General features: G+C 58.8%; 56 protein-coding genes and 1 tRNA gene (2 of these 57 cut by a window edge). 16 read left to right on the forward strand and 41 right to left on the reverse strand.

Annotated features, from left to right (window positions below):
* The 14 genes from nuoG to J0L98_RS00515 form a co-directional block, all read right to left on the reverse strand.
* On the reverse strand, positions 1–325 hold the start of the coding sequence (nuoG, locus tag J0L98_RS00450; protein WP_296409295.1) for an NADH-quinone oxidoreductase subunit NuoG. 2,033 nt of this gene lie to the left of the window's left edge; 325 of the gene's 2,358 nt are visible here — the first part of the coding sequence; it begins with the start codon at positions 323–325; its stop codon lies off the left edge, out of view.
* A 7-nt stretch (positions 326–332) separates the two neighbouring features.
* Positions 333–1,646: an NADH-quinone oxidoreductase subunit NuoF gene (gene nuoF / locus J0L98_RS00455; protein WP_296409296.1), complete on the reverse strand. Its 1,314-nt coding sequence runs from the start codon at positions 1,644–1,646 to the stop codon at positions 333–335.
* Complete coding sequence (gene nuoE / locus J0L98_RS00460) at positions 1,643–2,119, reverse strand: NADH-quinone oxidoreductase subunit NuoE (protein ID WP_296402122.1); 477 nt, start codon at positions 2,117–2,119, stop codon at positions 1,643–1,645. The genes nuoF and nuoE overlap by 4 nt, the downstream gene beginning before the upstream one ends.
* Before the next feature lie 46 nt (positions 2,120–2,165).
* On the reverse strand, positions 2,166–3,419 hold the full coding sequence (locus J0L98_RS00465) for an NADH-quinone oxidoreductase subunit D (RefSeq protein ID WP_296402121.1): 1,254 nt from the start codon (positions 3,417–3,419) through the stop codon (positions 2,166–2,168).
* The gene (locus tag J0L98_RS00470; protein WP_296409297.1) at positions 3,412–4,014 is read right to left on the reverse strand and encodes an NADH-quinone oxidoreductase subunit C; all 603 of its coding nucleotides are present in this window, start codon (positions 4,012–4,014) and stop codon (positions 3,412–3,414) included. Before J0L98_RS00470 ends, J0L98_RS00465 begins: the two co-directional genes overlap by 8 nt.
* 12 nt (positions 4,015–4,026) lie before the next feature.
* Positions 4,027–4,503 carry an NADH-quinone oxidoreductase subunit B gene (locus J0L98_RS00475; RefSeq protein WP_296402119.1) on the reverse strand — a complete coding sequence of 159 codons (477 nt, stop codon included), beginning with the start codon at positions 4,501–4,503 and terminating at the stop codon, positions 4,027–4,029.
* A 46-nt stretch (positions 4,504–4,549) separates the two neighbouring features.
* Positions 4,550–4,924 carry an NADH-quinone oxidoreductase subunit A gene (ndhC, locus tag J0L98_RS00480; RefSeq protein WP_296402118.1) on the reverse strand — a complete coding sequence of 125 codons (375 nt, stop codon included), beginning with the start codon at positions 4,922–4,924 and terminating at the stop codon, positions 4,550–4,552.
* A gap of 85 nt (positions 4,925–5,009) precedes the next feature.
* A tRNA-Leu gene (locus J0L98_RS00485) sits at positions 5,010–5,094 on the reverse strand.
* A 62-nt stretch (positions 5,095–5,156) separates the two neighbouring features.
* On the reverse strand, positions 5,157–5,516 hold the full coding sequence (gene secG, locus J0L98_RS00490) for a preprotein translocase subunit SecG (protein ID WP_296409299.1): 360 nt from the start codon (positions 5,514–5,516) through the stop codon (positions 5,157–5,159).
* 20 nt (positions 5,517–5,536) lie between these two features.
* Positions 5,537–6,295, reverse strand: coding sequence for a triose-phosphate isomerase (tpiA, locus tag J0L98_RS00495; protein ID WP_296409301.1), 759 nt, complete (start codon positions 6,293–6,295; stop codon positions 5,537–5,539).
* Positions 6,296–6,499: 204 nt separating this feature from the next.
* Positions 6,500–7,858, reverse strand: coding sequence for a phosphoglucosamine mutase (gene glmM, locus J0L98_RS00500; RefSeq protein WP_296409303.1), 1,359 nt, complete (start codon positions 7,856–7,858; stop codon positions 6,500–6,502).
* 42 nt (positions 7,859–7,900) lie between these two features.
* Entirely contained in the window at positions 7,901–8,749 is an 849-nt protein-coding gene (folP, locus tag J0L98_RS00505) for a dihydropteroate synthase (protein ID WP_296409305.1), read from the reverse strand.
* A 369-nt stretch (positions 8,750–9,118) separates the two neighbouring features.
* On the reverse strand, positions 9,119–11,011 hold the full coding sequence (gene ftsH, locus J0L98_RS00510) for an ATP-dependent zinc metalloprotease FtsH (protein ID WP_296409307.1): 1,893 nt from the start codon (positions 11,009–11,011) through the stop codon (positions 9,119–9,121).
* Positions 11,012–11,127: 116 nt separating this feature from the next.
* Positions 11,128–11,748, reverse strand: coding sequence for an RlmE family RNA methyltransferase (locus tag J0L98_RS00515; RefSeq protein ID WP_296409308.1), 621 nt, complete (start codon positions 11,746–11,748; stop codon positions 11,128–11,130).
* A gap of 38 nt (positions 11,749–11,786) precedes the next feature.
* On the opposite strand from J0L98_RS00515, the gene J0L98_RS00520 reads away from it, so the two are divergent.
* Positions 11,787–12,239, forward strand: a complete 453-nt coding sequence (locus tag J0L98_RS00520; protein WP_296409310.1) for a YhbY family RNA-binding protein — start codon at positions 11,787–11,789, stop codon at positions 12,237–12,239.
* 13 nt (positions 12,240–12,252) lie between these two features.
* On the opposite strand, the gene J0L98_RS00525 is transcribed toward J0L98_RS00520, so the two are convergent.
* From J0L98_RS00525 to J0L98_RS00555, 7 genes are all read right to left on the reverse strand, one after another.
* Complete coding sequence (locus J0L98_RS00525; protein WP_296409312.1) at positions 12,253–12,714, reverse strand: DUF4149 domain-containing protein; 462 nt, start codon at positions 12,712–12,714, stop codon at positions 12,253–12,255.
* Positions 12,715–12,723: 9 nt separating this feature from the next.
* The gene (gene greA / locus J0L98_RS00530) at positions 12,724–13,200 is read right to left on the reverse strand and encodes a transcription elongation factor GreA (RefSeq protein WP_296402111.1); all 477 of its coding nucleotides are present in this window, start codon (positions 13,198–13,200) and stop codon (positions 12,724–12,726) included.
* Positions 13,197–16,421 carry a carbamoyl-phosphate synthase large subunit gene (gene carB, locus J0L98_RS00535; protein WP_296409315.1) on the reverse strand — a complete coding sequence of 1,075 codons (3,225 nt, stop codon included), beginning with the start codon at positions 16,419–16,421 and terminating at the stop codon, positions 13,197–13,199. Before carB ends, greA begins: the two co-directional genes overlap by 4 nt.
* A 71-nt stretch (positions 16,422–16,492) precedes the next feature.
* The gene (gene carA / locus J0L98_RS00540; RefSeq protein ID WP_365953939.1) at positions 16,493–17,674 is read right to left on the reverse strand and encodes a glutamine-hydrolyzing carbamoyl-phosphate synthase small subunit; all 1,182 of its coding nucleotides are present in this window, start codon (positions 17,672–17,674) and stop codon (positions 16,493–16,495) included.
* 133 nt (positions 17,675–17,807) lie between these two features.
* A complete protein-coding gene (locus J0L98_RS00545) occupies positions 17,808–20,267 on the reverse strand; it encodes a response regulator (RefSeq protein WP_296409316.1) in 2,460 nt (819 codons plus the stop codon).
* A 273-nt stretch (positions 20,268–20,540) separates the two neighbouring features.
* Complete coding sequence (gene dapB, locus J0L98_RS00550) at positions 20,541–21,347, reverse strand: 4-hydroxy-tetrahydrodipicolinate reductase (protein WP_296409318.1); 807 nt, start codon at positions 21,345–21,347, stop codon at positions 20,541–20,543.
* A gap of 56 nt (positions 21,348–21,403) precedes the next feature.
* Positions 21,404–21,748, reverse strand: a complete 345-nt coding sequence (locus J0L98_RS00555) for an outer membrane protein assembly factor BamE (RefSeq protein ID WP_296409321.1) — start codon at positions 21,746–21,748, stop codon at positions 21,404–21,406.
* 121 nt (positions 21,749–21,869) lie between these two features.
* Between J0L98_RS00555 and fur the strand changes: the two genes are divergently transcribed.
* Positions 21,870–22,307 (forward strand): ferric iron uptake transcriptional regulator, encoded by a 438-nt coding sequence (gene fur, locus J0L98_RS00560; protein ID WP_296402106.1) that lies wholly within the window; start codon positions 21,870–21,872, stop codon positions 22,305–22,307.
* A gap of 31 nt (positions 22,308–22,338) precedes the next feature.
* Positions 22,339–22,917, forward strand: a complete 579-nt coding sequence (locus J0L98_RS00565; RefSeq protein ID WP_296409323.1) for a TMEM165/GDT1 family protein — start codon at positions 22,339–22,341, stop codon at positions 22,915–22,917.
* On the opposite strand, the gene recN is transcribed toward J0L98_RS00565, so the two are convergent.
* Both recN and J0L98_RS00575 read right to left on the reverse strand, forming a co-directional pair.
* A complete protein-coding gene (recN, locus tag J0L98_RS00570; protein ID WP_296409324.1) occupies positions 22,914–24,575 on the reverse strand; it encodes a DNA repair protein RecN in 1,662 nt (553 codons plus the stop codon). The genes J0L98_RS00565 and recN overlap by 4 nt on opposite strands.
* A 29-nt stretch (positions 24,576–24,604) precedes the next feature.
* A complete protein-coding gene (locus tag J0L98_RS00575; protein ID WP_296409325.1) occupies positions 24,605–25,489 on the reverse strand; it encodes an NAD kinase in 885 nt (294 codons plus the stop codon).
* A 132-nt stretch (positions 25,490–25,621) separates the two neighbouring features.
* Here J0L98_RS00575 and hrcA point away from each other — a divergent pair, with 132 nt between their 5' ends.
* Genes hrcA through J0L98_RS00590 form a run of 3 tightly spaced genes read left to right on the forward strand, consistent with a single transcriptional unit; the run spans position 25,622 to position 28,141 of the window.
* Positions 25,622–26,653, forward strand: a complete 1,032-nt coding sequence (hrcA, locus tag J0L98_RS00580; protein WP_296409326.1) for a heat-inducible transcriptional repressor HrcA — start codon at positions 25,622–25,624, stop codon at positions 26,651–26,653.
* Between the two features lie 9 nt (positions 26,654–26,662).
* The gene (gene hemH, locus J0L98_RS00585; RefSeq protein ID WP_296409328.1) at positions 26,663–27,760 is read left to right on the forward strand and encodes a ferrochelatase; all 1,098 of its coding nucleotides are present in this window, start codon (positions 26,663–26,665) and stop codon (positions 27,758–27,760) included.
* A 36-nt stretch (positions 27,761–27,796) separates the two neighbouring features.
* Positions 27,797–28,141, forward strand: coding sequence for a phage holin family protein (locus J0L98_RS00590; protein ID WP_296402100.1), 345 nt, complete (start codon positions 27,797–27,799; stop codon positions 28,139–28,141).
* Positions 28,142–28,165: 24 nt separating this feature from the next.
* Here the strand turns inward: J0L98_RS00590 and J0L98_RS00595 are convergent, their stop codons facing one another.
* A complete protein-coding gene (locus J0L98_RS00595; protein ID WP_296409330.1) occupies positions 28,166–28,615 on the reverse strand; it encodes an AP2 domain-containing protein in 450 nt (149 codons plus the stop codon).
* A gap of 241 nt (positions 28,616–28,856) precedes the next feature.
* On the opposite strand from J0L98_RS00595, the gene trxC reads away from it, so the two are divergent.
* The gene (gene trxC, locus J0L98_RS00600; protein ID WP_296409331.1) at positions 28,857–29,297 is read left to right on the forward strand and encodes a thioredoxin TrxC; all 441 of its coding nucleotides are present in this window, start codon (positions 28,857–28,859) and stop codon (positions 29,295–29,297) included.
* A 33-nt stretch (positions 29,298–29,330) separates the two neighbouring features.
* On the opposite strand, the gene J0L98_RS00605 is transcribed toward trxC, so the two are convergent.
* Positions 29,331–30,692 carry a serine/threonine-protein kinase gene (locus J0L98_RS00605; RefSeq protein ID WP_296409332.1) on the reverse strand — a complete coding sequence of 454 codons (1,362 nt, stop codon included), beginning with the start codon at positions 30,690–30,692 and terminating at the stop codon, positions 29,331–29,333.
* Between the two features lie 159 nt (positions 30,693–30,851).
* Here J0L98_RS00605 and grpE point away from each other — a divergent pair, with 159 nt between their 5' ends.
* The 4 genes from grpE (at position 30,852) to J0L98_RS00625 (ending at position 36,010) form a co-directional block, all read left to right on the forward strand.
* Positions 30,852–31,442, forward strand: coding sequence for a nucleotide exchange factor GrpE (gene grpE, locus J0L98_RS00610; RefSeq protein WP_296409333.1), 591 nt, complete (start codon positions 30,852–30,854; stop codon positions 31,440–31,442).
* A 93-nt stretch (positions 31,443–31,535) separates the two neighbouring features.
* Entirely contained in the window at positions 31,536–33,470 is a 1,935-nt protein-coding gene (gene dnaK, locus J0L98_RS00615; RefSeq protein WP_296409334.1) for a molecular chaperone DnaK, read from the forward strand.
* Between the two features lie 113 nt (positions 33,471–33,583).
* The gene (gene dnaJ / locus J0L98_RS00620) at positions 33,584–34,714 is read left to right on the forward strand and encodes a molecular chaperone DnaJ (RefSeq protein ID WP_296402094.1); all 1,131 of its coding nucleotides are present in this window, start codon (positions 33,584–33,586) and stop codon (positions 34,712–34,714) included.
* Between the two features lie 141 nt (positions 34,715–34,855).
* Entirely contained in the window at positions 34,856–36,010 is a 1,155-nt protein-coding gene (locus tag J0L98_RS00625) for an ABC transporter substrate-binding protein (RefSeq protein ID WP_296409336.1), read from the forward strand.
* A 62-nt stretch (positions 36,011–36,072) separates the two neighbouring features.
* Here the strand turns inward: J0L98_RS00625 and cysS are convergent, their stop codons facing one another.
* A complete protein-coding gene (gene cysS / locus J0L98_RS00630; protein WP_296409338.1) occupies positions 36,073–37,455 on the reverse strand; it encodes a cysteine--tRNA ligase in 1,383 nt (460 codons plus the stop codon).
* A gap of 223 nt (positions 37,456–37,678) precedes the next feature.
* Here cysS and J0L98_RS00635 point away from each other — a divergent pair, with 223 nt between their 5' ends.
* The 5 genes from J0L98_RS00635 to J0L98_RS00655 are packed head-to-tail and all read left to right on the forward strand — an operon-like array spanning position 37,679 to position 41,865.
* Complete coding sequence (locus tag J0L98_RS00635; protein ID WP_296409340.1) at positions 37,679–38,782, forward strand: tetratricopeptide repeat protein; 1,104 nt, start codon at positions 37,679–37,681, stop codon at positions 38,780–38,782.
* Positions 38,782–39,978, forward strand: coding sequence for a L,D-transpeptidase family protein (locus J0L98_RS00640; RefSeq protein ID WP_296409342.1), 1,197 nt, complete (start codon positions 38,782–38,784; stop codon positions 39,976–39,978). The genes J0L98_RS00635 and J0L98_RS00640 overlap by 1 nt, the downstream gene beginning before the upstream one ends.
* A gap of 31 nt (positions 39,979–40,009) precedes the next feature.
* Positions 40,010–40,579: a peptidylprolyl isomerase gene (locus tag J0L98_RS00645; protein WP_296409344.1), complete on the forward strand. Its 570-nt coding sequence runs from the start codon at positions 40,010–40,012 to the stop codon at positions 40,577–40,579.
* A 26-nt stretch (positions 40,580–40,605) separates the two neighbouring features.
* Positions 40,606–41,100 (forward strand): peptidylprolyl isomerase, encoded by a 495-nt coding sequence (locus tag J0L98_RS00650; RefSeq protein WP_296409346.1) that lies wholly within the window; start codon positions 40,606–40,608, stop codon positions 41,098–41,100.
* A gap of 27 nt (positions 41,101–41,127) precedes the next feature.
* Positions 41,128–41,865: a UDP-2,3-diacylglucosamine diphosphatase gene (locus tag J0L98_RS00655; RefSeq protein WP_296409348.1), complete on the forward strand. Its 738-nt coding sequence runs from the start codon at positions 41,128–41,130 to the stop codon at positions 41,863–41,865.
* A gap of 6 nt (positions 41,866–41,871) precedes the next feature.
* On the opposite strand, the gene J0L98_RS00660 is transcribed toward J0L98_RS00655, so the two are convergent.
* From J0L98_RS00660 to leuD, 15 genes are all read right to left on the reverse strand, one after another.
* Positions 41,872–43,056, reverse strand: a complete 1,185-nt coding sequence (locus tag J0L98_RS00660) for an O-succinylhomoserine sulfhydrylase (protein ID WP_365953963.1) — start codon at positions 43,054–43,056, stop codon at positions 41,872–41,874.
* Positions 43,057–43,058: 2 nt separating this feature from the next.
* Positions 43,059–44,588 carry an amidophosphoribosyltransferase gene (gene purF / locus J0L98_RS00665; RefSeq protein ID WP_296402085.1) on the reverse strand — a complete coding sequence of 510 codons (1,530 nt, stop codon included), beginning with the start codon at positions 44,586–44,588 and terminating at the stop codon, positions 43,059–43,061.
* 10 nt (positions 44,589–44,598) lie between these two features.
* Entirely contained in the window at positions 44,599–45,090 is a 492-nt protein-coding gene (locus tag J0L98_RS00670; RefSeq protein WP_296409352.1) for a CvpA family protein, read from the reverse strand.
* Between the two features lie 12 nt (positions 45,091–45,102).
* Positions 45,103–45,861 (reverse strand): SPOR domain-containing protein, encoded by a 759-nt coding sequence (locus J0L98_RS00675; protein WP_296409353.1) that lies wholly within the window; start codon positions 45,859–45,861, stop codon positions 45,103–45,105.
* Between the two features lie 16 nt (positions 45,862–45,877).
* Positions 45,878–47,149 (reverse strand): bifunctional tetrahydrofolate synthase/dihydrofolate synthase, encoded by a 1,272-nt coding sequence (folC, locus tag J0L98_RS00680; protein WP_296409354.1) that lies wholly within the window; start codon positions 47,147–47,149, stop codon positions 45,878–45,880.
* Positions 47,150–47,151: 2 nt separating this feature from the next.
* Positions 47,152–48,027: an acetyl-CoA carboxylase, carboxyltransferase subunit beta gene (accD, locus tag J0L98_RS00685; RefSeq protein ID WP_296409356.1), complete on the reverse strand. Its 876-nt coding sequence runs from the start codon at positions 48,025–48,027 to the stop codon at positions 47,152–47,154.
* Positions 48,024–48,836: a tryptophan synthase subunit alpha gene (gene trpA / locus J0L98_RS00690; RefSeq protein ID WP_296409359.1), complete on the reverse strand. Its 813-nt coding sequence runs from the start codon at positions 48,834–48,836 to the stop codon at positions 48,024–48,026. The genes accD and trpA overlap by 4 nt, the downstream gene beginning before the upstream one ends.
* 56 nt (positions 48,837–48,892) lie before the next feature.
* On the reverse strand, positions 48,893–50,104 hold the full coding sequence (trpB, locus tag J0L98_RS00695; RefSeq protein ID WP_296409361.1) for a tryptophan synthase subunit beta: 1,212 nt from the start codon (positions 50,102–50,104) through the stop codon (positions 48,893–48,895).
* Positions 50,091–50,714, reverse strand: coding sequence for a phosphoribosylanthranilate isomerase (locus J0L98_RS00700; RefSeq protein ID WP_296409419.1), 624 nt, complete (start codon positions 50,712–50,714; stop codon positions 50,091–50,093). The genes trpB and J0L98_RS00700 overlap by 14 nt, the downstream gene beginning before the upstream one ends.
* Before the next feature lie 5 nt (positions 50,715–50,719).
* A complete protein-coding gene (gene truA, locus J0L98_RS00705) occupies positions 50,720–51,514 on the reverse strand; it encodes a tRNA pseudouridine(38-40) synthase TruA (protein WP_296409420.1) in 795 nt (264 codons plus the stop codon).
* Positions 51,511–52,113, reverse strand: coding sequence for a CbiQ family ECF transporter T component (locus tag J0L98_RS00710; protein ID WP_296409363.1), 603 nt, complete (start codon positions 52,111–52,113; stop codon positions 51,511–51,513). The genes truA and J0L98_RS00710 overlap by 4 nt, the downstream gene beginning before the upstream one ends.
* Before the next feature lie 31 nt (positions 52,114–52,144).
* Positions 52,145–55,132: a FimV/HubP family polar landmark protein gene (locus tag J0L98_RS00715; RefSeq protein ID WP_296409365.1), complete on the reverse strand. Its 2,988-nt coding sequence runs from the start codon at positions 55,130–55,132 to the stop codon at positions 52,145–52,147.
* Positions 55,133–55,221: 89 nt separating this feature from the next.
* Positions 55,222–56,346, reverse strand: a complete 1,125-nt coding sequence (gene asd / locus J0L98_RS00720; RefSeq protein WP_296409367.1) for an aspartate-semialdehyde dehydrogenase — start codon at positions 56,344–56,346, stop codon at positions 55,222–55,224.
* Positions 56,347–56,386: 40 nt separating this feature from the next.
* Positions 56,387–57,448 (reverse strand): 3-isopropylmalate dehydrogenase, encoded by a 1,062-nt coding sequence (leuB, locus tag J0L98_RS00725; RefSeq protein ID WP_296409368.1) that lies wholly within the window; start codon positions 57,446–57,448, stop codon positions 56,387–56,389.
* Positions 57,449–57,500: 52 nt separating this feature from the next.
* Positions 57,501–57,554 carry the final stretch of a 3-isopropylmalate dehydratase small subunit gene (gene leuD, locus J0L98_RS00730; RefSeq protein WP_296409369.1) on the reverse strand. The gene runs 585 nt beyond the window's last position, so the window shows 54 of its 639 coding nt (coding positions 586–639); its start codon lies off the right edge, out of view; the stop codon is at positions 57,501–57,503.

The following is a 57,554-nucleotide window of genomic DNA, read 5'->3' on the forward strand; positions in this document are numbered from 1 at the left end:
GTTGGCACTCACCTCCCTGATCACAAATCGGGCAATCAAGCGGGTGATTGATCAGCAGGAACTCCATGACTCCCTTCTGGGCCTTCACGGCTTGCTCCGAATGGGTCCAAACCTTCATCCCATTCGTAACAGGTGTCGCGCAGGCGGGAAGCGGCTTGGGAGCCTTCTCGACCTGAACAAGACACATGCGACAGTTTGCCGCAATGGACAATTTCTTGTGATAGCAGAAGTGAGGTACGTAGGCGCCAACCTGATTAGCGGCCTCCATGACGGTAATACCGTCAGAAACCTGCAACTGCTTTCCGTCAATTTCGATGTCTAGCATGTCGAGCCTACGCCACGTAAATCTTGCTGCCTTCGTGCTGCACATCCTTCGGCACGAGGCACTTCTTGTGTTCAATATGGAAAGCAAACTCTTCGCCAAAATGCTTAACGAAACTCTGCACTGGCATCGAAGCTGCATCACCAAGGGCACAAATCGTCCGCCCCATGATGTTCGTCGTGACACTGTTCAACAGATCGAGGTCGTCCGGCCTTCCGAGCCCATTCTCGATTCTATGCACAACGCGGTAGAGCCAACCCGTACCTTCTCTACAGGGAGTACATTGCCCACACGACTCCTCGAAATAGAAGTACGACAGCCGCTCAAGCGCCTTGACCATGCATGTCGACTCATCCATGACGATCACTGCACCTGATCCGAGCATCGAGCCCGCCTTCGAGATGGAGTCATAGTCCATCGTGCAGTCCATCATGACCGAGCCCGGCAGGACGGGAGCGGAAGACCCACCCGGAATTACAGCCTTAAGCTTACGACCACCACGAACGCCACCGGCCATTTCAAGAAGCGTCGAGAAGGGCGTACCCAGGGGAATCTCGAAATTCCCAGGCTTATTCACATGCCCCGAAACCGAAAAAAGCTTTGTTCCACCATTATTGGGCTTGCCAAGAGCCAGGAACGCATCCCCACCCTCGCGGATAATGAAAGGAATCGAAGCGAAAGTCTCTGTGTTGTTAATGGTTGTCGGCTTGCCATACAGCCCGAAACTGGCGGGAAACGGCGGCTTGAAGCGCGGCTGTCCCTTCTTTCCTTCAATAGACTCAAGGAGAGCCGTCTCTTCTCCGCAGATATATGCACCATACCCATGGTGGGCATACAGTTCGAAACTAAAGTCCGATCCGAGAATGTTCTTCCCGAGCAAGCCTGCGTCCCGAGCCTCTTGGAGAGCTTCTTCGAAACGCTCGTAAACCTCGAAAATCTCACCGTGAATATAGTTGTAGCCGCGCTCACAACCCATCGCGTATCCCGCGATGATCATGCCCTCGATGACGGTATGAGGGTTATAACGAAGAATGTCCCTGTCTTTGAAAGTACCGGGCTCGCCTTCGTCAGAATTACACGCCAAATATTTCGCGCCTGGAAAGGCACGCGGCATGAAGCTCCATTTCAAACCCGTTGGAAAACCCGCCCCTCCGCGGCCACGCAAAGCGGACTTTTTGACCTCGCCAATTATCTGATCCGCGGGTATCTTGTCCGCAATGATCTTCTTGAGCGCGTCATATCCACCACGCTTCACGTAATCGCCAATCCGCCAAGTTCGATCGCCATCGAGATCGGGGGAGAGAATAATGCCCTGTACAGTCATTTTTTCAGATCCGCCAGCAGTTGGTCGATTTTCTCTTCTGTCATCCAGCTACACATTTGGTGATTATTCACCAACAACACCGGGGCGTCGCCACAGGCTCCCATACACTCACCCTCTTTAAGGGTAAAAAGCCCGTCTGCAGTTGTCTCATTGAAATCGATCCCAAGCTTCTTCTTAATGTACTCAGCGGCGTGCACGCCGCCAGACAGAGCACAGGGAAGGTTGGTACACACGACAATCTTCTTAGCGCCAACCGGCGCGAGATCGTACATGTTGTAGAAACTCGCTACTTCGTAAACAGCGATTGCCGGCATGCCCAAATACTCGGCGACGAACTCGATCGTCTCATTTGCAAGCCAGCCTCGTTCCTCCTGAGCGATACGCAGCGCGCTCATTGACGCCGACTGCTTTTGATCAGGGGGATACTTGGCGATCTCTCGATCTATCTTCTTCAGGGATTCCGGGCTTAGCATTTTTGTATCTACTGTCAGCAGAATGTGATTGGGAACACCAGGTGTATCAGCGATCCACGTCTCCGAAGACGATGTCCATCGTTCCAATGATCGCGACAACGTCGGCGATCATGTGGCCGCGAGACATCTCATCCATGGCCGACAGGTGAACAAAGCCGGGCGACCTCAGCTTGAGCCTATACGGCTTGTTTGCACCATCGGAAACGGCGTACACACCAAACTCACCCTTCGGGTGCTCAACCGGCGCATACACTTCCCCAGCTGGAACGTGCATCCCTTCCGTGAAAAGCTTGAAGTGATGAATCAGCTCCTCCATGTTTCCCTTCATACGCTCCCGCGGAGGCGGGGCGACCTTGTGGTCACTGGAAATCACCGGGCCGGGGTTCTTTCGAAGCCACTCTATGCACTGCTTGACGATCCGGTTCGACTGACGCATTTCTTCAATACGACACAAGTACCGGTCATAACAGTCTCCCTCGACGCCCACGGGGATGTCGAAATCTAACTGGTCATATACCTCATAGGGCTGCTTCTTACGGACATCCCACTCAATGCCAGACCCCCGCAACATGACGCCGGAGAACCCAAGCGCAAGCGCCTTCTCGGGCGAAACCACACCGATACCAACAGTGCGCTGTTTCCAGATCCGGTTATCAGTCAAAAGCGTCTCATACTCATCCACATAGCGCGGGAATCGCTTGGTGAAATCGTCCAGAAAATCCAGCAAACTTCCCTGCCGATTCTCGTTTAGCTGCTCAACCGTCTTCGCCGACTTCCACTTCGACACTTCGTATTGAGGCATCCTGTCAGGCAAATCGCGATAAACACCACCGGGACGGTAATAGGCTGCGTGCATGCGCGCGCCAGAAACAGCCTCATAGGCGTCCATCAGGTCTTCGCGCTCTCTGAACGTATAAAGCACCATTGTCATGGCACCAATATCGAGAGCGTGAGTTCCGACCGCAAGCAAGTGATTCAGAATGCGGGTGATCTCATCGTACAAAACACGAATGTACTGAGCCCGAATAGGAACTTCAATGCCAATCAACTTCTCGATTGCCATGCAATACGCATGTTCATTGCACATCATCGAGACGTAGTCGAGCCGGTCCATGTATGGAACAGACTGCACCCAAGTCCTTGTTTCGGCAAGCTTCTCGGTACCACGATGCAACAAGCCGATATGGGGGTCGGCCCGCTCAACGACTTCACCATCAAGCTCAAGCACCAAACGCAAAACCCCGTGCGCGGACGGGTGCTGGGGACCGAAGTTGATTGTGTAATTGCGAATTTCAGCCACGGCCTGAATTCCCATAATTATCGTCACGTACGATACGCGGCGTATTTTCACGCGGTTCGATTGTAACTGACTGATAGACTACACGCCCCTGCTCCTGGTCATAGCGCATTTCAACATATCCAGAAATAGGAAAATCCTTGCGGAACGGGTAGCCGACAAAACCATAGTCGGTCAAGATACGACGTAGATCCGGGTGTCCGCGAAATACTATTCCGAACAAATCAAATGCTTCGCGCTCAAACCAGTTTGCGCTCGGCCAAACTTCGCACAGCGAATCAAGCATTGGGAACGAGTCATCGGGAGCTAGGGCGCGGACGCGAAGACGGAGGTTGCGACTAACTGAAAGCAGATGGACAGCAACAGCAAAACGTGTCGAAAAGTCTTGCCCCGAGAACGTTGAATAATCCAATCCTGTCAAATCCACTAGCTGCTCAAACCGGAGATCTGGGTCATCCCTCAGCAGATACGCAATCGCCATATACTCCGCCGCAGGAACAACGACGGTAAGTTCACCGTTGGCGATGACGGAGTGCTGGATCTTATCGCCCAACTTTGCCGCAAGCAGTTGACGCAGTGATTCAAGTTTTTCACTCATGGCATTCAGTACTCAGCGCGCAATTGTGCAATCACGTTTGATCTTGTTCTGTAGCTGAACAATACCGTACAACAACGCTTCGGCAGTCGGCGGACAACCGGGAACATATACGTCAACCGGAACAATCCGGTCACAACCTCGGACGACTGAATACGAATAGTGGTAGTACCCACCCCCATTGGCGCAGGACCCCATCGAAATCACCCAGCGCGGCTCTGACATCTGATCGTAAACCTTGCGCAGCGCCGGAGCCATCTTGTTGCAGAGCGTACCGGCGACAATCATAAGATCCGACTGACGAGGACTGGGACGGAAGACGACACCGAACCGATCAAGGTCATACCGCGAACAGCCCGCATGGATCATTTCGACCGCACAACAGGCAAGCCCGAAAGTCATTGGCCAAAGCGAACCTGTACGGGTCCAGTTGATTACGGCATCAAGAGAAGTGGTGACAAACCCTTCCTTGAAAACACCTTCGATGCTCATAGACACCCTCTATGCAACGATTTACCCGCCAAGGCAATTCGACGAATCACTCCCAGTCGAGCGCGCCCTTCTTCCAAACATAAATGTAGCCAAGCAGGAGAATGCCAAGAAACACAATCATTTCGAAGAATCCGAAAAGCCTGATTGACTCATTGGCCGCAATCTCTTTCAGAATGGTCGCCCAGGGAAAGAGAAACGCAATTTCCAGATCAAAGAGAATAAAAAGAATGGCAAGGAGGTAGTAACGCACATCAAATTTAATGCGCGCATCCTCAAAGGGCTCAAACCCGCACTCGAAAGGAGAAAGCTTTTCCGCGTCAGGTTTGTTGGGACCGAGAACCCAGCCTGCAACAATGGGAATAAAACCGAAAGCAGCAGCAAACAGGATAAAAACAAGAACCGGAAAATAGGTTTCCAACATAGCTCATGCTCCCGCAACCGATAGCAGTTATTGTAGCTGCTTTCAAGCAAACGCCCGCTATTTGCGGGCGACCTGCGTATTATTGTGGTGCCGACGATGAGACTCGAACTCATACGGCTTTCGCCACTACCCCCTCAAGATAGCGTGTCTACCAATTTCACCACGTCGGCTTTACGTTTTGATGCTCGGCATTATAAGGCAATCGTTCCCCAGCGCCAAGCATTACATATTTTTATCGCGGAATATCCTTAGACTTCGATACGTCGTTAGCCGGAGGTGCAGCAGGCGCAGCGGAAGGCTCCACTGGGGCAACCACAGCCCCTTCCATGACACTTGAGGCAACCGGAGATTTTGCGCCAGCAAGGTAGCTCAAACCTAGACTCGTCACAAAAAAGACGCCGGCAAGGCCCGCAGTCATGCGACTCAGGAAGTTGGCGGACCCGGACGACCCGAACAGACTTCCAGAGGCGCCGCTTCCGAACGCAGCCCCCATGTCCGCACCCTTGCCATGCTGCATGAGAACCAAGCCGATAACGCCAAGACCCGCAAGAACATGAACCGTAAGAACAATTGAAAAAACTAGACCACCCATTACACTCTCCGTAAAAGACCTTATAGCGAAGCCTTCGAAGCAGCCTCACATATCGCTTTAAAACCATCGAACACCAAGGAAGCGCCCCCTACAAGCGCGCCATCTATGTCCTTTTCATTGAACAACTGAAGTGCATTTCCCGCATTAACGCTTCCACCATAGAGGATACGAACCCCGTCCGAATCCACCCCGCCCCGCCCAAGACACCGGCGAATGAAGACATGCATGGACTGGGCTTGCTCCGGCGTAGCTGTCAAGCCAGTGCCAATTGCCCAAACTGGTTCATAGGCAACCACCAGTCGATCAAGCAACTTGATGTCTATAGCCGCAACAACCGATTCGAGCTGAGAAGCAACGACCTGTTCAGCCCCACCGAGCTCCCGCTGTGAACGGCTCTCTCCTACGCAAACGATAGGTGTCAGGCCGGCTGCCAGAGCAGCGCCAACCTTCGAAGCCACCCTGGAATCGGTCTCTCCAAACAGACTTCGACGCTCGGAGTGCCCTACTATCACATAGGTACACCCGAGATCAACGAGCATCCTACCGCTCACCTCACCGGTGTAAGCGCCTTCTTGATACGCACTGACGTCCTGCGCTCCAAGCAACACGCTCGAGCCGGAAAGCATATCTCCAGCCTGTTGAAGATAGGGGAACGGAGGACAAACTGCGATATCAACACCCTCAACACAGCCGCCCGACCGGACTTCACCAAGCAGAGCTGTGTTGCGCGCGAAACTTCCGTTCAACTTCCAGTTGCCGACAACCAGCTTTCTTCTCACCTTTGGCACCAGAGTCAAATTCTTTGATTGTATCGCGTGGCGGCCGGAGGGTCAAAATCGAGGCGTGTCGCACACCCACTCATACATCACGCACAGCTTTCGGCGTGGCGAAGCAGCGACGCGCAGCAGGCCAATGCAACAGGGAGAGATAAGTGCAGACGACGGACGGAGCCTCAATACAGGCCAGAGGCCGCGTCAGTCATATCACGTGATGGCGGCGGCAGACCGGACTGCGTCGGCCAAGGTGCAGGCAACTCTGTTCACTCGGTCTTCACCTTCACCCTCGACCATCACACGCAGAAGTGGCTCGGTGCCCGAGGGACGAAGTAGAACCCGTCCCGACCCGTCAAGCTCACTATTGGCGGCATCAACAGCAGCTTGGATGGACGCACTGGAGAGCCAGTCGAACCCCGCCTTGATCGGGACATTGACCAATTTCTGAGGATAGAAGACAAGATCCGCGCACATTTCCTTCAGGGTCACATTGTGCTGACGCAAGGCTGCCAGCACCTGCAAGCCGGCAATGATCCCGTCTCCGGTGGTGTGTTTGTCGAGACAGATGATGTGTCCAGAGTTCTCCCCGCCAAGGGTCCACCCCTTCTCATGCATTAACTCAAGCACGTAACGATCACCAACCTTGGCACGCGTAAACTGAAGCCCAAGCCGCAGGAGCGCGTGCTCAAGCCCGAGATTGCTCATCAAGGTTCCGACGACGCCATCTACCCGTCCGGCGAGACGGGACGCCTTGGCGATGACATAGAGCAACTTGTCCCCATCATAAATTTCACCTTCGGCATCGACCATCACGATGCGGTCACCGTCACCATCAAGGGCGATGCCCAGATCGGCCCCGGAATCAAGGACCGCCTTGCGGACGTTTTGGGGAACCGTGGCCCCGACCCCCTCATTGATATTGAGTCCGTTCGGCTCCGCGCCGACAAGCACAAGCTCGGCCCCCAACTCGTGAAAGACCTTTGGCGCAACCATATAGGCGGCGCCGTTGGCGCAGTCGAGCGCGATTTTCAACCCGCGCAGATCAAGCTCGTTCGGAAAGGAACTCTTGCAGAACTCGACATAGCGCCCACGCGCATCATCGATTCGCTGAGCCTTACCAAGGCTCGCCGAGGGCTCGCACCCCATGGGCTGATCAAGACGACCTTCGATCTCATGCTCAACAGCGTCGGGCAGCTTGGTACCGCGGGCAGAAAAGAACTTGATCCCATTGTCCTGAAAGGGGTTGTGGGATGCTGAGATCACCACCCCCGCCTGCAGACGCAATGCACGGGTCAGATAGGCAATTGCGGGCGTTGGCAGCGGTCCAGCCAGATAAACATCCACTCCCGCCGCAGAGAATCCAGCCTCGAGAGTCGACTCAAGCATATACCCCGAAATTCGGGTGTCCTTGCCGATGATCACAGCGGGGTGCTCCCCAGGCCGCATACGCTCATCGGCGATCAGTGTCTTTCCGGCTGCATAGCCTAGACGCAAGCAAAAATCCGGTGTGATTGGCGCCTCACCTACGCACCCCCGTATGCCATCCGTTCCAAAATATCGACGAGACACCTTTCTCCTCCTTCAAGCTCTCTAGACAAGTCCGTCAGTCAATTATTCCTGACATGCAGCCTTGCCGATAGCTTCCAGGGCAGTCCAGACGCGGACTGCATCACGCGTTGCGGCGATGTCATGGGTGCGCACGACTCTCGCACCATTCTGGATGGCAATCAGGGCAGCCAATGCTCCTGCCACCGCACGGTCACCCACATCGCGTCCGGTAATCTGACCCAGCATGGACTTCCTCGACATTCCGACTAATAGTGGATAGCCCGAACGCCGAATACTCCCAAGACCCTTGAGAATTGTCACGTTATGATCAATTGACTTCCCGAAACCGAAGCCTGGATCCAGCAATATTCGATCTGAAGCTACTCCTGACTCAACAAGCGCTTCTGCCCTCTCCGCCAAGAACTCACCCACCTCGAAAAGTACATTGTCGTAGAACGGAGCTATTTGCATTGTTCTTGGCTGACCTTTCATATGCATGACACACAAGGCTACAGCGGAATCTTTGACGGCGTCGATCGCACCGTCCGCCTGAAAAGCGGATATATCGTTGATTAGATCCGCACCTGCCTTGATCGCCTCGCACATGACGGACGGCTTCGCCGTGTCAATTGACAACGGCCTTCCCAATGAAACAAGCGCCTCGACCACGGGCAACACCCTATCCATCTCCTCTTGCTCCCCGACAGGCAGGGCGCCGGGGCGAGAGGACTCCCCGCCTATATCGAGGATATCCGCTCCCTCGGAAATTACTCGCTCCGCTGTACGCAAGGCTGCGTCCCGAGTAAGACAACCATCGCCGGAGAATGAATCGGGCGTAACATTCAGAATCGCCATGATCTTCGGGACGGAAAGATCCAAGCAAAATCTGCCGCAGACTAGCATTTGTGGCATTAAAGGGAACTCAATCAGAAAGGGGCGTCCGGACCGTCAACCCCGGCAGTCCAATTCGCCGGTGCAATGGTTTCATTTCGACAGCGTAGTTTGGTCCGGCAAATGAGATTCAGCACCATTCTCTGAGCACTAGGCGGAACTGCCTGGCATTGATCTTGCGGACAGTGCATTCGTCTTCCCCAAACCGGGCTCCCGCATTCCATCGATTCGGTGGCAAACAGGAAGAGGAGTCCACTCATCTTGCCCCAGAACGGCGCGCTTGCCTCTCAATTCGCGCCGTTCCGTTCAGGCGAGCGCCCGCAACAGCTTGTCTTGGCAGATAAAGCACCGCACCCCTTGGCAGCCCTCAGAGAGAATGCGCAAATTAAGTCAGGCTGCGGGAGCAGGAGCAGTCGGTTCCGGGCCGGGTGTATCGTCGCCGGAACGTCTCGTCACCACTGATGACGGCTTTGGCGGACGTGGAGCCTTCCCGGCCATAATGTCATTAATCTGGTCCGCGTCGATGGTTTCAAGTTCAAGCAGCGCGGCGGTCATCGCTTCAACCTTGTCCCGGTTTTCCTCAAGGAGACGCCGAGCGAGAGCATACTGCTGATCGAGGATCCGTCGAATCTCGGCATCTACTTTTTGCAAAGTAGCCTCTGACATGTTTTTGTGCGTGGTAACCGAACGGCCAAGAAAGACTTCACCCTCTTCTTCGCCGTAAACCATCGGCCCCAGGTTATCCGACATACCCCATTGGGTTACCATCCTACGAGCGAGATCCGTCGCACGCTGGAAGTCGTTCGAGGCGCCTGTTGTCATCTGATTCATGAACAACTCCTCAGCAATACGGCCACCAAAGAGCACAGCAATCGTTTGCAGAAGCCGCTCCCTATCCTGGCTATATCGATCCTGCTCCGGCAACTGCATCGTAACGCCGAGCGCCCTGCCGCGAGGGATGATCGTGACTTTATGAACAGGATCAGTCTTGGTGAGGCACTTGGCCACCACCGCATGGCCTGACTCATGAAAAGCGGTATTTCGACGCTCCTCCTCGGGCATGACCATGGACCGGCGCTCGGCGCCCATCATGATCTTGTCCTTGGCACGTTCGAAATCTTCCATGTCAACCAAACGCTTGTTACCGCGGGCAGCAAACAGAGCAGCTTCGTTAACGAGATTCGCAAGATCCGCCCCAGCAAACCCCGGACAGCCTCGAGCAAGAATCATCGCATCGACATCGGGGGCAATCGGAACCTTCCGCATATGAACCCGAAGAATCTGCTCTCGACCACGAATGTCGGGCAAGGGTACGACTACCTGCCGATCAAAGCGCCCCGGGCGAAGCAGCGCAGGGTCAAGAACATCTGGCCGGTTGGTGGCCGCAATCACGATGACACCAGAAACGCCTTCAAAACCATCCATCTCGACAAGCAACTGGTTAAGCGTCTGCTCCCGCTCGTCATTGCCGCCACCCAATCCCGCACCACGTTGTCGGCCAACCGCATCGATTTCATCTATGAAGATGATGCATGGTGCCTGCTTCTTTGCCTGCTCGAACATATCCCGGACACGGGCCGCACCCACGCCGACGAACATCTCGACAAAATCGGAACCTGAAATCGAGAAAAATGGAACCTTGGCCTCACCAGCAATGGCCTTGGCGAGCAGCGTCTTGCCGGTTCCTGGCGAGCCCACCATCAGTACGCCTTTTGGAATATGCCCACCGAGTTTCTGGAACTTGGACGGATCTCTCAAAAACTCTACAAGCTCTCCAACCTCCTCCTTGGCTTCGTCGCATCCTGCCACATCAGCAAATGTCACAGTGTTGGCCGACTCATCAAGCATCTTTGCCTTTGACTTGCCGAAAGAAAACGCTCCGCCGCGCCCACCGCCTTGCATCTGGCGCATGAAGAAAACCCATACACCGATCAGCAAAATCATCGGAAACCAGGAAACGAAGATGTTCATGAGGAAGGACTGCTCCTCCTCAGGCTTGGCAGCAGTCACCTTGACGCCATAGCGCATCAGGTCACCCACCATCCAGATATCCTGAACACCCGGCGTATAGACGGTGACCTGCCTGCCGTCCTGCGTGGTTGCCCGGACAGTACGCCCATCCACGACGGCTTTTGCGATCTTGCCTTGCTTCGCGTCTTCCATGAACTGGGAGTACTCGACCGAGTTCTGCGCTGCTTGGCGGTTGTTGAACTGGTTGAAAACGGTCATGAGCACGACACCGATCACAAGCCAGATCGCTAGATTCTTGAATAGATTGTTCAAAACATTTCCTTGAAGGCCCGACAGGGGCCACAGCGTAGTGGACTGATTCTATGTCCGAACGTTCGCTGGATCAAATTATGATGATGAAGGGCCGATCTCGTCGGAGAGTCCGCATGCTATCCGCGCAGACCGACCCCGAGCAGATACACCTCGGCACTTCGCCCCCTTGATGCCTGTGGCTTGCGGACCAGGACGGATTTGAAGGCGCCGTCCATGGTTTTGCGAAACTCGTCAAAACCTTGCCCCTGGAACACCTTAACAACGAACTTACCTACCGGAGAAAGATGCTGGCGGGCGAAATCAAGCGCCAGTTCTGCCAGGTAGATTGAACGCGCCTGATCGCTGGACGGGATACCGGAAATATTCGGAGCAATATCGGACATGACAAGGTCGACGCATCTGTCGCCGAGCAACGATTCAAACTCGGCAACAAAGCCCTCATCGTGAAAATCCCCCTGCATGAACTCAACACCCTTGATGGGCTCCATGGGGAGTAGGTCGAGGGCAAACACACGACCGCCCGCACCAACGCGGGATGCCGCGACCTGACTCCAGGAGCCCGGGGCTGCACCAAGATCGACCACGACCATTCCCGGCCGGATCAGTCGATCCTTGTCATCCATCTCCATGAGCTTGTACGCAGCCCTTGCACGCAGGCCATCAGCCTTTGCACGCTGCACATAGGGATCGTTGACGTGTTCCGTCATCCAGGATTTGCTGGTCTTGGTGCGCTTCATCGCGGTACAATTATGCCCTTTTTTCAATGGGTTGGAATATGACTGAACTCACGCCCGCACAGCGGCGAGCCTTTCGCGCGCAAGCCCACCACCTGCACCCCGTGGTGAGTGTCGCCGGCAATGGTCTGACGCCTGCCGTGCTCAAGGAGATCGACAACGCACTTCAGGCCCACGAGCTGATCAAAATACGGGTCTATGGCGAAGATCGATCCCAGCGCGATGCCATCCTGAACACCGTTTGCAGCCAGCTCGGTGCTGCCTCGGTTCAGCACATCGGCAAGACACTGGTCGTATGGCGGGAAAAGATCCAGGTTGAAGAAGCCGCCCGCGCCCCGTCAGACAGGCCGAAACCTGCTCCCGCCAAGGCCAAGTCTGCCAAGGCTCTGTCTGCACGTCGCGGCATCGCTTCCCTGAACGGAACATCCGCAGCCAAGAAACCACGTTGGTTTCCTGCTCCTTCCAAGCCCTCCCCCCGGGGATCAGGCAGCTAAGCGCAGAGGGCGCTCAGCGCAAGCCGCGACCTTGCAGGGCCACAAGCAGAAGGCCCAGCAAGCTCTCGATCAGATAAACAATGCTGGAAACGCCGTGCCAAGCCATGAAACGGTCCCGCATGGCGCTTTCCATGACTTCTCGCGGCAAGGAGTCGGCCTTCAACTGAGCAAGTATGGGCTGAATTCCGAACTGCCCAGCCACCGTCAAGAAGAGCATCAACAGCACCAGCCAGAACACACTGCACCTGAACGCCGCACCGTTCTTTCTCAAGGCGAGGAACACCAGCAGATAGGCCGACACGGCCATTCCCAACCACCCGACGTAACTGAACATCACGCCAGCCACCCGGCCCGCCATGGCCCTGTCGTCAACCATGGCGAAAAGTACCGGTGCCGCCAAGTAACCGATCGCCCACAGAGCGCCCACCCAGAGACTGATGGTCACACTGTAGACATGTTCGGCGAATCGCTGCATCGGTCGAGGTTAGATGTATCGGACGTCGATCAATTCCAGCTCACGCACACCACCCGGCGCCTGAACCTCTGCGACATCGCCAGCGAACTTTCCGATGAGTGCACGTGCAATCGGGGAACTGATTGCAATTTTGCCCTCCTTGATATCGGCCTCATCGTCGCCGACGATCTGGTAGGTGACGGTATCACCGGTATCCAGATCCTCGAGTTCAACGGTCGCACCGAAGACGCAGCGGCCATCGGCATCCAGCAATTTGGGGTCAATGATCTGGCCATTGGAAAGCTTGCTTTCCACTTCCCGGATACGCCCTTCGATAAAGCCCTGACGCTCTTTGGCTGCATCGTATTCGGCGTTCTCGGAAAGATCGCCGTGGGAGCGCGCCTCAGCAATCGCCGCGATGACATTCGGGCGTTCGACGGTCTTCAGCCGATGCAGCTCCTGCTTCAACTTTTCCGCGCCTGCTACGGTAAGTGGAACCTTGCTCATGCCTTCACCAGTTCACCGTGGAGATCCTGAAGCGAATAAGCTTCGAGCCCGGAAAGATGCCGCATCCCCATGCAGGCCGCACGGGCACCCTCGATAGTGGTATAGACGGTAACCTTCGCAGCCAGCGCACTCGTGCGGATCGAACGTGAATCGGTGACCGCCTGCCGTTTCTCCTCGACCGTATTGATGACCAGGCTGATCTCGTTGTTCTTGATCATATCGACCACGTGCGGTCGACCTTCATTCACCTTGTTGACAGCAGATACCGGCAAACCCGCTGCGGCAATGGCACCGGCTGTTCCCCGGGTGCCGACCACAGAGAACCCAAGCTCGACGAGTTCCCGCGCGACTTCAATGGCCTTGGGACGATCGGCATGCTTGACACTGATGAACGCCTTTCCGGATGTCGGCAGCCGAACACCCGCCCCAAGCTGGCTCTTGACGAACGCTTCTGCAAAGGTTCTGCCGACCCCCATCACTTCGCCGGTAGACTTCATCTCTGGCCCAAGAATGGTATCAACGCCAGGGAACTTGACGAAGGGGAAGACCGCCTCCTTGACCGAGTAATACGGGGGAATGATCTCACCAACAATCCCCTGATCATCAAGGCTTCGTCCAGCCATGCAACGGGCAGCGATCTTGGCCAGAGGCAAACTGCAGGCCTTGGAAACGAAAGGCACTGTGCGCGAAGCCCGGGGATTGACCTCAAGCACATAGACGACCGCATCGTCGCCCTCGCCTTGAATGGCAAACTGGACATTCATGAGGCCGCAAACATTGAGCGCACGCGCCATTGCCTCGGTCTGACGACGCAGTTCGTCCTGGAGTTTGGACGACAGGGTGTAGGGAGGAAGGGAACAAGCGGAATCGCCGGAATGCACGCCAGCCTGTTCAATATGCTCCATGATGCCGCCGATCATCACCCGCTTGCCATCGGAAAGCGCGTCAACATCGACTTCGGTCGCATCGTTGAGGAAGCGATCAAGCAACACCGGCGAATCATTGGAAACCTTGACCGCCTCGCGCATGTAGCGCTCCAGATCCTTCTGCTCGTGTACGATCTCCATTGCACGCCCCCCCAATACATAGCTGGGGCGAACAACCAAGGGGTAGCCGATTTCGGCTGCCAGGCGAACAGCGTCTTCCGGTGTACGGGCCGTACGGTTTGGGGGTTGCTTCAACCCCAGTTCGAAGAGCAGCTTCTGGAAACGCTCACGGTCTTCTGCGGCATCAATCATGTCGGGGCTCGTACCGATGATGGGCACCCCATTTGCTTCGAGCTCACGCGCCCTCTTCAGCGGAGTCTGCCCCCCGAACTGCACGATCACGCCCACGGGCTTCTCGACCGCAACGATCTCCAGAATGTCTTCAAGCGTCAGCGGTTCGAAGTAGAGACGATCAGAGGTATCGTAGTCGGTTGAGACGGTCTCAGGATTGCAGTTGACCATGATGGTCTCGAAACCGTCTTCCCTCAGCGCAAGCGCCGCATGGACACAACAGTAATCGAACTCGATCCCCTGACCGATGCGATTCGGCCCCCCTCCAAGCACCATGATCTTCTTGTTGCCGGTCGGCAGCGCCTCGCACTCGTCTTCATATGACGAGTAAAGGTACGCCGTTGCGGTCGCAAACTCGGCCGCACAGGTATCGACCCGCTTGAAGACCGGGCGGACGCCTGCAGCATGGCGGTGCAGGCGCACCGAGGTTTCATCAGTATTGAGCAGCTTCGCAAGACGCCGGTCAGCAAAACCCTTTCGCTTGAGTTCTCGTAGCTCCGCAGCAGCGATACCCTTGAGAGATCGACCCGTAAGAGACTTCTCGGTCTTGACGATATCTTCGATCTGAATCAGAAACCAAGGATCGATGCGGGTCAGGGCATGCACCTGCTCGAGACTCATACCTTCACGGAATGCCTGCCCCACATACCAGATGCGCTGCGCCCCCGGATCACCCAGTTCGCGCTCAAGATCGTCCTGATCCGCCTCAACCTCGTCCAGGCCGTAGGCTCCGGTCTCCAGGCCCCGCAAGGCCTTCTGGAACGACTCCTGGAAGGTGCGCCCCATGGCCATCACCTCACCCACCGACTTCATCTGAGTCGTCAGACGGTCATTGGCCTGAGGAAATTTCTCAAAGGCGAAACGCGGAATCTTGGTGACGACGTAGTCAATCGAAGGCTCGAACGAAGCGGGCGTGGCGCCACCCGTGATGTCATTCTTGAGCTCATCCAGGGTGAAACCGACTGCCAGCTTGGCAGCGATCTTGGCAATAGGGAAGCCCGTTGCCTTCGAGGCCAGAGCAGACGAACGAGACACGCGCGGGTTCATCTCGATGACGATCATGCGGCCATTCGCGGGGTTGATCGCGAACTGGACGTTTGACCCGCCTGTATCCACACCGATCTCCCGCAGGACGGCGATCGACGCATTGCGGAGGATCTGGTACTCCTTGTCGGTAAGCGTCTGGGCCGGCGCCACGGTGATTGAGTCACCCGTGTGCACACCCATCGGGTCGAGGTTCTCGATGGAACATACGATGATGCAGTTGTCAGCGGTATCGCGAACAACCTCCATCTCGTACTCTTTCCAGCCGATCAGGGACTCCTCGATCAAGAGCTCATTGGTAGGACTGGCCTCAAGACCGCGCTTGCAGATCTCGACAAACTCTTCCGGGTTGTAGGCAATTCCGCCGCCAGTACCACCCAAGGTAAAGGACGGGCGAATGATGACCGGGAAACCAATTTCAGCCTGAACTTGATGCGCTTCATCGAGGGTATGCGCAACCCCGGAACGCGCAGAGCCCAGGCCGATCTTGGTCATCGCATCCTTGAACTTCATGCGATCCTCGGCCTTGTCGATGGCCTCCTCCTTCGCCCCGATCAGTTCCACACCATACTTGGCCAGAACACCGTGCTTTGCAAGATCGAGCGCACAGTTAAGGGCCGTCTGCCCCCCCATGGTGGGCAGGACCGCGTCAGGACGTTCCTTCTCGATGATCCGTTCTACCACCTGCCAGGTGATGGGCTCGATGTAGGTGACGTCAGCGGTCCCCGGGTCGGTCATGATGGTCGCCGGATTGGAGTTGACCAGCACCACTTTGTAACCCTCCTCGCGCAACGCCTTGCAGGCTTGAGCTCCGGAGTAGTCAAATTCACAGGCTTGACCGATGATGATCGGGCCGGCACCGATGATGAGAATGGTCTTGATATCTGTACGTTTGGGCATGGTTCTTCAGAGACTGGAAAGCTGACGGTTCAGGGGTGGCACCACCAAGGGCGCCCTCACAGCTATCGGCTTCAGCCCCTCGCCTCCATCAGCGAAATGAATCGATCAAACAGGTAGGCCACATCGTGAGGACCAGGACTTGCCTCAGGGTGGCCCTGGAAACAAAACGCCGGGACATCGGTACGGGAAAGGCCTTGCAGACTGCCATCGAAGAGCGACACATGGGTTGCCCGGAGGTTGGCAGGCAGCGTTGCGGCATCCACAGCAAAGCCATGATTCTGGCTGGTGATCAGGACCTGGCCGGAATCGAGATCCTTGACCGGGTGATTGGCACCATGATGCCCGAACTTCATCTTCATGGTCTTCGCACCGGACGCCAGGGCAAGGAGTTGATGACCAAGGCAAATACCGAAGGTCGGCACCCCTTTGGCAAGCACCTCACGGATTGCCTCGATAGCGTAGTCACACGGTTCGGGATCACCAGGGCCATTGGAAAGGAACACGCCGTCCGGATTGAGGGCAAGGACCTCCGCGGCAGATGTCTGGGCCGGAACTACCGTAAGACGACAACCGCGCTGGGCCAGCATGCGGAGGATGTTGCGCTTCACGCCATAATCAAAGGCAACGACATGGAAGCGTGGATTGTCCTGAGAGACATACCCCTTCTCAAGCTCCCACTCGCCCTCACTCCATGGATATGAAGCAGTTGCGGAAACCACTTTGGCCAGATCCATTCCGGCAAGCCCGGGGAAGGCGCGAGCCTGAACGAGCGCCGCATCCACGTTGAGCTCAGCACTTGTCGATGCCGTGACAATGCAGCCGCTCTGGGCACCCTTTTCACGGAGGATACGAGTCAGCTTGCGGGTATCAATCCCTGCGATGGCAACGATGTTCTCGGACTTTAGATAGGCATCCAGTGACTGCTCGCAGCGCCAGTTGGACGCCAACATGGGCAGGTCGCGAATCACCAGACCTGCAGCGTAGACCTTGTCAGCCTCACAGTCTTCCCGGTTCACACCGGTATTACCTACATGAGGATAGGTAAGCGTAACGATCTGACGACAGTAGCTGGGGTCGGTGAGAATTTCCTGATAACCAGACATGGAGGTGTTGAAAACCACCTCGCCGGTTGTCATACCCACTGCCCCGATGCCTTTACCGTAAAACACCGTCCCGTCGGCAAGAGCAAGAATGGCGGGCGGGAAAGCTGACACGGTGGACTCCTCGAAATCTTGAGATTGGACGACAGACATGGGCAGCCAGGCTACACATGAAAAACGGGATCAGCCGTGACTGGCCATCCCGCTGAGAAACTTTCTAATTATAGCCCGGGACGAGATTTCGGGCAAATCCGGCTGTAGGAAAACTGACAAGGCGCTGACAAAATCAACGCGCGCCCCTCGCCCGTCGCAGCACACCCGCAAGGTTCCCCAGCTCATTGAGCAAGTCTGGCAGCTCCCTTCGCACTGCAGCCCCATCCTGCGCCTTGCCCGCATTTTCCAGTCGCTGAGCCGCCGCCACCGCTCCTGCGGCATTGAATACGCCGGCGGACCCCTTGATTGTGTGCGCAAGACTCCGGATGGTCGCAAAATCAGAGGTTCTCTGGGCGAGCGCAAGGGACTTTCGATTCCGCTCCAGATCACTGAAGAACAGGCTTATGAGCTGCTGAAAAGCGGCCTCATCACCATCCAGCAGATCCCGTGTGGCATCAACATCGGCAATCGCTGCGTCCGCCCCCACATCGATGCAAGCCCCGGAACCTGCAAAGCCGGCCTGGCAGCTACCATCAAGATCCCCCAGAACACGATCAATCACCCCGTGCAGCTCCACAGGCTTGATGGGTTTGGCGATATAGTCATCCATGCCGGCCATCAGACATCGATCGCGATCGCCCTGCATGGCATGGGCAGTCATGGCCACAATCGGCGTCGACTGCCACTTGCCGCCCGCGGCCCAACTGCGCCTCGCTTCGCGAGCCCGGATCGCCTGAGTGGCCTCCAGCCCACCCATGACGGGCATCTGCACATCCATGAGGATCAGATCAAAGCGCTCGGCGTCATAGCAGTCCACGGCCTCCTTGCCGTTGGACGCAACCGTAACGACATGCCCCACCTTCTCAAGCATCTTCACAGCAACGGTCTGGTTGACCGGATTGTCCTCAACCAGCAGGATCCTCAGGCGTTGGTTGGAGCGAGACGCAGGCGGCGCACACGCAAAGGTCTGTTCCGCCTCAAAGGCCAGGAATCGCTCCTCCTCCGCTGACGCACCATGGAGCGTCAGGCTGAGGGCATCGATGAGGTCACCGCGCGAGAACGGCTTGATCAGCCGCGCCCCGACCTTGAGCCGCTCGCACTTTGCTCCATCAGCCCTCTGCGTGCTGGGATCAAGAATCATGATGACGCGATCCAGCCGGGGCCAACCCTGAAACAGTTTCTCGGCCAGTGCATACCCACCCGGCGCCGGCATCCCGGCATCCATGAGAATCCAGTCATAGGGGCTATTCAGCTTCCCGGCGATAGCAAGCATCTCTTCAACGGCGACCCCACAATCCGCTTCCCGGACCTCGAGCCCAAGAGAACGCAAGAGCCCCCCCAAACTTTGACGGAATGCCGGATTGCACATCCCCAGCAAAGCCCTGCGCGGGCCAAGAGCCGGCAGGTCTGCAACGCGCGCGCGCCCAACACCTACACGCAGGGAGAAACTGAACGTGCTCCCCTCCCCGGGTCGGCTTCTCAGCGAGATCACCCCGCCCATCAGCTCCACGATACGACGACAGATGGCAAGTCCAAGACCTGTCCCACCGTATTTTCGGGTTGTCGATTCGTCAGCCTGAGAAAAGGCGCCGAAGACCGCTTCATGCTTATCTTCCGGAATGCCAACCCCGGAGTCGCGTACAGACACCTCCAGAAGGAACTCGCCGCCCTCCTCCGCACGACCGCCCACGACTACCTCGACCTCACCGTTTTCGGTGAATTTGATGGCATTGCCAACGAGGTTGGTCAGCACCTGGCGCAGGCGGGTTGGATCACCCAACAGGACTCCCGGCACATCCGGAGCCATGGTGTAGAAGCATTCCACCCCCTTCTGGTAAGACCGTAGCGCCAGTGACTTCATGGTGTCACCGAGCAGATCGACCAGCGAGAACTCAACCCTCTCTAGACTGAGATGCCCGGCCTCGATTTTTGAGAAGTCCAGAACATCGTTGATGATCCTGAGCAAGGAATCCGCCGAACTCTTGACCGTGTTCAAATACTCCCGCTGCTCCTCGTCGAGCTGAGTATCAAGCACCAACTCCGTCATCCCGATGATGCCATTCATGGGTGTGCGGATCTCGTGGCTCATGTTGGCCAGAAAGTCGCTCTTGGCACGGTTGGCGGCCTCGGCTTGCTCCTTGGCGTGGAGCAGCTCGAGTTCTGCGCACTTGGCTTGGGTAACGTCCCAATAGGTTCCAACGATTCTCGTCCAGCGTCCGTCACCCCCTCTGCCGGATGCCCTGCCACGGACCAGAATCCAGCGCCACCCACCGGCCTTGGGTGCAATCCGGAGCTGGGTTTCGAAATAGTCCAGCTCACCGCGAAGATGAGTAACGAGCTGATGACGACTGATCGAAAGATCATCGGGATGAATCAGAGGCAGCCACGAAGCGAAATTGTTCGAGCACTCGGACTCGTCGTAGCCAAGGGTGCGCCCCCAATGCTGATCAAGGACGATACCACCTCCGGCCAGATCCCAGTCCCAAAGGCCGCCTTCAGTATTCCGCAGCGCAAGCTCAAGCCGCCGTCTGGCCTCGACAGCCACCCGCTCCGCCTGATCACGGGCCGCAGCCATTCCACGGACCAAATCCATCAGATCCGATACGGGCGCGGATGATAAATCACCCCCGCTCGCGGCCAGTACGCCTGATGCGGTCTGCTCAGTCAGATAGGCCCGCAACGCCCGACCAAGGTCGGCATCGGAGGCCAGGGGTTCCAGCTCAGGACGTATCACGGGGGCCGCCAGTAGATCGCGAAATCACAAGAAAGAAGGCGCATCAGACTGGCTGACACGCCCCCCTCGGGAACACTGCCAATAACGGCACCGCCCCCTCCATCTTGAGCTGCTTGGACCCCGCCGCCTAGCCTACTTCAGCCCCAACACGTCCTGCATGTCGAACAAGCCGGACTTGCGCTCTGCCAGGAACTTCGCGGCACGAAGGCTCCCCGTCGCATAAGGCATGCGACTGGCTGACTTGTGGGTGATCTCGATACGCTCACCGATACCGGCAAAAAGTACCGTGTGATCACCGACGATGTCACCCCCGCGCACCGTCGCAAAGCCGATCGTCTGGCCGTCGCGCTCTCCTGTCACGCCCTCACGCCCGTAGATGGCACAGGCCTTCAGATCCCGCCCGAGAGCATCGGCGACAACCTCCCCCATCCGCAGGGCTGTCCCCGACGGCGCATCCACCTTCATGCGGTGATGCGCCTCGATGATCTCCACGTCGTAGCCCTCGTTGAGGATGCGAGCAGCCATGTCGAGAAGCTTGAAGACCGCATTTACGCCCACCGCCATGTTGGGGGCAAACACCACGGGAATATCGGCTGCGGCGCTGGCAATGGCAGCCTTGCCATCATCTGTGAAACCGGTCGTCCCGATGACGACACCACAGCCGGCCGATCTAGCCAGGGCAAGGTGCTGAAGCGTTGCTTCCGGGCGCGTGAAATCAATCAGACAGTCCGCCCGGGCAAGGCCCTCGGCCACGTCGCTCGAAATCGGCACACCACACGGAGCCCCGCCGAACTCACCCGCGTCCCGACCGATAAAAATGCTGTCCGGCCGTTCGAAAGCGGCCACGAGGACAGCCCCTTCAGTCTTGAGGGTTGTCTCGATCAGCATCCGGCCCATACGTCCCGACGCACCGGCGATAGCGATACGAATTTGTTCCATTGTTTCCCCGGAAAAACGGTGATGGGCCCGGATGCAACGGTGGCCCCAAAAGTGAGTTACTGCGTGCCCGCCTCATCGGGGCGCACATCCCCTTCAAGTCTGGCCAGACTGCCGTTCTCGAAAATCACGGTCAGTTTTCTCTCCTGGAGCTTTCCCTTGCCTGGCTGAAAGCGATAGACGTAGTCCCACCTGTCGGCATGGAAGACATCGGTCAGCAGCGGTGCGCCAAGGACAAAACGAACCTGCTCGCGCGACATCCCGGGCTTGAGCTGCGCCACCATTTCCTGGGAAACGAAATTGCCTTGGCGAACGTCGATCCGGTATGGACTGAGGAAGTCGGAGACGGAAGAGCAACCTGCGAGGGTTGCGACGAGGAGTGCAGAGGTAAGGAGTGTACGCATGGCGTCTAGGGAAGCGGCGCGAGCAACGGCTGGAGAGCCGCATTCTCAACAAAGGTCGGAAACTATATCATATGGTGCCGGCCGGGCTTCTGGCCGGCCTCTTCAGTTCTCCGGGGCCCCCATGTCCAATAATTCTCAAAACCTCAAAAGCATCGGCCTCAAGGCAACCTTCCCGCGCCTCAAGATCCTGGATCTGTTCCAAAAGGCCGAAAATCGCCATCTTACGGCAGAAGACGTTTACCGCCTGCTGATCGGTGAGGACATGGATATCGGTCTGGCCACCGTCTATCGTGTTCTCACCCAGTTCGAACAGGCCGGACTTCTCGAACGCCACTACTTCGAATCGGGCAAGGCGGTTTTCGAACTCAACGAAGGTCGCCACCACGACCACCTGGTTTGCATTCAGTGTGGCAAGGTGGAGGAGTTCTTCGATCCCGAGATAGAAGAACGACAGAACCGAATCGCCGCCGAGCGGGGCTTTGCTGTCAAGGAGCACGCCCTCTACCTCTACGCTGATTGTCAGAAATCCGCCTGCCCCAACAAGTCCGGCAACACCTGAAACCCAATAGCGGCGAGCCCCGCCAGATTCCGTGGAAGCATTCCTGACCTCTGCAGCCCTCGTCGCCCTGGCTGAAATCGGCGACAAGACCCAACTCCTGTCCTTCGTTCTGGCTGCGCGGCTGCGCAAGCCCTGGGCCATCATCGCAGGGATCTTCGTTGCCACACTGCTCAATCACGCGCTTGCCGGATCGGTGGGTGCTTGGGTGGCTGACATCATCCCCTCAAGCTGGCTGCCTTGGATCATTGCGCTGGTATTTGTTGCGTTCGGAATCTGGACACTGAAGCCCGACACCCTGGATGATGACGAAGCGCCCTCGGAACCTCATCCTGCGGGCGTCTTTGTGACCACCACCATCGCGTTCTTCGTCGCCGAGATGGGGGACAAGACCCAACTCGCCACCGTAGCCCTGGCGGCACGTTTCGACTCCCTCGCATGGGTTGTCATCGGCACCACCGTCGGCATGATGATCGCCAACGTGCCTGCGGTACTTGTGGGCGAAGGCCTCGCGAAGCGCCTCCCCCTGAAGAAAATCCGCTGGATTGCTGCTGGCGTATTTGTGCTGACCGGCCTTGTCACCCTTGCCGCTGCTGGCAGCCTCGGTCTCTAGGACTCAAGGGCAAGCATTTCTGCCGCATGGCGGCGGGTCGTATCAGTGATGTTGACCCCACCCAACATGCGAGCAATCTCTTCGATACGGCCGGACGCATCCAGTAGCTCTACCCGGGAAAGGGTTTCGCCTTCCCGGGTTTCCTTGGAAATCGTCCATTGCCAATCAGCCTGGGCTGCCACTTGGGGAAGATGGGTGACGCAGAGAACCTGACGATCAACACCCAGCTGACGCAACAAACGGCCGACAATCTCGGCCACCCGCCCCCCAATCCCCACATCCACTTCATCAAATATCAATGTCGGCGTTGCCACGCTACGGCTGGTGATGACCTGAATGGCCAACCCGATGCGGGAAAGCTCGCCGCCCGAAGCCACCTTGGCCATCGAGCGCAAGGGCTGACTGGCATTCGCCGTTACCAAGAATTCGACCGTTTCCAAACCACTCGCAGCTCCCTCCTCCACCGGCTTGAGGGCAATCTCGAAGCAAGCCCCTGACATGGCCAGAGACTGCATGGCCTCAGTCACCGCCGACGAAAGCTCGGCGGCGACCTTGCGGCGCGCCTCCGACAGCGCCACAGCCGGTTGCATGAACGCCTCCCGGGCCAATGCTTCATCTCGGGCCAAGGCGGCCGGATCGGACTGACGCGTGAGGCGCTCCAGACGGCTCACGCTCTCGGTCAAGACATCGGGCAAATCTTCCGGAGCAACGCGATACTTGCGAGCCATTCCGGTAATCGCCTGGATACGCTGATCAATCTCGCCGAGACGCTCAGGGTCCAGATCCAGCCGATCCCGGTATCGACGCATCGCATGAACGGCCTCATCTAGCTGAATGCTGGCGCCGCTAAGCAGCTCCTGCACGTCGGCTAGCTGCCTATCGTGTGCAGCCATCTCCGCCACCCGACCCAACAGGCGATCAAGCTGGGGCACGACTGCATACTCACCGTCGGCAAGCCCTTCCACCACTTCAGTCCCACCTTCGATAAGACTGGCCGCGTGGGCAAGGCGGGCTTGCTCCTGATTCAAGGAGCGCCAATCATCAAGATCGAAAGCCAGATCACTGAGCTCACCTACCTGCCAGCCAAGCAACTCTCGCTCTCGCGCGGAAGAGGATGCATCCTCTTCCGCCAGTGCTCGCGCACGACGCAAGGCAGACCAGTCTCGGTAGCGCTCGAAAACCTCCCGGGCAAGGCACTGCAGACCTCCGTGCGCGTCCAGCAGCTCAAGCTGTGCGTCGCCACGCAGAAGCGCATGGTGGGCGTGCTGACCATGAATATCTGCCAAAAAATCGCCGGCCATGCGTAGCTGGCTCAAGACCACCGGCGTTCCATTCAGCCACGCCTTGGATCGACCGCTGCTTTCTAGCACCCGGCGCAGGAGTATGACTTCATCTTCTCCGCCAAGCGCCTGCTCGACCAGCCAGTTGCGTAGGGGCCCATCGGCCGGAACATCGAATTCCGCAACTATCTCGGCCCGTGCACTTCCGGTACGGATGACACCTGACTCCGCCTTGCCCCCCAAGGCAAGCCCGAGCGCGTCAAGGAGAATGGACTTGCCCGCGCCCGTTTCACCGGTGAGCGCCCCAAAACCCGCACCGAAGTCCAGTTCGAGGTGGTCGACAATCACGAAATCACGGATGGTGAGGTGGCGCAGCATGGGGAGAAAAAACAGGAAAGGGCAAGAAATCAGCTATGACGGGGCGTTGAACTCCAGTGCAGCTTCTCGCGCAGCATCGCGAAATAGCTGTAGCCAACCGGATGCAACAAACGCACCCTATGGGGCGACCGGGTGATGCGGACACAATCACCGGCACGCGTATCGTAACGGGTCTGCCCATCAAAATGGACTCTTGAATCGTGGGGCGGAAGAAGGACAATCTCGATCTGGCAACGGTCCGGCAGGGTAATCGGACGGGCCGTCAGCGTATGGGGGCACATGGGCACCAAGGCGATCCCATCGACGCTTGGATGAAGGATCGGTCCGTTTGCCGAGAGTGCATAGGCCGTTGAACCCGTGGGAGTCGAAATGATCATGCCGTCGGAACGCTGGGTATAAACGAATTCCCCATCAATGCGCAGATCAAATTCAATCATCCTCCCCAGATCACCCTTGTTCACAACGACGTCGTTCAAGGCCACCGTATGGAACACCCGCCTGCCATTGCGAACCACCTCAGCATCCAGCAGTACCCGGCTTTCCTCGGTAAAGCGCCCTTCAAGTATCTCCCCCACTTTCTCTAGCGCAACCTCGCGGGAGATGTCAGTCAGAAAGCCCAGCCGTCCCTGATTGACGCCAACCAGTGGCACGTTGTATTCCGCCAAGCGGCAGGCACTGTTGAGCAGAGACCCGTCGCCTCCGAGAACAACGGCCAGATCAGCCCGGCCGCCGATCTCTTCGTAGCTCGCCACAGAGAAACCGGCCGTCAGGCCGGTGGAACTTGCGGTACCCTGTTCAATCAGAACACCGAGTCCGAGGCTTCTCAAATAACACGCAAGGCGGAAGACAGCCTCCGCCACTTCAGGGCTCTGATACTTGCCTATCAGCGCTATTGTCTTGAACTCGCAGGTCATGGATTTGATTAAACCACATTCTTCCTCGGTGCCGCAGTCTGCCGCCGCAAAACACGCAGTCCACAAACAACCGGCGCTTCTCACGGCCTTCGCCCTTCCTTAGAATTGGGGCGTCTCAACGAGCCCAACACCATGACCAGCCTCGATCTACGCTCTCAAGTCCTGCTCAAGACACTTGTAGAGCACTACATCACCGAAGGGCAACCTGTGGGCTCTCGCGCACTGTCTCGCCATTCCGGGCTCAAGCTATCGCCGGCAACGGTGCGGAACGTCATGTCCGACCTCGAGGAACTGGGCTTCATTTCCAGCCCCCATACCTCGGCGGGTCGGATTCCGACTGCACGCGGCTATCGTTTCTTCGTGGACAGCCTGCTCACGGTGCAGCCCCTCGGCATCGGTCAGCTTCAGGAGATCAAGGGCCACATCCAGCCCGGGGAGCCGCAACGAGTCATCAACGCGGCATCACAGATGCTCTCCGGCCTGACGCACTTTGCCGGGGTTGTCATTTCTCCCAAGAAAGATGCGATCAAGATCCGCCAGATCGAGTTTGTCAGCCTGTCGGATACCCGTGTCCTGCTCATCCTTGTCACCACGACCGGAGATGTGCAAAACCGGATTCTGTTCACCAAACGCCCCTATTCGTCATCCGAATTGTCAAATGCAGCCACTTATCTGAATCAGCACTTTGCCGGGCTCGCCTTTCCCGAGATCCGTTCCCGGATCCAGGACGAACTGAAGCAGCTTCGCTCCGACATGACCGAACTCATGACCGCGGCAGTCGAAGCTGGTAGCGCGGCGCTCGAGGATACGCAAAGCACCTATGTCATCTCAGGGGAGACCAATCTTCTGGATGCGGAAGATCTGTCTTCGAACATGGCGCGACTGCGCGAACTGTTCAAGCTGTTCGAGCAAAAGACCGGCCTCATGCAGCTACTCGACATCTCCAACCGGGCCAAAGGGGTGCAAATCTTCATTGGCGGCGAGAGCGGGCTCAGCCCCCTGGACGATTGCAGTGTTGTCACCGCTCCTTACCAAGTAGATGGCCAGGTTGTCGGATCCGTAGGGGTCATCGGCCCAACCAGAATGGCATATGAACGCGTGATTCCGATAGTCGATATCACCGCCCGCCTCTTGACCAGCGCCCTCTCTGGCCAGAACACCTGAAAGCCCTCCATGACCCGATTCTGGCAAGAGCCAGCTTACGTCCACGGCACACCGACCAGGACGGGAATCCTGCTGGTCAACCTCGGCACCCCCGCTGCGCCGACGGCAGATGCGCTACGCCCTTACCTGCGTCAATTCCTCTCGGACCCGCGCGTCGTCGAGATCCCCCGCTTGATCTGGTGGCCCATACTCCACGGCATCATCCTGCGTACCCGCCCCGCAAAATCAGCCAAAAAATACGCCAGCGTGTGGACAGCGGAAGGCTCGCCCCTGAAGGCACATACTGAGAAGCAGGCGAAGCTGCTGGCCGGCTTTCTGACCAATGCCGGGCAGAGGGATCTGTTGGTCAGTTGGGCCATGCGCTACGGCGCGCCATCCATCCGGAGCCGACTGGATGATATGCGTGCCAAAGGTTGTACACGAATCCTCGTCGTTCCGCTGTACCCGCAGTTTTCGGCGAGTACGACGGCCACGGTCATTGACGAGGTCGCCGAATGCCTGCGCCACTGGCGCAATCTGCCAGAGATCAGGTTCATCAGGAGCTTTGGCGACAACCCGGGATATATCCAGGCACTGGCCAATGCAGTGAGCGCACATTGGCAGCGACACGGGCAGGCGGAAAGGCTGGTCCTGAGCTTCCATGGCATCCCGCGTCGCGCCCTTGATCTGGGTGACCCTTACCACTGCGAATGCCACAAGACCGCCCGCCTCCTCGGCGAAGCCCTGAAACTGCCCCCGGCACGACTGATGATCAGCTTCCAGTCCCGTTTCGGCAAGGCTGAATGGCTCCAGCCCTACACCCAACCCAGCCTGGAGTCCCTGGCGAAGCAGGGCATCCGCTCCGTTGACGTGATGTGTCCGGGTTTCGTTTCGGACTGTCTCGAAACCCTTGAGGAAATCAACATGGAGTGTCGGGAGGCCTTCCTTCACGCTGGTGGTGAGCGCTTCGGCTATATTCCCTGCCTGAACGAGAACGATGAGTGGATCAATGCCCTCATGCAGCTCTCGCTAACCCATCTGGGCAACTGGATAACCGATGCGCAGCCCGACCCAGCGATCCTTTCGCTTCAGCAGACCGCGGCCAAGAAACTCGGCGCCGACAACTGAGCCCAAGTCAGGAAACGACTGCAGGAGGCAGGTCCCATGAAACTGATTCTTCGCTGGATACTCAATGCCGTCGCCTTGATGCTGATTCCTGAAATCCTCACCAGCATACGGGTGGAAGGCTATACGGCCGCCTTGCTCAGCGCCCTGCTGCTGGGCTTTGTGAACGCCATCATCAGGCCGCTGCTTATCCTGATCACCCTCCCCATCACCATTCTCACCCTTGGCCTTTTCACACTGGTGATCAATGCGCTGATGTTCTGGTCGGTATCCGGCCTCGTCCAGGGATTTGTCGTACCTGATTTCTGGACGGCCTTCTGGGGCGCCCTGCTCTACAGCATCCTCACGTGGATGGTCAGCCTTGCGCTGAGTGACAAGGACTGATCCAACATTGCCAGTGGCCGCGTTTCAGCCCCGGGCAGTTGCTTGAGCACTGCGTCGGCGCGGAGCTCGACGTCTGACCGCACCGGGATCAAAAGCGCCGACCAGCTTTCCAAGTGCCGCCGAACGGGCGTCCATGGCCATCCTGAAGGCGCCGTCTTCGCCATACTTCTTGACCGAGAACTTGACCCGTTTCCGACGCCCATCCGGGAGCGGCCACGACGCCACCCAGAACCAGCGCTGCTTGTCCTCGGGCAGATCGCGCGTCTCTGATGCACAGTAGCGGCACACGCCCACCACCCCGGAACGATTGTTCTTCTTGACGATGTTGGAATACTCCTGCATCGACAACGGCGGATGTTCGGCGATGATCTGATCCCGGTACTCCTTCGCAGCACCAAATGACCTCTGCTTTCCGCCAAACACCCCATCACTGAAGTGCTTGCGATAGATCACGCCACGACGCTGGATGGTCACAAGCCATCCATGAGTCCGGCTGGTCTCATTGTCGACCCGGCTGATTCCATAAGTGCTGCCTCGGCTCACAAGCCACCTCCTGTCCAATCCGCGAAGATATCGCGGCTTCAGGGAGGATTTCGGCCGGCGTTGTCGAAACTTTAGCCTCCGAAACGGACCACCGAGAACCGGGCTGGGCAAGCCCCTTGAAAGTACGTCGCCCTCCCCCACATCACTCCTTGAATCCCGTGGAGCCACAATCATGACTGACAGCATGCTTATCCCCTGCCCCCACTGTTCGGCAATCAATCGAATTCCTGCCGACAGACTTCACGACCATGGCATTTGCGGACGCTGCAAGAAGGCACTCTTTGACGGACACCCGGTCGAACTGGGAATGGCAAATTTCGACATACACGCAGCACGCAGCGACCTGCCATTGGTCGTGGACTTCTGGGCACCCTGGTGCGGACCATGCAGAAGCATGGCACCCGCGTTCTCGTCTGCCGCCGCCATCCTGGAACCCGAATTCAGGCTTGGAAAACTGAATACAGAAGAAGAAAACCAGATCGCCTCACACTACGCGATCCGCAGCATCCCAACCCTGGCGCTCTTCCATCGAGGTAAAGAACTGGCACGCCAGTCGGGTGCCATGGGAACGGATGAAATCATACGATGGGTCCGGCACCACACGGGGCGATGACCCTGAGCAGCGCCTCGAGCCTCTACTCGATACTCAATTGTCAACGAGTTGAAGTTCCATGCCGAAGCCGCTCACGGTGATCCTTTCGGCCGGGGGTCCATCTTTCGAGAGCTCGCGATAGGCCTGCCCCAGGCGACGCGCCACCACGGTGACAAGCCGGCTGCGAAAAGCCTCCTGACACTCGTCGGTGGCCAGGGACAGCGCTGACGGATTGATCTCCAGGAACACGGTACTGGTGGTGGCCACCGCAGTGCTGGTGTGCCGATGCTCCTGCTGATCCAGGAAGGCCAGTTCGCCGAAGACCTCACCATAGGCAAGCTCACACACCCGGTGACCATCCACCGACATCTCAACCCTGCCCTCGATGATGATCCCGAAGCGCTGGTCGGAATCCCCCTCCCGGATCAGCAGGGTATTCGCCTCCACCTTCCGCCACCGGGAGATCCGCAAGATTTCCCAGATCTCCACATCTTCAAACTCGGTGAAGAAAGGCATCTTGCGCAGAATCGAGTAACGCGTGTTGTCGACCGGCAAAGAGCTGTCATCCAGGATCTTGTAGCGGACCGCCGATAGGTCCTTGGCAAAATCCGCGCCATTCTTGTAGCGCGAGTAAAGATCCTTCTCCAGAGCCCGACGGATGACACCATCAAGCTGTTCGGGCAGTTCCGAATTGATCTGAGAGACCAGAGGGGGCTCGGTGTTGATGATCTTGTAGATCAACTGGGCCGGATTCTTCGCCCGGAAGGGGAGCCGGCCCGTCAGCATATGAAAAAGCACCACGCCCAGAGAGAACAGATCGGTCTTCTGGTTGAGCGGATAGCCCTTGATCTGCTCAGGGCTCATGTAGGCCGGAGAGCCCACGCCCATGATGAAGGTCGAGTCCGATGCGCTCTTCTTGCTGATGTTGAGCGCCAGGCCGAAATCGGTGATCTTCACGTTATCGTGCTCATCCACCAGGATGTTGGCCGGCTTAATGTCCCGATGCACGATGCCCTGACGATAGGCGTAATCCAGAGCCATCGCGCACTTGAAGACCATGCCGATCACCCTGTGCAGGGGAAGCAGACTCTGGAACGAGCAGTACTGCTCCAGGGTAGTCCCCGGGAAGTACTCCATCACGATGTATGCGTAGTCCTTCTCAACCGTCGTGTCGAAGATCTTGATGATGTTGGGGTGATCCAGGCGGCTCGACACGTCACGCTCGGCCCGCAGGAGCTTCATCAGCCGCCGGTTCCACTTGGCTTCGTCCTTGGACTTGTCGTCGAAACGCACAAGTTTGAGCGCCACCGGATCGGGATACTGGGGATGCTCGGCGAGATACACCGTCGCAGTCGCCCCGCGACCGACCTCACGGATCAGCTTGTACTTGCCGACTTTCTCTGGTGAATTATCCATACCCGCACTGCACCGCAGAGGTTGCAACGATGACCGGACCTTGCCGGGACTTGCCGATTTTACACGCGGCGGGGGAACTTTCCCGTGGTGGCACCCCCCCTCTTGAAATCTTATCTTGCGCCCCCAGCTATTGCGAGTCAAAAAAAGGAGCCGTTACCCATGCAAGACCAAGATCCCACCCTGGGCGCCGAAGTCAAGGCCGACGTTGAACTTGTCGAGAGCAGCGCTGACGGTGCTGCAGCCGTCCAGGACGCGGCCCAGGAAGCTGCGGGCATCGATACCCTGCCGTCCCTCGCAGAGCAGCTTCGCGCAGCCGAACTGAAGGCCGCCGAGCACCACGACGCCTGGCTGCGAGCAAGAGCGGAGACAGAGAACGTCCGCCGCCGCGCCCAGGAAGACATTATCAAGGCGGGTAAATTCGCCGCTGACAAGTTTGCCCAGTCGATGCTCCCGGTCAAGGACAGCCTTGAAGCGGCACTCGCTACCGAAAACGCTACCCTCGAGACCTTGAGGGAGGGCGTTGAGCTGACCCTCAAACAACTGGTATCGGCCTTCACGGGCGCCAACATCACCGAAGTCAACCCGGTTGGCGAGAAGTTCGATCCGAACAAGCACCAGGCCATCAGTGCCCTTGAGGCCGACGGCGAGCCGAATACGGTGATCAGCGTGCTGCAAAAGGGCTATCTGCTCAACGAGCGTACGATGCGTCCAGCCTTGGTCGTGGTCTCAAAGGCCAAATCTACCGCTTGAAACCCGTTCCGGCATCCCCATATTCCATAGCAAGCCAAGGGGCGGGCGCTTCCCTCCCCACTGACAAACAGAATTCGAACTAAAGGAAAACTCATGGGCAAGATCATCGGCATCGACCTCGGCACCACCAATAGCTGCGTTTCCGTGATGGAAGGCGGCAAGCCCAAGGTCATCGAGAACTCCGAAGGTGCGCGCACCACCCCGTCCGTCGTTGCCTACGCCGACGACGGCGAGATCCTGTGCGGCGCCCCGGCCAAGCGTCAGGCCGTCACCAACGCCAGGAACACCCTCTACGCCGTCAAGCGCCTGATCGGCCGTCGCTTCGAGGAAAAGGAAGTCCAGAAGGACATTGACCTGATGCCCTTCACCATCTGCAAGGCAGACAACGGCGACGCCTGGGTCGAAGTGCGCGGCAAGAAGATCGCCCCTCCGCAAGTCTCCGCCGAAGTGCTGCGCAAGATGAAGAAGACCGCCGAAGACTACCTCGGTGAAGAAGTCACCGAAGCCGTCATCACCGTACCGGCCTATTTCAACGACAGTCAGCGTCAGGCCACCAAGGACGCCGGCCGCATTGCAGGACTCGAAGTCAAGCGCATCATCAATGAACCCACGGCGGCGGCGCTGGCCTTCGGCATGGACAAGAAGCCGGGTGACTCCAAGATCGCCGTGTTCGACCTTGGCGGCGGCACCTTCGACATCTCCGTGATCGAGATCGCCGACATTGACGGCGAGCACCAGTTTGAAGTGCTGGCCACCAACGGCGACACCTTCCTGGGCGGCGAAGACTTCGACCAGCGCATCATCGATTACATCGTCACCGAGTTCAAGAAGGAACAGGGCGTCGATCTGAAGAACGACGTGCTGGCCTTGCAGCGTCTCAAGGAAGCCGCCGAAAAGGCCAAGATCGAGCTGTCCTCCGGCCAGCAGACCGAAATCAACCTGCCCTACATCACCGCCGACGCCACCGGCCCGAAGCACCTGGCACTCAAGATCACCCGTGCCAAATTCGAGTCGCTGGTCGAAGATCTGGTCGAGCGCACCATCGAGCCCTGTCGCGTGGCCCTGAAGGACGCCGGAGTGAAGGTTTCCGACATTGACGACGTGATCCTCGTCGGTGGTCAGACCCGCATGCCCAAGGTCATCGAACGGGTGAAGGAGTTCTTCGGCAAGGATCCGCGTCGCGATGTGAACCCGGACGAAGCCGTTGCCGTCGGCGCCTCCATCCAGGGCGGCGTGCTGCAGGGCGAAGTCAAGGACGTTCTGCTCCTCGACGTGTCCCCGCTTTCCCTGGGTATTGAAACCCTGGGGGGCGTGATGACCAAGCTGATCCAGAAGAACACCACGATCCCCACCAAGGCCTCCCAGGTGTTCTCCACTGCTGACGACAACCAGTCCGCTGTGACCATTCATGTGCTGCAGGGTGAGCGCGAAATGGCCTCAGGCAATAAGAGCCTCGGCCAATTCAACCTCTCCGACATTCCGCCAGCCCCGCGCGGCATGCCGCAGATCGAAGTCACTTTCGACATCGACGCCAACGGCATCCTGCACGTGTCCGCCAAGGACAAGGCCACCGGCAAGGAAAACAAGATCACCATCAAGGCCAACTCCGGCCTGTCGGACGACGAAATCCAGCGCATGGTGCGCGACGCGGAAGCCCACGCCGAGGAAGACAAGAAGGCTCACGAGTTGGTCGATGCACGCAACCACCTCGATACGCTAGTTCATTCCGTGAAGAAGGCACTGGCCGAGCACGGCGACAAGATCGGCGACGACAAGGCCAAGATCGAAGCCGCCATCGCCGAAGCCGAAGAAGCCATCAAGTCTGGTGACAAGGCGGCCATTGATGCCAAGAGCGAAGCCCTGGGTGCAGTCAGCCAGAAACTGGGCGAGCACATCTATGCCCAGGCTCAGGCCGAGGCTGGTGCTGCCGGCCCGGCGGGCGGCGCAGGCGCCTCTGCCAGTGGCACCAAGGCCAACGAACCGGACGTGGTCGATGCCGAGTTCACCGAAGTGAAGGACAAGAAGTAAGCCTGTCTGGCTGAACAGCCAGTCAGCCGACCCGACAGACCCGGCCGAGCCCCTGCCGGTGCATCCGCACCGCTCGGCTCGGCCTTTACGCAAGAAAGCCAGAGCACCCAAAAATGGCGAAACGGGATTTATACGAGATCCTAGGCGTCAATCGCGACGCCTCTGAGGACGAGTTGAAAAAGGCCTACCGAAAGCTGGCCATGAAATACCATCCGGACCGCAATCCGGACAGCAAGGACGCCGAGGACAAATTCAAGGAGGCCAAGGAAGCCTACGAGATCCTGACGGATGCCAACAAGCGCGCCGCCTACGACCGTTACGGTCACGCAGGCGTCGACCCCTCCATGGGCGGCGGCGGTGGTGGCGGTCAGGGCTTCGACGGCTTCGCTGACGCGTTCGGCGATATCTTTGGCGACATCTTTGGAGGCGGCGGAGGCGGACGGGGTCGCTCCAATGTCTACCGGGGTGCCGATCTACGCTACAACCTTGAGATCACCCTGGAAGAAGCTGCCCGTGGTGCGGAGAAGACGATCCGCATTCCGGCGCTGGAAGAATGCGACACCTGCCACGGCAGTGGCGCAAAACCCGGCACCCAGCCCAAGACCTGTCCGACATGTGGTGGCGCCGGTCAGGTTCGCATTCAGCAGGGGTTCTTCTCCATTCAGCAGACCTGCCCCAAGTGCCACGGCAGCGGCCGCATCATTCCGGAGCCCTGCCCGTCCTGCGGTGGTGCGGGACGCGTCAAGCGACAGAAGACCCTGGAAGTCAAGATTCCGGCGGGAATAGACGACGGCATGCGACTGCGCCATGGTGGTCATGGCGAGCCAGGTGTCAATGGTGGACCGGCCGGGGATCTCTATGTGGAGATCCACATCAAGCAGCACCCTGTATTCCAGCGGGACGGCGACGATCTGCACTGCGAGATGCCGATCAGTTTCACCACCGCAGCCCTGGGTGGCGAAATCGAGATCCCAACCCTCGACGGCGCAGCCAATATCCGGATTCCCGCGGAGACGCAGAGTGCCAAGGTATTCCGCCTGCGGGGCAAGGGCATCCGCAACGTCCGCAGTCACGCTCCGGGTGACTTGATGGTCCATGTCATCGTCGAGACACCGGTCAAACTGACTGAACGTCAAAAGGAACTGCTCCGGGAATTCGACGAGATCGCGTCCAGCAACGCCGAGCGTCATAACCCGAAAGCCAAGTCCTGGATGGACAAGGTGAAGGATTTCTTTAGCGCCTGAGCCCGGTTTATTGCTGCACTGCGACACAAAACGCTGGCCGATGCTCCTTCTGGAGCATCGGCCAGCGTCCTTTCCGAAACACTTTCCTTTTGACCTATACTCGGCTTCGCCCCTCCTCCAAACAAAAAAGAGTCGCCGATCATGCTTATCCACACCCTCAAGTCGCTGATCGCCACCCTAAGCGTCGGATTGATGTTTACGGTCGCGGACTCGGCTCAGGCTGCCGATCCTGGTATCGGCGAGAACACCATCACACTGGGCATGTCTGCCCCCTTTTCCGGCCCCAACGGCGCCTATGGCAAGGAGATGAAAGAAGGCGCGATGGCGTACTTCGCACAATTGAACGCGGCAGGTGGTATTCACGGCCGGAAAGTCGAGCTTCTTGCGCTGGATGATGGGTACGAAACGGATAAGGCGGTCGCCAACACCCGAAAACTGATCAATGAGCAAAAGATCTTTGCCCTGATGGCGTACTACGGCTCCTCCCCCACCACCGAGGCAATGAAAGTCTTCGCCGAAGCGCGGGTTCCTCTTATCGGCACCATCAGCGGTGCCGGCAGCCTGCGCACACCGGTCAACCGCTACATGTTTCACCTGCGCGCGAGCTATGCCGACGAAACCGAAGCCATCGTCAATCATCTGGTCGGTCTTGGCATCACCCAGATCGCCGTGTTCTACCAAAACGATGGATTCGGCAAGTCCGGGCTGGACGGCGTGGTAGCAACCCTCGCCCGCCACAAATTGAAGCCCGTTGCGGTAGGCTCCGTGGAGCGCAATTCACTGGACGTCGCCGCCGCTGTCGCCCAGATTGCCAAAGGCAATCCCCAGGCCGTCATCATGGCCACGCTCTACAAGCCGACCGCCGAGTTTATCCGGCAGATGCGCAAGGCCGGCCAGGTTCCCCAGTTCTCAACGCTCTCGCCCATTGGTGCCGATCTGCTTGTCGCAGAGATGGGAGCCAAGGAGGCGCACGGCATTGGCATATCCCAGGTCATGCCCTACCCTTGGAACGACACCATCCCGGCTGTCAAGGAATACCACAAGGCCATTCAGGCCCATGCCAAGCATGGCAACTACAGCTACTACGGTATCGAGGGATTCCTGAATGCCAAACTGGTGGCCGATGCCCTGAAGAAGGTGGGCAAGGATCCAACCCGTGAGAAGCTCGTAAGCACCCTCGAGAATGGCACTTTCGACCTTGGCGGCTACCGGGTCGGCTATTCCCCCACCAGCCACAACGGATCGCGCTTCGTGGATCTGACCGTTCTTGGTCGGGACGGGCGGGTTCTACGCTGATTCAACGGCCCCCTGGACGTCAATGAGGCCACTCTCGTGGCCTCATTTTTGCGAAGAGAAGATCAGGCACGACGCCAGATCGTCCCCTGGGCCGTATCTTCAAGGGCTATCCCCTCGGCCAGCAATTCAGCGCGGATCCGGTCAGCCTCGGCAAAGTCACGCGCCTTCTTGGCAGCAATCCGTGCCTCAATCCTGGCATTGACTGAAGCGGAGTCATCGCCGGCACTTTCAGCCCCACCCTGCAGGAAGGCCGTAGGATCCTGCTCGAGCAGCCCCAACACACCCCCCAACTCCTTGAGCAGGCCGGAGGCCTCGGCTGACTGACTCCGATTTGCTTCTGCAGCCAGATCGAATAGGACGGACAGCGCCTCTGCCGTATTGAAGTCATCATCCATGGCCAACTTGAAACGCGCGGCCATGGGTAACGACCAGTCCACCACGGGCAAAGGAGCGGGCGGCACGTTGCGCAAAGCCGTGTATAGGCGCGAAAGCGCATTTCGCGCATCCACGAGATGAGCGTCAGAGTAGTTGAGCGGACTTCTATAGTGGGCGCGCAAAATGAAGAAACGGACCACTTCCGGCGCATACTCCTTGAGCACGTCACGAATAGTGAAAAAGTTGCCCAGACTCTTGGACATCTTTTCATCGTCAACACGCACAAACCCGTTGTGCATCCAGTAATTCACGAAGGAGCACTGGTGAGCCCCCTCACTCTGGGCGATCTCGTTCTCATGATGGGGAAACTGCAGGTCGGCCCCACCCCCATGAATATCGAACTGGGCGCCCAGCAATTCCGAACTCATTGCAGAGCACTCAATGTGCCACCCGGGGCGTCCAGCTCCCCAGGGTGAAGCCCACTTGACTTCCTCGGGCTCGTCGGCCCGGGCGTGCTTCCATAGTACGAAATCAAGGGGATCCTGCTTGCCGCCGGCCACCTCAACCCGTTCCCCAGCACGCAATTCATCCAGGGACTTGCCAGAAAGTTTGCCGTAACCCTCAAATTTGCGCACGGCAAAGCAGACGTCTTCATTGTCCGCCTTGTAGGCCAGGCCGTGCCCCATCAGTTCGCCAATGAGCTTCTGCATTGGCAAGACATACTCGGTCGCCCGGGGCTCATGATCAGGCCGCTGGACACCGAGTGCATCCGCATCTTCATGCATCGCGGCAATGAAACGATCGGTCAAGGCACGAATGCTCTCCCCATTCTCCCCCGCACGCTTGATGATCTTGTCATCAATGTCGGTAATATTGCGAACATACGTGACCTCATAGTCGCTCGCCCGCAGCCAGCGCACCACCATGTCGAATACCACCATCACCCGTGCATGCCCAAGATGGCAATAGTCGTACACCGTCATCCCACATACGTACATGCGGACCTTGCCTGGCTCTATGGGGATGAACCGCTCTTTCTTTCGGGAGAGGGAATTATGAATTTTCAACATGAGGAAGACTGAACTGAAACCGTGGAAAAAGGATCAAGCCAGAACGCAATCAGAAAACGGCGCAGGCCGGCCCTGAATTGCTCGGACAGCGTGAGCCCGTGCAACGAAGAAATAGGGAAGTGCTCATGGTAGGCAGCAACGCTTCTTGATAAAATGCGCAGATAGCAATCCTACCAATAACAAGCGCTGGTGCGTGCTTAGCCGTGCTTGCGGATCATACCACATGTCAAAACGAGCCCTGGTCGCCTCCCTGCTCCTCGCAAGCCTGATCTGCAGCCCCGTTCGGGCGGATCCCATCCAGGATCTCCAGACCCTTGTCAAACAGGGACAGTTTTCCCAGGCTCTCGAACGCGCCGACAGCATTCTGGCCTCCAAGCCGCGAGACGCTCAGGTTCGTTTTCTGAAAGGGGTGGTGCTGTCCGAGCTTAACCGCAGCGCCGAGGCCATCGCCGTTTTTCAGAAATTGACCGAGGATTTTCCTGAACTCCCGGAGCCTTACAACAATCTGGCCGTGCTTTACGCCCAACAGCGCCAGTACGACAAGGCTCGTATCGCTCTCGAGATGGCGATCCGCACCCATCCGAGCTACGCGACTGCCCACGAGAACCTCGGCGACATCTATGCTCGCCTGGCCAGCCAGGCCTACGACAAGGCACTCGCCCTGGACTCGTCCAACGTTGCCGCCCAGAACAAGCTCGCCCTCATTCGGGAAATGATCAGCGTCGCTGGCAAACCCGGCCGTCCAGCTGCCCCCACCCCGGTAGCGGCAGCCCCCCAGGCGAACAAGCCTGCCGCACCGCCCCCGGTAACTGTTGCGGCCGCCCCCGTGAAACCTGCTCCAGCCTCTGCAGCCACGGCACCCGCACCTGCTGCAGCCAAACCGATCGCCCCCCCAACACCCGTTGCCGTTCCTCCCACCCCGGTTATCAAGGAAGAGCCGAAAGCCGTCGCGAAACGACCCGAACCCAAAGACGATACGCCACCTCAGGCGGCCGCGATCTCCAAAGCGGTGCAGAACTGGGCTGGAGCTTGGTCCCGCAAGGATGTCAAGTCCTATTTCGGCTACTACGCGCGTGACTTTGAACCTCCGAAGGGGCTCAACCGCAAGGCTTGGGAAGAAGAGCGCACCCAGCGGCTCACCAAACCCGGCGCCATCGAAGTTGATCTTGAGAACATCAAGGTTGTCTCCGTGGCGGGGGATCGGGCTACAGTCAAGCTTCGTCAGCACTATCGCTCAGCCAACCTGTCCACCTCTTCCAACAAGACACTCAATCTCATCAATCAGGACGGCAAGTGGGTCATCCAGCAGGAGCGGGTAGGCGGTTGATGCTTCGCTTGAAGGCCGCCTTACACAGGGGGCTTGCCCTCGTCTTCGTCTGCTTCCCGCTCGTGGTATCGGCCTCTGGAGGCCTGCGGGCATCAGCGGCCGACGCCGACATGGCCCTCGGAGAAGTGATTCGTGATATCGAACACCGCAGGACGGATGACGCACTCAAGAAGGTTGATGCGCTACTGCTGCGCTACCCCAACTTTCGCCTTGCCCATCTGATCCGTGGCGACCTGCTTCTTGCCCGCACCCGACCACTGAGTGCATTTGGCGACTCGCCGGAAGCCCCCGCAGAGAAGCTCGCAGACCTTCGTGAAGAGGCAATCGCCCGTCTCAAGGCCTATCGCAACAGACCGCCTAGCAACTACGTCCCGCGCTACCTGCTGCAGATGGAGCCCGATCAAAAGTTTGCGATCGTCGTGGACACCCAGCGCTCCCGGCTCTACATTTACCAGAACGACAACGGGCGCCCCCGCTTCGTTGCAGACTACTACATTGCCCATGGCAAGTTGGGTGCGGAAAAGACCCGCGAAGGTGACAAGCGCACGCCGGTCGGCGTGTACCACGTGACGGCCAATCTGCCACGCCAGAAACTTTCGGATTTCTACGGTAGCGGCGCCTTTCCAATCAACTACCCGAACGAGTGGGACAGGCAGCAGGGCCGCAATGGCCACGGTATCTGGCTCCATGGCACGCCCAGCGACACCTACTCGCGCCCTCCCCGCGCATCCGACGGCTGCGTGGTGCTGACGAACCAGGATCTGGATACCCTTTCCGGCTATCTACAAGTCGGCTTGACCCCGGTCATCATCAGTAACACCATCGAATGGCTGAGCCTGGACGACTGGGCGAGCGAACGCACAGCACTCAACCGCGAAATAGAAGCCTGGCGGAAGGACTGGGAAAGTCGTGACGTGGATCGCTATCTGGCCCATTACTCCCGCTCCTTCCGCAACAACGAGGGCGACTATGGCCAGTGGGCGCAGCAAAAACGGCTGGTTGCAGCGGGAAAGTCCTGGGTCAAGGTCGATCTGAGCAAACTGAGCGTTTTTCGCAACCCTGGCAAGCAAGACATGATTGTCGTGACCTTCGAACAGGATTACCGCAGCAACAACCTTTCCAACGTCCTCAAGAAACGACAGTATTGGGTGAAGGAAGGTGGACGCTGGAAGATCATCTATGAAGGCTTCGCCTAAACGCGAAGCCGTTTTTTCTCACAGGACCTCCATGAAAAAAGCCCTTCTTGCAGTCGCTTTGGCCGCCAATGCCCTTATTGCTGCTGCCGCCAACCCTTTGGTCGAACTGAAGACCAGCGCGGGTAATATCGTGCTGGAACTCTATCCCGAAAAGGCGCCGAAGACCGTCGCCAACTTTCTTGACTACGTGAAGAGCGGCCATTACAACGGTTTGATCTTCCACCGGGTGATCAACGGCTTCATGATCCAGGGCGGCGGCATGAACAGCGCCATGGAAGAGAAGGCAACCCGCGCGCCGGTCGAGAACGAAGGCAAGAACGGCCTGAAGAACGACGCAGGCAGCATTGCCATGGCCCGCACCCAGAATCCACACTCGGCCACTGCCCAGTTCTTCATCAACCTTGAAGACAACCGGTCCCTCAACTACCCGTCCCCAGACGGCTGGGGCTACACCGTTTTCGGCAAGGTGACGGAAGGCATGGACGTAGTCCGCAAGATCGGCAAGGAGCCGACAACCACCCGCGGTTTCCACCGGGACGTGCCGGCCACCCCGATTCTTATCGAATCGGCCCGCCAGCTACCCGAAAAAGCTGCCAAGTAACGACCCCTTTCCAACAGGAGCACCCCATGGCTGTCAAACTCACTACTAACCACGGCGACATCGTTCTCGAGCTGGACGCCGCAAAAGCGCCCGAAACGGTAAAGAACTTTCTGGCTTACGTGGAAGCCGGTCATTACAACAACACGGTCTTCCATCGCGTCATCAACGGTTTCATGATCCAGGGTGGCGGGTTCGAGCCTGGCATGAAGCAAAAGCCCTGTGGCGAGCCGATCCAGAACGAAGCCAACAACGGCCTCAAGAATGAGGCCGGCACCATTGCCATGGCCCGGACCAACGCCCCCCACTCGGCCACGGCCCAGTTTTTCATCAACGTCGCCGACAACGATTTTCTCAACCACCGCTCCCCCGACATGCAGGGCTGGGGCTACTGCGTGTTCGGCAAGGTCAGCGAAGGCATGGATGTGGTCGAGAAGATCAAGGGTGTCAAGACCGGCACCAGCGGCTTCCATCAGGATGTTCCGAAGGAAGACGTGATCATTCAGAGCGCTGAAATCATCTAAATGGAATCACAGGGGGGCGATCGGCGCATGCAAGTTCATTTCATTTCCGACCTGCATCTCACGGTCGACCGCCCCGCACTGACCGCGGTCTTCGAGCGCTACCTCGCAGGCCCAGCCAGGAATGCCGAAGCACTCTACATACTGGGTGATCTCTACGAATACTGGGCAGGGGACGACGATCATGACGACCCCCTGAACGGAGCTCTGGCTGCACAACTGGCCACGCTTGCCGAAGGCGGCACCCGGATCCATTTCATGCCCGGAAACCGGGATTTCCTGATCGGCGCAGATTTCGCCCATCGGGCTCACCTGGAGATTCTGTCTGAACCCTCACTGATCCATCTGGGCACGCAGGCCGTACTGCTGTGTCACGGCGACAGCCTGTGCACCGATGATGTGGCTTACCAGGCGTTTCGTGGTCAGGTCCGCACACAGGCCTATCAGGCGCAGTTTCTCAGCCAGCCCCTTGCCGCCCGCAAGCAGTTCATTGCCGGCATACGCCAGAAGAGCGAAGCCGCCAAGGCAGGCAAGAGCGCCGAAATCATGGATGCCAACGAAGAGGCCGTTGCCGCCCTGCTCCGCGGGCACGGATATCCGTGCCTGATTCATGGCCACACCCATCGGCCGGCCAGGCATCAGGTCAGCGTGGACGGCCACACCTGCGAACGCTGGGTACTGGCCGACTGGAAGGAAAATGCAGGAAAGGCGAGCGGAGAAGTGCTCATCTGGGCTGACGGGATGTTCTCCCGTCAAACTCTGGAGTGAAGCGGCTCAGGCGATAAGCGCCAGACCACGGGCCAGATCGGCCTTGAGGTCATCGACCGACTCAAGCCCCACCGCAATACGCAGCAGACTCTCCCGGATCCCGGAGGCCTCACGGGCTTCAGAAGAGATACGGCCATGGGTAGTCGATGCCGGATGGGTCAGGGTTGTCTTGGTATCCCCAAGATTGGCCGTAATCGACACGATGCGCGTCGCGTCCACAACTTTCCAGGCCTCTTCCCGCCCACCGCGCACCTCGAAGCTGACAATCGCACCGCCGCTGCTCTGCTGCCGGCAAGCCAGTTCGTACTGGGGATGGGATGGCAGACCCGGATAGTACACACGGGCTACCTGCGGCTGTGCTTCGAGCCAGCTAGCCAGTTCGTGGGCGGCTGCGGACTGCGCAGTCATGCGGATACGCAAGGTTTCAAGCCCCTTGAGAATCACCCAGGCATTGAACGGAGAAATACATGGCCCCGCCGTACGCAGGAACTTGAACACCTCGTCCACCAATGCCTTGCTGCCACACACCGCACCACCCAGAACTCGCCCCTGGCCGTCCAGATACTTGGTGGCGGAGTGAATCACCAGATCAGCCCCAAGCGTGAGGGGCCTCTGCAGGGCTGGCGAGCAAAAGCAATTGTCGACCGCCAGCAACACACCTGCGTCATGGGCGATGGCGGCAACCGCTGCAATATCCACCAACTCGGTGAGCGGATTGGACGGCGATTCGACAAAGAACAGACGTGTTTTCGGCGTTACGGCGGCACGGTAGGCGTCCAGGTCCGTAGCTGACACAAAGGTCGTCTCGATGCCGAAACGGGACAGGATATTGCCGAACAGTTGCTGCGTGGCCCCGAACAGGCCGCGTGACGCCACGATGTGGTCGCCGGCACTGAGCAAGGCCATCACAGCGGACATGATCGCCGCCATACCCGATGCCGTGGCAACACACGCCTCCGCCCCCTCCAGTGCAGCCAGACGCTGCTGCATCGCCGTCACGGTCGGATTGGTGAAACGCGCGTAGACATTTCCGTCTTCCTCGCCCGAAAAACGGGCCGCAGCCTGCGCTGCGCTGTCGAACACGAAGCTGGACGTCAGATACAGCGCCTCCGAATGCTCATTGAACTGGCTTCGTTCGATGCCCGCCCTGACTGCCAGCGTATCGATGGCCAATCCATCCAATGAAGGCAGGTTCAACTTTCGCTCCGGGAAACAAGATTGAGATCCATCTGACCACCACCCTCATCATTGACCGGCTTGCCCGCAGCGTCATTGCGCTGGGTCTCCACGCCGGAAAGATATTCCTGGGTCACGTCACCAGTCACATAGCAGCCATCAAAACAGGAAGTCTCGAACACGGAGATGGCCGGATTGATGGCCTGGACGGCGAGCTTCAGGTCATTGAGATCCTGATAGATCAGGGCGTCGGCACCGATTTCAGCACAGATTTCCTCCTCGGTACGGTCACTCGCAATCAGCTCACCCTTGGTCGGCATGTCAATGCCGTACACGTTGGCGTAGCGCACCGGAGGCGCAGCGGACGCCATGAAGACCTTGCTTGCTCCCGCATCCCGGGCCATCTGGACAATCTCGCGGCTGGTGGTGCCACGCACGATGGAGTCGTCCACCAGCAGCACGTTCTTGCCCTTGAATTCCTGGTGGATCGTATTGAGCTTCTGCCGCACGGACTTACGCCGGATCGCCTGCCCGGGCATGATGAAGGTACGGCCGATGTAGCGGTTCTTGACGAAGCCTTCGCGGTAAGGAACATTCAACTGGTGTGCCATCTCCATGGCCGACGGGCGGCTGGAATCCGGGATGGGAATCACCACGTCAACTTTCAGGTGCGGCATCGTGGACCGCAGCTTGCGGGCCAGGAACTCACCCATCTTGATGCGTGCGTCGTATACCGAGATCCCGTCAATCAGCGAATCGGGACGGGCGAGATAGACAAACTCGAACATGCAGGGCGCGTGCACCGTGTGGCTGGCGCACTGACGGCTGTGGAAACGTCCTTCCGTATCAATGAGGATCGCCTCACCGGGCGCCACATCACGGACCAGCTTGAAGCCCATCACATCAAGGGCCACGCTCTCCGACGCCACCAGCCATTCTGTACCTTTGGGCGTATCGTTGCGCCCAATGACCAGCGGGCGGATGCCATACGGATCGCGGAAGGCCAACAGACCGGTACCGGATATCATTGCCACCGTGGCGTAGGCGCCACGGCAACGGCGATGAACCCCGGCGACCGCCGTGAAGACGGTCTCCTCGTCCAGACGGAAGCTCTTCGCTGCAGCCTGCAACTCGTGGGCAAGCACATTCAGCAGCACTTCCGAATCGGAATTGGTGTTGATGTGCCGCAGGTCGGAAAGGAACATCTCCCGCTTGAGCTCTTCGGAATTCGTGAGGTTGCCGTTGTGAGCCAACATCAGTCCAAAAGGCGAATTCACGTAGAAAGGCTGGGCCTCCGCAGCAGCCGACGCGGAACCTGCGGTCGGGTAGCGAACATGGGCAATCCCCCAGTTCCCGGGAAGATCTCGCATGTTGCGTGTGCGGAATACATCACGAACGAGGCCCGAAGCCTTGTGCATGTGAAACTTGCCCCCTTCCGCAGTGGCAATACCCGCTGCATCCTGCCCCCTGTGCTGAAGCACCTGCAGACCATCATAAAGAAGCTGATTGACGGGTGTCGTCGCTACTACGCCCAGAATCCCACACATTTCAAACCACCTATCGGTATCTAAGTCTATTTGACAGAAGCTCCGGGAGCCACGGTCTTGAAGCCATCACGGCAGTTTCAAGGGGGGCAGACAACTGGGACGCCTGCCACCAGGCTTCCTTGGCGAAGCCGCCAATTCCAACGAACAAGGCAACCGCAAAAATGATCAAGCCCCCACGCAACAACCCGAAACACGCGCCAAGAAAGCGGTCTGCCACCCCCAGGCCGGCTGCACGAATCAGCTCGCTCAACAGCCAACGCGCCAGTGCAATCGATATCAACACCGCAAAAAACACGATCAGGAATGCAGCAACTCCCTGCAACACAGGCTCTTTGACCCATGTCGCCGCAAGGGGCTGAACGTCACCGGCGAACATCCTCGCCGCCACGAAAGCCAGAATCCAGGCTCCAAGGGCCACGATCTCGGAAAGCAGGCCACGCCAGAAGCCCAGCAAAGCCGACAATCCCAGCAGGCCCAGAAGGGTGTAGTCGAAACCGTTCAAGAGACAGACGACTCAGGGTTTGGCCGCTACAGAGGCCTGGACACCAAGAATCTTGCTGATCCGCGCTGCCGCCTTGTCGGCCGCGGCCTTGTTCGGAAACGGACCAGCCCTGACCCGCACCTTGTCACCCAGCGGCTCGGTATACGAAGCGTATCCCTCTGCCTTCAACTTGGCACGAAGCCCGCTAACGTTGCCCGCCTCGCGGTAGGCCCCAAGCATCACCACATGTGGCGCATCTGCGCCGCCAGGCTTGGGCGTACCGCCCGCCAGCAGCGCCTTGGCACGCGCAGCTTCCGCTTTTTCCCTTTCCCGCTCCTTCTCCCGTTCCCGCTCTTTCTCCTTTTCCTTCAACCGTGCCGCCTCGATCTTCGGGTCAGGCTTGGGGGTTTCGGGGCGAGCATCTGCCCTGGATGGGTCTGGCTTGCGAGGGGGAGGAATGAGCTCCTCACCGGGCTTGAAAACAGGACTTTCCAGCTCAGGCTCCGCCTTCGGACGAAGGGGCTCCTCGGCAACCGGTGGTGCCGTCTCTTCCGCCACCGCACCAGCAACCGGGTGGGCGGGTGCGGGCCCCTTCCCGGTAATCACGCGGGAAGTGAAATTGCTCCCTTCCTGCCCGGGGATTCGTATCTGGACATCCTGAAGGGGGGTACGCGGCTCGTGATCCATCACCATCGGAAGCACGATGGCTGCCGCGAGAGCGAGCGCCGCGGATCCGACAAGGCGTCTGCGGGCACGCTTTTTAAGGTCGACCTGGGAATCGTTTTCCGCCATCTTGCCGCTATATCAATTACTGGGCTTTCCGGGCGGCAAGCACATCTGCCACGGTCAGGAATGAGCCAAAGACTACGATTCTATCACCCTCGGCCGCCCGCTCACGCGTGTGAGCGTAAGCCTCTCGCGGCGAGGCGCACTCACGGATGTCACCGCCAGCACCGCACTCCCTGAGGATCGCCGCCAGTGCGTCCGCACCCAAGCCCCGAGGCCCAGGCAAACTCGCAACCATCCAGTGATCAACCCGATCTTTCAACAAGCGGATCACGCCAGCCACATCCTTGTCGGCGAGCATTCCCATCACCGCCCAAGTCTCCGGGAAGAAGCCCATGCTGGCCAGGTTTTCGCTCAAGACACCTGCTGCCTGTGGGTTGTGAGCCACGTCGAGGACGACCGTGGGGCGACCCGGCAAAACCTGGAAACGCCCCGGAAGATCAACAAGCATGAAACCCTGCCGCACCGCCTGCATCGGCACAGGAAGGACGTCACGCAAGGCCTCACAGACAGCCATCACCGCGGCAGCATTCAGCAGCTGATTGGTACCACGCAGTGCGGGATAGGCCAGCCCCCCCCGCCTGCTACCTCCGGCAATCCAGAAAGCCCATTGATTCTGGTCCCCGGAAAAGCCAAAGTCCCGCCCACTCACCCACAAGTTCGCGCCAATTGCCTCCGCATGCGCGACAAGGGATGCTGGCGGCATGGGGTCACTACAGATGGCCGGCCGGCCACCGCGGAAGATCCCGGCCTTCTCGAACCCAATGGCCTCACGGGTATCGCCGAGGAAGTCCATGTGGTCCATGGCAACACTGGTGACAATGGCACAGTCGGGTTCGAAGACATTGACCGCATCAAGGCGCCCGCCCAACCCCACTTCCAGGATGACTGCATCCAGCCCGGAGCGACTGAACGCCACCCATGCGGCCAGAGTCCCATGCTCGAAATAGGTCAGGGGTATCTCACCCCGGGCACGCTCAACCTCGCCGAAAGCATCCACAAGAAGTGCATCGGGCGCATCGCGACCGTCAATGCGGACCCGCTCGTTGTAACGCAGCAGATGCGGGGACGTATACACACCAACCCGATAGCCAGCTGCAAGCAGCACGGACTCAAGCAGGGCACAGGTTGATCCCTTTCCGTTCGTCCCACCCACCGTGATCACCGGGCAGGTTTGAGGAAGCTGCAGGGCATCCCGGACCGCCCTAACACGATCAAGCCCAAGCTGAATGGTCTGGGCATGACGCGCCTCAAGGACGTTCAACCATCCATCGAGAGTCTCTGGTAGCTGCATGTTCAAGACGCGGTGGCAACAGAGGCCTGGCGAGTCAGCAAGGTGATGAGTTCGGCCAAGCGGTCTCGCAGATCCCTGCGATCAATGATCATATCCAGCGCCCCCTTCTCAAGCAGGAACTCCGAGCGCTGGAATCCGGAAGGAAGCGTCTCCCTCACGGTCTGTTCGATGACCCGCGGCCCTGCAAAACCGATCAGGGCACCGGGCTCACCGATCACCAGGTCACCCATGAAGGCGAAACTTGCCGAAACCCCGCCCATGGTCGGATCGGTCAGCAAGGTGATGAAGGGCAACCGACGCTCCGCGAGCCGTGTGATGGCTGCGGTCGTCTTTGCCATCTGCATAAGCGAAAACAAGCCCTCCTGCATGCGCGCACCACCCGTGGCAGTCACACAGATAAAGGGCAGGCGCTGCTCAAGCGCAGCCTTCACACCTCGAACGAAACGCTCGCCGACCACCGAGCCCATGGATCCGCCCAGAAACTCAAACTCGAAGCAGGCCACAACCACCGGGACCGTCTTGATCGCCCCCTGCACCACCACGAGCGCGTCTGCTTCACCCGTATCCTCGTTGGCTGCAGCAAGACGATCCGGATACCGCTTGGAATCCTTGAACTTGAGGGGATCGACCGGCACCACCTCAGCACCGATTTCGAAACGCCCTTCGGAGTCGAGCAGGACATCAATGCGCTGACGCGCCCGAATCCGCTGATGATGCCCACACTTGGGGCAGACGTTGAGATTGCTTTCGAGGTCCGAACGATACAGCACGGCCTCACAGGCCGGACACTTGCTCCACAAGCCCTCTGGAATGGACTTGCGTGCAGACGGCGTCTCGCGCTTGATCTTCGGCGGCAGCAGTTTCTTCAGCCAGCTCATGGGTGCCCCCCTGCAGCGTCGATGGCATGCCGGATACCCCGCAGAAAGGCCTCCACTTTGGCCGGAGCATCTTCGGAAGTACTGCCCTCGATTTCCTCAATGATCCGACTACCGATCACCACAGCGTCGGCCAACGCAGCAATCTTCGCCGCCGTTGCGCCATCGCGGATACCGAAACCGACCCCGACAGGCATGCCTACACGCTGACGAATCGCCGGAATACGACGGGCGACCTCGTCCAGATCCAGCGCAGCGGAACCCGTGACACCCTTGAGCGAGACATAGTAGATGTAGCCGCTGCCCACCGCAGCCACATCATCGAAACGCTGCTCGGTGGATGTGGGAGCAAGCAGAAAAACCGGGTCGAGGCCTGAAGCCCTGCATATCTCGGCGAAATCCCGGCATTCCTCTGGGGGATAGTCCACCACCAGGACCCCATCCGCCCCCGCCTCAGCACTGGCCCTGGCAAAGCGCTCGGCCCCCATGGCTTCGATGGGGTTGGCGTAGCCCATGAGCACAACAGGCGTCTGATCCCCCGTCGCCCGGAAGCTGCGCACAATATCAAGCACCTTGCGCATGCTCATGCCGGCCGCCAAGGCACGCTCGGAGGCACGCTGGATGGTGGGGCCATCGGCCATGGGATCGGAAAAGGGCACACCAAGCTCAATGATGTCTGCCCCGCCGGCCACGAGTGCCTTCATCAGGGGCAGGGTCATTTCGGGAGCTGGATCACCAGCGGTGATAAAGGGAATCAGCGCCTTGCGCCCTTCGCTCTCAAGCCGCTTGAAAGTCTGTTGAATTCTGGACATGGATGGCTATCAATGGTCTGCGGCCCCATCCGGAAACCCGGAAGGGGCCGCGAAAATCAGAACTGGATGCCGGACTTCTCGGCAACGGTGTGCATGTCCTTGTCGCCACGACCGGACAGATTCACCAGCAGGATCTTGTCCTTGGGGAGCGTCGGGGCAAGCTTGGCGGCATAAGCCAAGGCATGGGATGACTCAAGTGCCGGGATGATACCCTCGAAACGGCACAGATCATGAAAGGCCTGGAGCGCCTCAGCATCGGTGATCCCGACGTACTCAGCGCGCTGGATGTCCTTCAGCCATGCATGCTCGGGGCCCACGCCGGGATAGTCGAGGCCCGCGGAGATCGAGTGCGTCTCGATGATCTGGCCATCCTCGTCCTGCAGCAGATAAGTACGGTTTCCATGCAGGACTCCGGGCCGGCCCGCCGACAGGGATGCCGCATGCTGGCCCGTCTCGATCCCGCTACCTGCCGCTTCGACGCCCACCAGGCGTACATCCCCGTGGCCAATGTAAGGATGGAAGATCCCCATCGCATTGGAGCCGCCACCGACGCAGGCAATCACATAATCCGGCTGACAACCGGTCATGTCGGGCATCTGCTCGATACACTCCTTGCCGATCACGGACTGAAAGTCCCTGACCATCATGGGGTAAGGGTGCGGACCTGCCACCGTGCCGATAATGTAGAAGGTGTCATTGATGTTGGTGACCCAGTCACGCATGGCCTCATTGAGGGCGTCCTTGAGGGTCTTCGAGCCGCTCTCTACCGGCACCACGGTCGCACCCAGCAGTTTCATCCGATACACGTTCGCCGCCTGACGACGGACGTCCTCGGAGCCCATATAGACCACGCACTTCATGCCATAACGCGCTGCCACGGTGGCCGTCGCAACGCCATGCTGACCGGCGCCGGTCTCGGCAATTACGCGCGGCTTCCCCATCCTGCGGGCAAGCATGGCCTGACCAATACAGTTGTTAACCTTGTGGGCGCCTGTGTGATTCAGGTCTTCACGTTTCAGGTAGATCTGGGCTCCGCCAAGGAGGCCGGACCAGCGCTTGGCATGGTAAATCGGGCTCGGACGCCCGACATAATGCTTGAGTTCGTACTCGAACTCCGCCACGAAGGCCGGATCACGCTGGGCCTCTTCGTAAGCCTCGCGCAGCTCGGTCAGGGCCGGAATCAATGTCTCGGCGACAAAGATACCGCCGTAGGGACCAAAGTGTCCTCGCGCATCGGGAAGATCGTAGGGGGCATCAGCCATGTGCATTTTGAACTCCGGCAACAAACTCGGTGATCCGGGCGGCATCTTTGATTCCCTTGGCGGCTTCAACACCGCTGGACACGTCCACCGCCCAGGGCCGGACACGCCTGATTGCCTCAGCCACATTACCGGCATGCAGGCCACCGGACAGAATCAAGGGCAAGGGCAGCACGGAAGGAATCAGCGACCAGTCAAAGGTCTCGCCGCCACCACCATAACCTTCGACAAAAGCGTCGAGGAGCAATCCCTGGGCGCTCGCAAAGGAAGCCGCGTATTTTAACAGATCAATCCCTTGCCGCATCCGTGCCGCCTTGATGTAAGGCAGACCGTACCCGAGACAATCGGGTTCCATCTCATCCCCGTGAAACTGAAGTAATTGTAGAGGAACCGCGTCCAGCACCCGTGCCACCTCCTCCCGCGATGGGTTCACGAACAACCCAACCGCAGTCACGAATGGCGGCAGCAAACGAGCGAGCACCGCAGCACGAGTAGGCGTAACGTACCGTGGACTCGGGGGATAGAAGACAAAACCAATGGCGTCGGCACCGGCATTCACAGCGGCACGGACATCATCCTCGCGGGTAAGACCACAGATCTTGATTCGGGTGCGATGCACGGCGATCACGTCACAAGGAGTTGCGGAGGCGCGATGATACGCCCCCCATCGGGCAGCGGCCACCGCTCCGGGTACTCGACGCCACAAAGGTAAAGACCATCAGGGGCAAACGTTGGAGCCGCCAGACTACGCTGGCGAGCAGCGAGAAGCTCCGCCATCCACGTCACTGGATAACGCCCCTTGCCGACATACACCAGCGAGCCGACAAGATTGCGGATCATGTGATGAAGAAAGGCGTTGGCGTGGAAGTCAAACACGATCACTTCACCAAACCGCTTCACCGAAACACTGTGCATATGGCGCACGGGAGACTTGGCTTGGCACTGGGCAGCCCGAAAGGAGGTGAAATCATGCACCCCGAGAAGACACTGCGCCGCCTCGTTCATCGCCACGGCATTGAGCAGACCATGGGCCCAGCCAACCCTCCCTTCGAGCACTCCAGGCCGTACTCGGCGATTCAGCAGCACGTACCGGTAGTGACGGGACGTGGCACTGAAGCGGGCATGAAAGTCGTCGTCCACCACCACGGCCCAGAGCACACCAACACTCGCTGGTGCGTGACTGTTGACGCCCCGCACCCACGCCTCAAGCGGCCGGTCAGCGGATGTATCGAAATGGGCCACCTGTGTGGTCGCATGTACCCCCGTATCTGTCCGACCTGCACAGACGAGCTTGACCGACTCACCTGCAATCGTGGCAAGTGCCGCTTCCAGTACGTCCTGCACGGTCCGCCCGTGAGGCTGTGTCTGCCACCCCTCAAACGCGCTCCCTGCATACTCGACACCTATCGCCACCCTCACCGAAAAATCCCCCACACCCCGAGCAAGATCACCGTGCCCACAGCCACCCAGTCCCACCAGGCCATTGCAACACGCTGCAGCACCAAGACCTCGCCAATCAGATCCGAGTGAGCGACAAGCAACGCCCTCCACCCCCCCGGCGGTGATGCTTCAGCGTAACGAAAGACAAGCAGCAGACGAACAGCCAGACGCTCGGAGCACACCCCAAGAAAGGTCAGAGGTCTTGCCAAGGTAGCGATCCCCGAAACCAGTGAGGTCTCATTGGAAAATTCGAGGAGGATCGCAACCAGCAACACCACTGCCAGCAGTCGCCACGCGTGAGTCAGCGCAAGAGCCAAGCCCTCAACACTCGGACCTGTCTGTCCAAGCGCAGGCAAGATTGCCTCGCCCGGAGTGAAAAAGCCGAAAAGCACGAGCAAAGCCAGAAGAAGATAACGGATGCGACGAACCAGTACCCAGGCGCGTCTGCCGGCAAACACGAACGCCACCGCCCCAATGAAAAGCCCGAAACCCCACAACAAAGGGCCTCGGGCCGACTGCACCAAGACAACCAACGCCCCCCAGACAATCAGTCGGGTCGCTGGATGAAAATCAGGCATCTATCGCCGTACTATAAAGTTCCTCTAGAACTCAGGAGAGGCGGGCAAGGATGACTCGAGCCTCATCTTTCTGGCGACCCGAACCTTCGCGCAAGACCTCCTCGACCAACTCGCGGGCACCATCCTTGTCACCCATTTCTTCATAGGCGCGCGCCAACTCCAGTTTTGTAGCAACCTCCTGCTGCAGATCAAGATCAAGCGGCGGCTCGGTCGGCGGGCCGGCATCCGGCATCTCCTGCGGCATTGAAGCCGAAGCCTTCAGATCAAGGTCGATGTTTGCCAGATCCGCCACCTGTGTAAAGGCAGTCGACGGAGCCGGACTGGCAGTGGATTTCTCGTCAAGCTCGAAGTCAAAATCAAGCAAGCTGCTGTCAAAACTGGTCTTCTCGAGATCAACAGTGGCCGCATCAACAGGCATCCTGAGGGCGTCATCAGCGAGCGTCGCTGTGAGATCAACGTCGACCGTCGCATCGGGACCAGGAGCGGCTTGCCTTTCGCCAAACTCGGAACTTATCTCGAAATCCAGATCGCTGGGATCAGGAAGACTGAAATCTTCGGCAAGCCGCTGCGGTCGGGTGGAGGTTTCCTCGAAACTCCGAGCCATTGCATCACCCGCAACCAGCGTCGCTCCAGCCCCTGGTGACACTGCGGAGGTCGTGTCGATGTCAAGCCCAAGATCAAAATCAAGCCCGCTGCTCAAGGTACCGCCTACAGGTGACGCCGTGACGGTAGAGGCATGGACGTCCGAATTCAGATCGAGATCGAAGTCGAGAACCGAAGTGTCCGGAATACCCGTTGAAAGCCCCTGCACCGGTGCCGGAGAGACCGCCCGCTCAATATCCTCAAGACTTGCATACTGATTAAGCTCGCCAGGCAAGGCCCAGGTGTCTTTCAGCTGCGACGGAGATTCCAGCGGATCGTCGGACACCGCAGCAGTTGCCATGAAATCTGCCGTCGGACTGGGAGCAGACTCCCTGGCAGCCGGGCGCGCCTGCCCTGCCTGGACAAAACCGGTCTCTCCCGCTGCGACAGCCGCCGCACCACTCATTGCAGCAGATCTTGCCACGGGGGCGACCTGAGCAACAGATCCGACTGCGGGGATTCGATACAGCGGGCTCTCGGGATCAAACTTTCTGCCAAGGGAGGCTGCCTTCTCCCAGTCGGGACCATTGCCACCGGTCAGCGAATACAACTCGGTGGCTGTCGTCTCAAACTGCTTGAGATTCTTCCTTTGAGCATAGATCTCCAGCAACTTGAGATGCACCCCGGTGCGCCCCGGATCGGTTTTCAGTGCATCAAGCAAAATTTCCTCGGCCTGGGCATCACGCCCATAGGCCATATACACATCGGCCTCGGCCACCGGATCCACACCCTCATCCGTATCAATGGACGAAAGGCCTGACTGGCTGAAGTCAGTCTGAATTTGACTGGTGCTGCCGGTATCGACGCTCTGACCGCCCGCGCTACCGAATACCGAATTGGATCCGTCACCAAACTCCGAAAGCGCAGGAGTCGTTGTCGGTGCCCCGCCCGCGGAACGGCGCTGATAGACCTTATAGCCACCCCAGCCAAGCAAGAGGGCCAGAATCCCGCCGCCACCCAACAGCAGGGACATGTCTTCCGGTGCGCTGGCCTGAACCGAAGGAGCCTTTGGCGGCTCCGGTGCAGGTTTGGGCTCGGCAACGACTTGCGGCGCGGGCTTGACCTCGGGTACAGGCTCCTGAGGCTTGGGCGCTTCCTGAGCCACCGCAGGCGCTGGCGTCTGAACCTGCGGCGCCGGCTCGGCGACCGGAGGCGCAGTGACAGGCGCATCAACTCGGGCCGGCTCCGGCTGTGCCTGTGCCATACCCTGGCTCTTGAGCTCAACCAGACGCTGAAGCTCCTTGATGCTCTTCTCGAGCTCCGCCAGACGAGTATTCGCCTCTCGCAAGGCCTTGTCGCGGGAGACAAGATCTTCTTCCAGCGCCTGTAAGCGGGCGACCGACTTCTCATTGCCAGCTGTCGAACCGGCCTTCAACCCCTCTTCGCTCTTGGAGACCTTTAGCTGGTCAGCTACACCGGCGGCGGCCGGAGCCCGGTCCTCGACCTTCGCGCCAATCCGCCCACTGCTGCCTTGCTGGGCGGGCGCCTCCTTAGCAGGCATGCCCGCGGCCTGCTCGGCAAGCTTCTGACGGTAGCGGCCAAAATCCGACGAATGGGCGACAACCTGCGGCCTGGGCGCCCCCCCTGCGAGCTGCCTGGCACTCTCGGCATCGGGGATACGGAGAATCTTGCCTGCCTGAAGACGATTCATGTTGTCCGCATCAAAGGCCGAACGATTGCCCTGAAACAGGGCAAGGAGCATCTGCTCCATCGATACACCTTCAGGGCGATTTTCGGCAGCAATGCGATTCAGCGTATCACCGGGCTGCACCATATACGTACGCCCTGCTCCGCCAGATGCCGCGGGAGCACGGGCGACCCTCGCCACGGTCGGTCGCTTGGCAGATGCAGCAAAACCACTGCTTGAAACCCCTGGGCGCATTTCCGGAGAGGCAACAGGTGGTGCAGCCACCCGACTCGAACCCAGATCGGGCGGATCAAGCAGGAAAGTGTATTCGCGGATCAGCCGGCCAGCAGACCAGTTGAGTTCAACAAGCATGTCCACGAAGGGTTCGTTGATCGGACGCTCACTGGTGACCCGCACCACCGCCCCCCCACCTCTGCGCTCAATGGACATGCGCAAGCCACTGACCGATGGTACGAAATCGATACCTGCCTGCCTGAATGCTTCAGCAGAGGCGAGTCGCGCGGTCATGTTTTGAAGTTCTTCAGGCGTGGCGGAAATATCCACTTCCGCACGAAGAGGCTGTCCGAGTCCGCTGAGAACGGTGATGCGTCCGAGACCGGCAGCATTGGCGCCGAAAGACAGGGCGCTGATGGATGCTGCAATCAGGGTGCGTTTGAGCCGGCTTTTCACGAGGTTCTTGGGCACGAAGGCTTGTCGTCGAAATCGAGTTGCTGATGAACATAACATCATGGGTTTGGTGAGGCAAGTTCAAGCCATGTTTGAACTTGCCTCACACCTGCGACCCACGGAAAAAAGGCGGCCAAGGCCGCCTTTTCGACTCAGTCCTCCAGGAGGACGCGCAACATGCGGCGCAGAGGCTCCGCAGCCCCCCACAGCAACTGGTCACCCACAGTGAAGGCGGACAGGTATTCACCGCCCATGGCCAGCTTGCGCAGGCGACCAACCGGAACGGTCAGGGTGCCGGTGACGGCCGTCGGGGTCAGCTCACGCATGGTGATATCGCGCTGATTGGGCACGACCTTGACCCAGTCGTTGGCAGTGGCAAGCAGGCCTTCAATTTCATCGATCGGGATGTCCTTGCGCAGCTTCAGGGTCAGCGCCTGGCTGTGGCAACGCATCGCACCGATACGCACACACAGACCATCAATGGGCACCGCCGGCGAACCGAAGCCTTCACCACGACCCAGAATCTTGTTGGTTTCAACACCGCCCTTCCACTCTTCCTTGGACTGGCCGTTGCCCAGATCCTTGTCGATCCAGGGGATCAGGGAGCCAGCCAGGGGCACGCCAAAGTTGGAGGCCGGGAAGGCATCGTCACGCATCGTGCCGGCAACTTCGCGGTCGATGTCGAGAATCGCCGAAGCGGGGTCGTCCAGCAGTTCCTTGACGGAGCGGTTCAACTCGCCCATCTGGGACAAGAGCTCGCGCATGTTCTGGGCACCGGCCCCGGAAGCAGCCTGGTAGGTCATGGAGGTTGCCCATTCGACCAGATCGCGCTGAAACAGGCCACCGAGCGCCATCAGCATAAGGGACACGGTACAGTTGCCGCCAATCCAGTCACGGCCGCCCTTGGCCAGGGAATCCTTGATGACATTGAGGTTGACCGGATCAAGGATGATCACAGCCTTCGGGTCCATCCGCAGGGCGGACGCAGCGTCGATCCAGTGACCATTCCACCCGGCAGCGCGCAGCTTGGGGTACACCTCGTTGGTGTAGTCACCGCCCTGACAGGTGATGACAATGTCCATCGACTTGAGCGCCTCGACGTCCTTGGCATCCTTCAGGGCAGGGGCTTCCTTGCCGAAATTGGGCGCCTTACCCCCCGGGTTGGAGGTGGTGAAGAACACCGGCTCGATCAGTGCAAAGTCGTTCTCTTCGCGCATGCGCTGCATCAGCACGGAACCAACCATGCCACGCCAGCCAACCAGACCTACTCTTTTCATTTTGATCCCCGATCAGACTTGATATGTTTTTATTGAGTGCTTACAGCGCAGCGATGACTGCGTCGCCCATTTCCCTGGTGCCAACACGACGGGTGCCGGCTTCGTAGATGTCGCCGGTCCGGTAGCCCGCAGCCAGCACCTTCTTCACCGCATTCTCGATGCGCACGGCAGGCGCCTCGAGACTGAAGGTATAGCGCAGCATCATCGCAGCCGACAGGATGGTGGCGAGCGGATTGGCCAGGCCCTTGCCGGCGATGTCCGGCGCGGAACCATGGCTGGGCTCATAGAGGCCCTTGTTGTTGGCGTCGAGGGACGCGGACGGCAGCATGCCGATGGAGCCGGTGAGCATGGAGGCTTCATCGGAGAGGATGTCACCGAACATGTTTCCGGTCACCATCACGTCAAACTGCTTGGGCGCACGCACCAGCTGCATGGCGGCGTTATCCACCAGCATGTGGGACAACTCCACATCCGGATAGTCGGCCGACAGTTCGATCATCACGTCACGCCAAAGCTGGGTGCATTCGAGAACGTTCATCTTGTCCACCGAGCAGAGCTTCTTGCCACGCTTGCGGGCAGCCTCGAAGGCAACCTTGCCGATGCGACGGATTTCGGACTCGGCGTACACCATGGTGTTGAAACCGACGCGCTCTCCGCCCTCCTCGCGAATGCCGCGGGGCTGGCCAAAGTAGATGTCACCGGTCAGCTCGCGGACGATCAGGATGTCCAAACCCGCGACGATCTCCGGCTTCAAGGTGGAGGCATTGGCCAGCTCCGGGTAGAGGATGGCCGGGCGCAGGTTGGCAAACAGGCTGAGTTCCTTGCGGATCGCCAGCAAGCCACGCTCGGGACGCTGCTCACGGGGCAGGTTGTCCCACTGGGGGCCACCGACGGCGCCGAGCAGGATTGCATCTGCAGCCTTGGCCAGCTTGCTGGTGGCCTCCGGATAGGGGGTGCCCGTGGCATCCACGGCACAGCCACCGATCAGAGCCGTCTCAGCTTCAAAGCTGAAACCGTCGCCGCGCAGGGCATCGAGCACGCGCAGGGCCTGTTCCATGATTTCAGGGCCGATGCCGTCTCCGGGCAGAACACAGATCTTCATTTTGTCTTTCTGTTTTTGGTTGTATGACGCCGACCCGAGGGACGGCACTCAATCAGGCAAACAGCCACGGCTGCTCGATGCGACGGCGAGCCTCAAACTCGCGGAT

It is taken from the genome of Zoogloea sp., from assembly GCF_017302315.1.
Lineage (GTDB): Bacteria > Pseudomonadota > Gammaproteobacteria > Burkholderiales > Rhodocyclaceae > Zoogloea.

Excerpts from the sequence above, each read along its gene's own strand:
- J0L98_RS00525 (WP_296409312.1), bottom strand. The coding sequence starts at position 12,714 with ATGCAGCGATTCGCCGAACATGTCTACAGTGTGACCATCAGTCTCTGG.
- trpB (WP_296409361.1), bottom strand. The coding sequence starts at position 50,104 with ATGCACATGGCTGATGCCCCCTACGATCTTCCCGATGCGCGAGGACAC.
- greA (WP_296402111.1), bottom strand. The coding sequence starts at position 13,200 with ATGAGCAAGGTTCCACTTACCGTAGCAGGCGCGGAAAAGTTGAAGCAG.
- J0L98_RS00515 (WP_296409308.1), bottom strand. The coding sequence starts at position 11,748 with ATGAAGCGCACCAAGACCAGCAAATCCTGGATGACGGAACACGTCAAC.
- grpE (WP_296409333.1), top strand. The coding sequence starts at position 30,852 with ATGCAAGACCAAGATCCCACCCTGGGCGCCGAAGTCAAGGCCGACGTT.
- J0L98_RS00715 (WP_296409365.1), bottom strand. The coding sequence starts at position 55,132 with ATGATGTTATGTTCATCAGCAACTCGATTTCGACGACAAGCCTTCGTG.
- hemH (WP_296409328.1), top strand. The coding sequence starts at position 26,663 with ATGACCCGATTCTGGCAAGAGCCAGCTTACGTCCACGGCACACCGACC.
- folC (WP_296409354.1), bottom strand. The coding sequence starts at position 47,149 with ATGCAGCTACCAGAGACTCTCGATGGATGGTTGAACGTCCTTGAGGCG.
- carA (WP_365953939.1), bottom strand. The coding sequence starts at position 17,674 with ATGTCTGTCGTCCAATCTCAAGATTTCGAGGAGTCCACCGTGTCAGCT.
- trpA (WP_296409359.1), bottom strand. The coding sequence starts at position 48,836 with ATGTCCAGAATTCAACAGACTTTCAAGCGGCTTGAGAGCGAAGGGCGC.
- carB (WP_296409315.1), bottom strand. The coding sequence starts at position 16,421 with ATGCCCAAACGTACAGATATCAAGACCATTCTCATCATCGGTGCCGGC.
- secG (WP_296409299.1), bottom strand. The coding sequence starts at position 5,516 with ATGGGTGGTCTAGTTTTTTCAATTGTTCTTACGGTTCATGTTCTTGCG.
- dnaK (WP_296409334.1), top strand. The coding sequence starts at position 31,536 with ATGGGCAAGATCATCGGCATCGACCTCGGCACCACCAATAGCTGCGTT.
- nuoF (WP_296409296.1), bottom strand. The coding sequence starts at position 1,646 with ATGACTGTACAGGGCATTATTCTCTCCCCCGATCTCGATGGCGATCGA.
- J0L98_RS00555 (WP_296409321.1), bottom strand. The coding sequence starts at position 21,748 with ATGCGTACACTCCTTACCTCTGCACTCCTCGTCGCAACCCTCGCAGGT.
- J0L98_RS00545 (WP_296409316.1), bottom strand. The coding sequence starts at position 20,267 with ATGGATTTGGTCCGTGGAATGGCTGCGGCCCGTGATCAGGCGGAGCGG.
- leuB (WP_296409368.1), bottom strand. The coding sequence starts at position 57,448 with ATGAAGATCTGTGTTCTGCCCGGAGACGGCATCGGCCCTGAAATCATG.
- ndhC (WP_296402118.1), bottom strand. The coding sequence starts at position 4,924 with ATGTTGGAAACCTATTTTCCGGTTCTTGTTTTTATCCTGTTTGCTGCT.
- J0L98_RS00575 (WP_296409325.1), bottom strand. The coding sequence starts at position 25,489 with ATGACCTGCGAGTTCAAGACAATAGCGCTGATAGGCAAGTATCAGAGC.
- purF (WP_296402085.1), bottom strand. The coding sequence starts at position 44,588 with ATGTGTGGGATTCTGGGCGTAGTAGCGACGACACCCGTCAATCAGCTT.
- J0L98_RS00710 (WP_296409363.1), bottom strand. The coding sequence starts at position 52,113 with ATGCCTGATTTTCATCCAGCGACCCGACTGATTGTCTGGGGGGCGTTG.
- fur (WP_296402106.1), top strand. The coding sequence starts at position 21,870 with ATGTCCAATAATTCTCAAAACCTCAAAAGCATCGGCCTCAAGGCAACC.
- J0L98_RS00635 (WP_296409340.1), top strand. The coding sequence starts at position 37,679 with ATGTCAAAACGAGCCCTGGTCGCCTCCCTGCTCCTCGCAAGCCTGATC.
- J0L98_RS00675 (WP_296409353.1), bottom strand. The coding sequence starts at position 45,861 with ATGGCGGAAAACGATTCCCAGGTCGACCTTAAAAAGCGTGCCCGCAGA.
- cysS (WP_296409338.1), bottom strand. The coding sequence starts at position 37,455 with ATGTTGAAAATTCATAATTCCCTCTCCCGAAAGAAAGAGCGGTTCATC.
- dapB (WP_296409318.1), bottom strand. The coding sequence starts at position 21,347 with ATGGAACAAATTCGTATCGCTATCGCCGGTGCGTCGGGACGTATGGGC.
- asd (WP_296409367.1), bottom strand. The coding sequence starts at position 56,346 with ATGAAAAGAGTAGGTCTGGTTGGCTGGCGTGGCATGGTTGGTTCCGTG.
- J0L98_RS00605 (WP_296409332.1), bottom strand. The coding sequence starts at position 30,692 with ATGGATAATTCACCAGAGAAAGTCGGCAAGTACAAGCTGATCCGTGAG.
- nuoE (WP_296402122.1), bottom strand. The coding sequence starts at position 2,119 with ATGCTAAGCCCGGAATCCCTGAAGAAGATAGATCGAGAGATCGCCAAG.
- accD (WP_296409356.1), bottom strand. The coding sequence starts at position 48,027 with ATGAGCTGGCTGAAGAAACTGCTGCCGCCGAAGATCAAGCGCGAGACG.
- J0L98_RS00645 (WP_296409344.1), top strand. The coding sequence starts at position 40,010 with ATGAAAAAAGCCCTTCTTGCAGTCGCTTTGGCCGCCAATGCCCTTATT.
- recN (WP_296409324.1), bottom strand. The coding sequence starts at position 24,575 with ATGCTGCGCCACCTCACCATCCGTGATTTCGTGATTGTCGACCACCTC.
- folP (WP_296409305.1), bottom strand. The coding sequence starts at position 8,749 with ATGCCACAAATGCTAGTCTGCGGCAGATTTTGCTTGGATCTTTCCGTC.
- J0L98_RS00655 (WP_296409348.1), top strand. The coding sequence starts at position 41,128 with ATGCAAGTTCATTTCATTTCCGACCTGCATCTCACGGTCGACCGCCCC.
- J0L98_RS00520 (WP_296409310.1), top strand. The coding sequence starts at position 11,787 with ATGACTGAACTCACGCCCGCACAGCGGCGAGCCTTTCGCGCGCAAGCC.
- dnaJ (WP_296402094.1), top strand. The coding sequence starts at position 33,584 with ATGGCGAAACGGGATTTATACGAGATCCTAGGCGTCAATCGCGACGCC.
- J0L98_RS00650 (WP_296409346.1), top strand. The coding sequence starts at position 40,606 with ATGGCTGTCAAACTCACTACTAACCACGGCGACATCGTTCTCGAGCTG.
- hrcA (WP_296409326.1), top strand. The coding sequence starts at position 25,622 with ATGACCAGCCTCGATCTACGCTCTCAAGTCCTGCTCAAGACACTTGTA.
- J0L98_RS00625 (WP_296409336.1), top strand. The coding sequence starts at position 34,856 with ATGCTTATCCACACCCTCAAGTCGCTGATCGCCACCCTAAGCGTCGGA.
- J0L98_RS00470 (WP_296409297.1), bottom strand. The coding sequence starts at position 4,014 with ATGAGTGAAAAACTTGAATCACTGCGTCAACTGCTTGCGGCAAAGTTG.
- J0L98_RS00590 (WP_296402100.1), top strand. The coding sequence starts at position 27,797 with ATGAAACTGATTCTTCGCTGGATACTCAATGCCGTCGCCTTGATGCTG.
- J0L98_RS00640 (WP_296409342.1), top strand. The coding sequence starts at position 38,782 with ATGCTTCGCTTGAAGGCCGCCTTACACAGGGGGCTTGCCCTCGTCTTC.
- trxC (WP_296409331.1), top strand. The coding sequence starts at position 28,857 with ATGACTGACAGCATGCTTATCCCCTGCCCCCACTGTTCGGCAATCAAT.
- J0L98_RS00475 (WP_296402119.1), bottom strand. The coding sequence starts at position 4,503 with ATGAGCATCGAAGGTGTTTTCAAGGAAGGGTTTGTCACCACTTCTCTT.